Origin of the sequence: Vineibacter terrae (genome assembly GCF_008039615.1) — a bacterium.
GTDB lineage: Bacteria > Pseudomonadota > Alphaproteobacteria > Reyranellales > Reyranellaceae > Vineibacter > Vineibacter terrae.
Genome location: NZ_VDUZ01000052.1, coordinates 1 through 57,671, shown reverse-complemented (window position 1 = coordinate 57,671; position 57,671 = coordinate 1). Strand labels below are relative to the sequence as shown.

Below are 57,671 nucleotides of genomic sequence, written 5' to 3'. Positions count from 1 at the left end.
AGGCGCGCACGTTGTCCAAAGGGCATCCGCCACAGTTCGGCGTGCCGGCGTGGCACCATTGCCTCCCTATCATCCAAGCGGGCAGTCACCGCGGCGAATACGCCGGAACCCGATGCGTTCGACAATCGTAAGGACCACCACCGCCCGAACCTTTGATGTTCTGGCTGTAGAACTGACCCGTAGAAAGGACGGACATCAGGCCCTCGAGCGTCGCCAGCGGCAAAGGGATGGCGGCATCGCAGCCTCGCGCGACGTGCTCGAGTTCGCTCAGACGCTTTGCGAAGCGGATCTTCGGATCATTGCCGGCCCGATAGAAATAAGGGAGGAGGGGCTGCCCGACGACGTTGCGGCGTAGGCAGATCGCCGGAACTCGCCGCGGGCCGTCGCGAGCAGGTGGTCGACCTGCACGCTCCAGTGACGGTCGCCCCGAAGGCCAGCATGCAGATCAGCAGGGCCGGCACAGCTTCGCCAGCGGCGAGGGTGCCAGCAACGGCGAAAAGGCCAACGTCGCAAGCGCGGGCTTGGTCGCGTCATGCCTGCGAGCCATGGCCGCAGATGCAGAACAGCCTCGCTGCCGTGGCGCTGAACCTGCGGCGGCGGCGGCGAGCTGCCTTTAAGGCCACCTACCTGAAGACTTGATCCATAGACGTGCATCCTGGATGCGTCTTCACGCTCTTCGTGCGCTGCCGGTGTAAGGGGACCGATCCTCCACCGAGGCCAGGACAGCAGAACGCCGGCCGGGCGATCGGTCAGCGAGAACACAGTAAGAGGTATTGATGTCGAGTGCTGGGGAGAGTTCCGGATGCGATCCGCTCCTGGAACTGACGCGGGAATGGCGCAAGCGGCACGGGCGGTTCCGGCCAACCGGGGTGCGGCGCAAAAAGCGCGCAAGGAAGCCCCTCGATCCGAAGGTGATCGCAGCGCGAGAAATGCGCGATTTCCTTGATCTAATGGAGGTAGACCTGGGACCAACCCGCGATGGCTCTCCTTTAGTAAGGGAAGGGTTCAGAAGGGCATTGTCGAGGCGTGTGTCGGACAAGAGGGAGATCCTACGATACCGAGACAGGAACCTGGCAGCGCCCTTGGACTACTACGAACTGCCCGAAGATATAAACCTTCGATTTGATACGTTGGGGATCTACTCCAGCGGATACCACACCCACTTCACTTTCAGACCCGGACCCACAAAGACGGCGGCTGCCCTTCGACACCCGAAGAGGTACGCTGCCTACATGCGCCATCTTCTCCGCACCGAGCTGAGGCGCGAATTCGGTCATGCAGTCCCACTCCTGTTTGTCGTCGAATGCAAGGATCCGGAAGGCGACGAGCATTCGGACCCACCCCATCTTCAGGGCGTTGTTGGGGTCCCATACACCGAGGCCGCCCGCCTCAGAGAGGTTCTGCTCACGGTGGGGCGCCCCTATGCTGACCTGCGCTTCGAGAAGTATCGGGCGGCGTGGTCTGGTCAGCCGTACAACCTCTTCAAATGGATGGGCTACAACGCGAAGAGCTTCGAGCTGACCAGCAAGCGGGTCCCTGGAAACCTGATCGTCTGCTCCCATGCCGTCACGCGCGAGGCAAGGGCCATCTATTCGGAGACTTGCGCCATCATCATGGCTGCCCGGGATAAGCCTTCTTCTCTTTCTTGATGCGCTGAAGCCGGGCGGTCTTGTTCATGGGCTTCTGGCGTGCGGGGTCCCCGTGGCGGCGCGGTATTCGTTTCCGGTGTCGTGCCCCTGTGATTGTTTCTAGGCGTTGCACGTCTTCCGATTTTTGAATCTACGGCCGATCTTCATGGGCGCATCCCCATGGCGTTCGATCCCGGCGATGTCCTGCTCGTCAGCGACGCCAGCTTCGCGTCCAGGTTTCCGCGCTTGCCATTCTTCTCCCGCGGCCCCAGGTCCCATGAGGGAACCCATCCCATTGGTCTGGCGATTGTCCTGGTATTCCGACATCGCCCGTCATCATTCCCGATCATTTCCGCGCACGTCTCCAACCTTCTTCCTCAAGGCGCTTCTGAGCATGCAGGACCGTATCATCGCCTTCCGCCCGATGAACAACAGCTCGGCCCGCTGGCGCCGCTGTACGGTTTTAAGATCGTCCCTAGATCTCGTTCGTCATCTATCGCCAAGGCATCCGTCTCAGGTGCGACCTTGGTGTTCTCAAGCTCTTCGTCACTGACCCCGCTCACCGACATTGGGGGGCCGTGTCCGTCGGCGGCCTCCACCAGGGCTGTGGTTTCCAGATGACCGCGCGACCGGCTTACCCTTGGCGCGCAGTTGGACTTTCTTGGGCGTCAGCATCCCTCGCCGTGTTCCGCGCGACCACTCCTTCGCCGGTCCATCTGCCGCGCCGGCTTCGCGCCCCATCTGGATCTTCGGCGCCTCTTCTCGCCGCCCATGGTCGGGCCGGTCGACTTCTGGGCGATAGCCTCGGCTTCTGTCCCCATCGTCGTCGACCTCGACGTGGCGTTCCGCGGGGTTCGAGATCAACTCCTCGCACCACATTGCTCTCCGGTTCCGTGCAGCATGCCATCGTCCAGAACATCCATCACCGCACGCACACGCCGGCTCTCGAAAGCGCACTTGCATTGGGCCTGCGGCGCGCAGTGATCTGCTTGGGCGCGCTACTCACCGATTATCGTGTTCTGCGATCGCTCTCGCCGCATCCCGGTGTCAGATACCCCGAGGGACAGTATATCGCTCCATTTTCGACTGACGCGCCACCCTGGTCGACATCCCGCATTCAGATACCCTCCAGGACGCGTTTTAAGACTCGCTGGAGCCCTTCCGCGTATGGTCGGATAGGGTGGTAGCGCATCGAGGTCGGCAACGCTCCGCGGGCTTTTATTTGCCCCTCATGAGGATAAACAAGAAAAGTCTCAAAGATACGCTTATGCGCATGATTTTCGGTCAGTAAACATGTACACTACAAAAGCAGTGTGCACATTACAATGCATACAGGAGCAAGGATTAAAAGTATTCTTGGCACCTTTTTTTTTGCGTGCCTCGACGTCACCGGCGCCGCAGTCGCCCTTGAGCGCACTGAGCCGAGCGGGAAGGGAACTACGCCCGCTTGGCGTCCTCCAGGTCGGCAAGCTCTCCCGATCGACGAAAAATTTGGCCGGGTCTCGATTCCTTGGTGCTCGCTTGCCTTGACCATCTCCGGCGAGTGGGCGGTCCACCTGCGCCGCTGGGGAAAGCGGATCTTTGGAAGGCAGAGCGGAAGGCCGCCCTTAATTGTCGCAAGTAAATCGCAGTGTGAAGAAGCCAATCCGTGTGGCTTCAAACTCAAACTTCGAGAAGTTACGTGTCTCATTATCCACTTCGACTACGTACCGGCGCTCACTTCCCCAGTACCTCTCCCCGTCGACTTCGTGCGCATGCACATAATATATCCCGTTTCTTGTACGCAGCGGTTTATCGTCGTCAGCCAGCAAAAATGACTGACCGGGGTCGGCCCTCCAATAACCCACGGTGACCCATTCATCGTTTGTAGTAAGATACCTGATCGCCGCGTCTATCGGCTTGTTGCATGCGTTGGAGAACTTAAAATTCCAACCATAATAAGCCGTGATCACGCGATCAGCCTTTGCGTTCGCGGCGCGTTCAATGTCCAGGTCATCGTGAATATTAAACCTGCGCCTTTCGATAATCTTGGTTGGAATTTTTGCGATGTACTCCGCCAAGAATGGGCGAATGCCACCGCGACGCTCATATTGAACGACATGCTCTAGCTCATGGAGCATTAGCAGCACATCGTTTCGGTCATCGAGATCGATTTTGCGTGGGAAGAAAATTCGATAGCCAATGGTGATTGCTTGACCGTGGCCGGTGTTAATATCCACCGCGAACCGCACCTTCCGTAGATCAATTTCCGGGTAGTAGCGGCCGACACCTGTGACCATCTCCTCTGGCAATTCCTGATACCGGCCCTCTGCCTGCCTATAGAGATAGTCAAGATAGTGATTAACTATCATACGGAGTTGGTGGAAAAGAGCGTTGCTGATTATTGTTTGAGGACAATCCCCTGGTCGTTCCAAGCACCTTTTGACATCCTCGTGCGATAGCGGCCCGAGCCCCGGACCACCACTTCGCCAAGGGCCTTCGTCCACGATCGGCGGAACACCTCGGCACGCTATCTTGCGAGCCTCACAAACTGGGTCGTTTCCTCGCACTTTGCATTTCCCGAACATCGATACCAAACACCGACGGCAGCTCTCGTTCGGGTCGCAGCCGAATGCTTCTGAGGTGAAGGAGGCAAGCAGGAGCGCGAGTAGTGCTGCAATGCTCAGCGTTGATTTGGTAACCATGAATCCCCCAATGGTCCCAACCATCACGCTAGGAAGATACAGGAACTCAAACTTTTCTGGTAGAGGGGTGAGTGCCGATCTTCAACTCGTTCGCCGCTTGGGTTTGCTTCCGCGGCCCCGCCAGGTTCATCGACGGAGTAGGGAACTACACCCAGACCATCAGCAAGGTGGTCGCCCTCTCCATCAAGATCGGTGACGGCGTCTCGCCCAGGTACGCCCTGGGCCATTCCCTACTACATCGGCAAAGCCAGCACCGGTGAGATTTACAAAATCGTCCCGGAGCTCGGCAGTTATTCCCGACGGATGACGACACGTTGGCGCGGCGGATCCAGGCCGAAACTCCGGCGCGACTCACCTCGTCGTATAGGAGCAGGCCATGGAAAGCTCGGTGATCATCGCAACTGTGCTCTCGACCGCCGGCCTGTTCGCGGCGATCATGGGCATCGTCGCATCATCCCGCGAAAAGCGCCTTGAGCGCAGAATGGGAAGCATCCAGCGAAAGCTGTCGCTTCTTCTGCAACACTTCAACGTTGACCCGGGTTCGATGCCACCGCCTTCCGAACGGGGCAGACGACTCGTCGCGCTTCCCGACGGGAAAATGAAGGCAATTAGGACCTATCGTGAAGAGACAAGCACGTTCTGATCCATGCGACCGCGGTTCAGTCGATCTCGTGGGTTCCGGTCGTAGCGTGTGAGTGGCGGCGGCATGGGCGGACTTGGCTAGGCTCCCCTGTTAGCGAGCCATCTGTGACTGGAGGATGGAAAGTAGACTGCAAACATGATAAATTGCGGCAGTAAGGAGAACCGGACGTGCAACCGCACCAAGGGTGCCGGCGCGCAATTGGGGACAAACCACGGCTAAGGACGGCGTAACACCCGAAGCCCTCAGTGGCCTCGCCAAATTCCTCGAATATGGGCCGCTCGGGTTGGCCGGTCTGATGCTGGTGATCATTATGGTCGCCGTCACCGTGAGGAAGCTGACGCCGGCGATGGAACGAACGCTGCGCCATCTCATGTACATCATCGGCGGATGCTTCGCCCTTGCTCTAGCCGCGCAGTTCTTCAAGTCTCCAGCGGAATTGTACCTGAATGTCATTCCGCTAAACGCCGAAGCGTTTGGGGGACTTCCGCAGCCGACTGTCAAAGCAAACAAGGAGCCAATGAAAATGGACGAGGCGTACCTGTGAGAGGCACCGTGACGGTGTATGTCGATGTTTCGAGGCTGTTGGACGTAGGCAAAATGTTTCAGTCGAAAAGTGCGGCGCAATCGGCCGTCGGCAAAGACATCCTGGTTCGCGTCGGCCAGTTTGAGGATTTTGTGAGATCCCAGGAGCCCAGCTCGGGAGGAGCAAGCGGGATTGTGAGGGTTGAAGCCTCCGAATGGGATAAATTCCTACGGCAGGTGACGGACGTTAAGGCCCTCGTGGCGAAATATTCACAATTCGTCGAAGAGGACGACCGCATCGAGGTGTACATCGCTGCTCACGGTATGCCCGGTATGCGCGTTGGCGCTTACACGTGCGCGCAACGCGATCCTCTATCACCGCCGCTCGGGTTAAGAAGCGTGGCATAGGCAGCCCGACCGACGCTTCACCTCACCGGCACCACCCCGTCCGGGGTAGGTTCCCAGGTGGGCTTTCAACAACCCAAGGCCCTGACTCACGCTCTCCCTCCCGGCGCCTACCGCTCCAGCGAGAACGAGGCGATAGATCCCGATTACGGGCTGGGATGCCAGCTATGGATACCCTTGCGCTCACGTGGCGCAGCCGCCGGCCGTCTACTGCGCTCATCTTGCAGTCTAGCCGCGAGGCCGCTTACACCGGAAGCACCAGGTATCGGAACAGCCGCCAGATGCGGCTCGCCAAGGGGAAGCGCGGCGCGCAGCTCTCGTCCAGAACGGCGCAGCCGCTGGCGGACCGTAGCTTCAGCGACGGGTCGTTAAACCACACACCGCTGACACTCAACTTCTGCGCCAGGGAGAATTCGTGAGCGCGGTCCCACGCCAGCAGATTGACCGCCGGAGTCGAGTCGCCCTTGGCGCTCAGTTGCACCTGTTCGCCATCTGACTGCAGGACCAAGTGCCCGCCTTCGCCTTCCGCTACGCCGTAGAACGTCCCCAGGCCCAGGAAGTGGGCGCCAATATACGTGGTGTAGATCGACCGGAACGTCACACCAGTGGTGAAAGCCGCCAGGTCGCGCATGCGAAAACACACCTGCTGGCCTTTTTTGATCCTGATCCGCACCAGGTTGTGGTCGCCGGGAACCGAGATCTGCGGCGGATCATTGGTGTGCAGCGCGCTCTGCATCGCAATGCGGGTCACGATCAGGCGCGCTGTCAGGAGTCGTTGCAGGAAGCACCGGTGCGGATCGGGCATCGACAGGCACATCTGCGTGCCTTCGCCCCGTCTCGCGATCCGCAGACTCACGTACCAATCCTGGATGTCCTTGTCCGCAACTTTCGCTTCGGGATATTCAGGGTCAGACTGATCGGTCAGATACATGACTGGCGAGTGAACCAACGACAGATTTTGACTGGGGCCGCCACCAGGGAGCCGGAACGTCTGCTCCCGTGACGGCGCGATCTGCGGCTCTTGCTCCCGGTAGATCGCCCGGCCGAGCACCATCTGCGCGGCGGCGACCAGAGCGCCGGCCAACATGAGGTAACTCAGGCCGCTTAGGATGTGGGTGGCCAAGAACGCCGCATCGGCGGTCCTCTGAAGGTCGTCGAAGAATTCGTCGATCAACTTGAGGCCCAATGCACGTGCCTCCTCAAGACGTTGCTGCCGCTCGGACTCGGTCTTGACCGCCGTTTTAGCGACGAATTTGTTGAAGACTTCCTGTCTTTTGTTGAACTCTCCTTGGACCGCTCCGTTTCCCGAGTTGACCAGATTCCGACAGGGCGTTCGTACGGAGCCGAGTTTGAATTTGAACCCGTTACACGGCCTGCCGCTATCCAACACGGGAGGGCGTAATTTCGCAAAGCTGTCAGTGAGCGTTTGAGGAAACGTCTCGATGTTCGCTTTTGTGGCCCACCTTACCCTCTCCAGGTCAATTTCGAACGCTTCCCTATTGTCCGCTCTGTATGCTTGAATGGAGAAGCGCATATCATGTTCCAGATCGCGGTCTTGAACGGCAATTCTGTAATCCTTCCGAATGACCGTGACGCCATCCTTGTATTCGATCTTGTATGCAGCCTCGGTGAGTTCGCTTTGAATCCTGTAGTTGAAGAGCGCACCAGTCAGGGTCAGGAGAAACGCGAAGCCCCAGATCCATACCAGTCTCCAGAGCGACGGCTGTCCCGTTCCAGGCAGCGTTCTGTTTTGTCGCCAGTCCCGCAACGCGCGGCAGAAATCGTGGCGGTGGTCCAACACAAGTTGCACGATGTAGTTGATGACGGCCATGAGTGCGCCGAACGTGGCGAATGCGCCGATCCCAATAGCAGCGCTGTCGAAGTTGATAGCGAGCATCAGACCAACGCAAAGTGCGAACAGCGCATAGGCCGCGAGTCCGATGCGGAACGTGAAAATGAAAAGCACCAGACTCAAAACGAGGAAGAGTGCCGGCAGATAGAGGCGGTTGACGAAGGCAATGGGGTCGGTCGCCGGCGTGGCGCTGGCACCCGTACCGTCAAACACCCAGAAGAAGACAATGCCGATAGCGCTGATGGCGATTGTTGGCCACAGGAGCCCAGGCTGATGCCGCCTGAACACGACGCCCAGCGCAACGGCACCGCCGATTGCCCCGAGCCAGGCACCGCGTAGAGTGTAGAGCAGGGGCACCGATACGACGCCAGTGTAAGACTCAATGATGCCTAGTAACCCCAAAGCGCCGGCCGCGAAGCCCGCATACAAAGGCATTTGCGGCAGTCTCACCTTCAGAGGCATGTACTTCCCCATTGCTTGTATGGACTGGCCGCGCAATCCCTTGTCGGGCGCCTATCGAGGCGTCCGCCGCATGTCTTCCTATACGGGTTACTCCCCTCCGCAGGTTCAGCGCGTCCAGCGTCCAGCCTGCAATCAACGAATTCATTCTTTGCAACGCAGAATACTACCTTTTTGCAGCAAAGTCTTGCTGATTGATTCGGTCAGCGGCTCCTTCTCTTAAAAGGGGTCCGTTCAGCGTGACGTTTGACAGGTCGATAACGCCCAGGTGTCTCGGGGCGCCAGTGCCCGAGACCTGCATGTGCCCATGACAAGCGCCCGCCTGGCACGTCAACTGGGGTGATCGGGATGCGATGCCGCCAACCTGATGCGCAATCTCGGCGGCGCTATCAATCTCGCTGCCTGCGCCCGATCCTAAACGACCGCGTCAACCTGCATTTCCCGCGGCTGGCCAAGCACCTCGGCAATACCAACCTGGCGACAACGGGCCGACGGCGCTTGGAGGAGATCGCTACCACGGCCGGCGGCCTTGCAGAGTTTTCGATTCTGTCGCAGAAGCCCTGGCGTGGCTTGGTTGTCGCCGGATATGCCGGCTGATCCATGACTGGTGATGACCGAGTTCAGGGACTCCAGGCAGCCGCGGAACGGGTGCGTCGTTCTTCGGGGTGACGCGCCGGCACTATGGGTGTAGCTCACGCACGATGGCTGCCCGACCGAACGGGGTGAGGGCCGACGCTGCCTGCCAAGCACACAGAACGGTGGATCGGACATCGGCAGCAATGTCATGGTGCTCAGCTCAGCCCGAACCCGCCGAGCATGACCAATCTCATCCGCCCCAGGCCCCAGCACTCGACCAGCATCGCGGTCATTGACCGTGTGTGGGCAACTTGCGCTGCTATCTCGCAGCACAGCAGCATTCTTTGTATCATCGCTGGCTGATCGCCCATTGTGCGGCTGTCTCCCCGCGCTTGTTCGCGGACCGCGGAACCAGTGGCGACGGCAGCGCGGACCCGTTGGAGGGGTAGGAGAACGCAGCCACTCGCGGCAGAGTGGCGCAAGGCAAGGCGCCGCGACGTAACCAAGCACCGAGTGCATGCGACGGCCGCGACTCACCTCGTCGTATAGGAGCAGGCCATGGAAAGCTCGGTGATCATCGCAACTGTGCTCTCGGCCGCCGGCCTGTTCGCGGTGATCGTGGGCATCGTCGCGTCATCCCGCGAAAAGCGCCTTGAGCGAAGAGTGGGAAACATTGAGCGAAAGCTGTCGCTTCTGCTGCAACACTTCAGCGTTGACCCGGGTTCGATGCCACCGCCCTCCGAACAGGTCAGACGACTCGCCGCGCTTCCCGACGGGAAAATGAAGGCAATTAGGGCCTATCGTGAAGAGACAGGCGCCAGCCTCAAGGAAGCGAAGGCACTAGTCGGCGGGCTTACACATGATGGTTAGGCGTTGGACGCACCATATGCTGCGTCCGGCTGGTGAAGAAGCAGCTTGGGAAGAGCGAGACCAGCGCCGGCGGTGCGCGGCTGCCCGCACCAGGTGACCGATACGGCAGGCGCCCGCCCAAGACCACCGGATCAACGAACAGTTCCGGCCGCGACTCCCCACGACGCCTCTGGTCCTGAGCGGAGGCGCTGCTCGTCGCGGCCCACCCAACGACGACCTCCTTCGACCGTCTTGTCACCGCGGATGCGCGTCGCGCCACACACCCATCGAGGCCGCTCCAGTCTTACTCAATTGGCGTGCCAGTCCAAGAGCGGACGAGCCGAGATCGCTAATACGGTCGCGTAATGATTGTGTGCGCACTCACTATTTGTGAACCAAGGAGAATCCGATGAGCGATCTGGCGACCCGGAAGGCAGCGACCGCGGCTGGCCAACCATCTCTTTCCTGCGACAGCAAGGCCGCCGCTGTTGCCATTCTCAAGACCAGTCCAACACTGGATGCGAACACCAAGATGGTACTGACGCCTTACATGATAGACGGCATCATCAGCGGCGAGTGGAAGCGACTCGGATGGCGAGAGTGGGCGGGCGAAACGATCCTCCCGAGTAGCATTGACCCTAGCATTCCTGTGCTGGGTCGCTTGGATCTCCTGGCGCGCAAACTGTACCGCCAAACTGGCGGGCAGGGTCCAGGTCAGCTCTATCCAGCGGCTTACAACCAAGTGCTACAGAAACTGAAGCCGGAGCTGGACAAGTTCTTCACGCATATGGGGGTGAACTGCGGCGGTCTGCGCAGGGGATGCGGCGAGGTTCCCCTGACCCTTTTGGGTTATCCCCGAGATGTCATCGACCCGATCAGGGCTGATTTCTTCATTGCCGCGACTCTCGCAATTAAGATCATGGATGCGAAAAAGCCGGGCCGCACCGCGGACGACCAACTGCAATTCGGCATCGGCCGCTACCGCGGCGCCTTCGACATTCTCGCTAAGGCTCAAAGGGCAATTAGCCCGGACGACGACGGCAAAAGCGTCCTCCGCTACCCTCCTGTCAGGGAATGGCTGCTGCGTTCTAGCGATCCAATGGATAACGACGTGGCGGCCTATATCCAGGAGGTGTTCGGGCGGCGCTGATCTGGCGAGTGCAACCCTCGCAAGGGGGACGATGCGGCCGAAGATCAGGGAGGTTCTGACGCGCGCGAGACTGGCTCGAACTGCTCTCGAAGTACGCTGGCCGTCTGTGGGAGGCGATCGAGAGCCGGAGGTGAAGCTGTTGGTCAGTTGAACGTGGCACCTGTCCGGCGTTCGCGGCCCTGACAACACTCCCCACAGCATCAGCGCTACAGGGAAATGTTGTAGCTGCTGCCGTTGATGACGACAGCACCGCCCGGATTGACGTCGGCCCGTCGCAAGTCAGCCCATACACCTAGAGGAGGGGGCGGTAGATCACCGAAGTCGAGGATATAGCACGCCGCCGCGGCTCAGCATGGCCGGTCCTGCTGCGCGAAGAAAGGCGTCTCCGGCCGGTCCTTGGCCAAGGTCGCTACATAGCCAGTAGACCGTGGCGAGCGCGGGCATTGCATTGAAACAGACATTTCTCAGTAGGTACACGGTGCTGGCATCAAAGGCGAAACTTTGCAGGAGCACGCTCTGGGTTCGGACGACGCCGGGGGATCCGTGCAAGTGGAGCCACAGTTCAACGAGCAGTCCGAGTCGTCTGATGCGTCCAATTTCGTTTATGACGTCCTGGCGGCTGGCGACGTGCGTATAGACGATGCCAGGTTGATTGGTATTGCGACACGCATACTGGCGCAAAGGGTTGGCACTGTCATCGTACAGGTGCAGCGTCAGTGTCAGCATGAGTGCCTCGCGGCCTTGCCCGGTGCAGGCGGTAGCATCACCGTCTTCCAGTCAGCGTGATACGGCCGGTCGTTGGTCTATTCCCAAAGAGTTTGAAGGTCGGCCGCCATTGCGTACGGCGAGGGAATCCTGTCGCGGCCTGGAGAGCCTGCGGCATGATACGGCCACCGTGAGACCTCGACATCGCAAGCGACGTCGTCGAAGAGGTGTTCCATTCAGAGATCGCAGTTGAGCTGCTTCCCCTGACAGACGAGCGATAGGAACGTGGACCCGACGGACGTTGGCGTGGCGTGTTCACAGTCGCGACGCCAACGCATTCAACGATCCTCGGGCGCCGCATCCTTTGGCCCTGCCGATGTGTCGGTTGCGGCTCGATTTACGTGACGCCCGATCACCCGTCCTTGGGCGTCAAGATGATGGACAGCGCCGCGCCGTTGTTAGAGGGGTCGAGCGTGCCGTCACCGTCGAGGAACTTCATGTAGCGGTAGCCGGCGGGGCGGTTGGTCCACTGGTCGAACACTAGCACGCCCTTGTCGGGATTCTGGCTGATGTAGATCGCAACGTGGTTGCCGTGCTTCTGGTTAGCGTACCGACCCGACTTGAACGTGGCGACCGCCGTGCCGTAGGGAATGTATGGATTGCCGCGTACCTTAGGGCCTTCAAACCATTGCGCCGTCAACGGCAGGCCACCAAAGCTCTGGACGATGCCGGGGCACTGGCCTGAGCCGACAACGCGGCCCTCGAGTTTCTCGAAGCCCTTGATAACCCACATCTTGCCGCGTTGCGCGACGTTCTGCAGGAAACCCTGGCGAGCCGCGGTTGCGCTGTTGCTGAGGGCCGCGGCCACGGCCGTCATGGCGCCGATTCTGGCCAGGGCACCCAGTCCTTGCTGCCGAAAGAGTTCGGTCAACGAGGTATTCACTTCTGGCATGTCGTGTCACCCCTTCTAGCTCATGCTTTTTGGTGCCTTACAGGAGAAGCGTTCAAACAACTGGAAAGCACTCATCACCGCGACTTCCCACTTGGCGTCGCGGCTTTGGCGCCGGTCATGGATCACCGATTGCCAGTGCAGACGGTGTACCTGCCGCCCCAAGGACTTTGCCAAGCTTTGCAACTGTAGTGGGTTTGATGTGAGTGATCAATCACATAATTATATTACCATTGCTGCGGACAACCGATCGCTAGCCTGTGGCCGGAGGAAGCGCGCGGGTTTTCAGTCGCCCTGGCATGTCGCCAGGCCACCTCGCGGAGGCGATGAGGGAACTTCGCCTGGTAAAGCGATGCTCATCCGGCTTGACCCTTGGTTCTCATTTTGCTCTAGGGCAAATGCCCGTCGGGCAAGCACTGGAGGGCAGAACGCACCACGCTCACTACCAATGCTGCAGGATCATCATAGTGGTGCTTGACCATAAGATGAGCCGATCGGCGGCTCCGTAGGCTTGGAGCGATTTCGGGTCGGTGCGCTCCGGAAGGCACAAACGCAGCCTGCTCTTCACGCGGGCCGTGCCCCCGCCTCGCGGAAGATCGAGGATTCGCATCGACGTCGGATCGTCGTAGTCACCGAACAGGAGGGCCTGATTGGGCCGCACCGCCAACGCGCGCGCGCCTTGAATGCGTGTCCGCCAGACGGTCGGAACCCCGTTGAGCCAACGAACGACTACGAACGGTGTATAGAAGTACACCCACGCATCGTCTTCGGCACTCAGGTTGAACGCATACACATCAGAAATGTCGTCTGTTCCGGCCGCGTTCGCATCGTATGCCCACGTTTGTCGGCCGCGTTTATCGAAGCTGACCAGCCCGGCTGCTCCTGGTCCCCCGCCAAACACGCCCTCGTCGAAGTAGGCCGCCCAAATGTTTCCGGCGGGTGATACACGGACGTCCGACAGGCCATCGCCCAGCGACAAGCGTCGCTCGTTCTTCAATAAGCGAGTGGTCCACCATGCGCCGGGGCCATCGACGACGACGCGAGCGCTGACAAACAGAACGCCGTCCTTCGTGCCTTGAACGTAGTGCGGCCGACGGCGTCCCCGATACGGCTGCGTGGTGGCCTGCGGCCCCGACCGATAGGAATGGAGCTGCATCAGGGTCGCTTTGGCGAACCCTGTATCATTCAAGGACGTCTTCGGCGCAGTGAGCCAAAGAACCTCATCCACGCCCGGCCCTACGGCGACGCACACGTCCCGTTCAGGCTTGTCGGAGATGGGCAGCACGACATCAGGGAAAATGTCCCGCACTATTCGCCGTGCTCCAAGAGGACCGGCAATCCCAGGCCGATACGCACGATTTCCTCGATCTCTGATCGGTTACCGAATGACCGCTGGGCGCGCCATTCCGCCTGGTCGACGACGTCCTTAACGACCTTGTCAAGCCACCGATCGTGAGCGAGTTCCAGGTCCTCGAACTCATTCAGGTTGCCGCCCCAGATTTCTCCGATCCCCGGGACGAAATCCCAGAGGTCGATCTTGCTACGCTGCATCTCCTCGAATTTGGCGAGACGCTCAGCCTCGGCTTCGACGTTTTCAGCGGCATCGGCGACTCCCTCGGAAAACAAATCCACCGCAACAATGGTCCCCAGGGTGGTCAGTAGCTTGTCCGCTGGGAAGGCGGTCACCACCCGGCCCGACATGTCCAGAACGATGCGGAGCACCTTTTCGCCTTTCGTACCGATCGCCGAGTCGAACTCCTTTTGCAAAAGCCAGCGATATTTTCCGGGTGATTGCATGGTTTGTCGCGTGAGCCTGACGCCATTGCGCTCCACCATCTCGAGCCCGGAGTTTTTAGCGAAATGTTCGGAGAGCTGGACGCCCTCCTCAAGGGTCTTCCTCAGGAGGGGGCGAATCTTGTCGATGGAGCGAAACACACTGTGGATCGCCTTTTCAAAATTCCGGCGCGTATGTTTGGCGATGTGCTTCGACAGTGCCTTGCCACTGCGTTTGCCGATATAGGCGAGCGCCTTTCTGATAATGGGTGTCGCCGGGTGAGGTTGAAGGACGATCTGCGAAACCCAGCCCGGCTGAGGGCGCACCTGGAACTGGGACCGGTGCCGTTCGGGATTTGAGAATGCCAGCTCACGAACCGCCTTGTCAGCAATGAACTCTGCCTCCGCCTCCAGAGCGCCATCGAGGACGACACCGCTCCGAAAAGGAACGCGAAGTGCCCGCTGCTGGGCCACGTGGGTCAGCTCGTGAACCAGCAGGTGAGTCGTATGCTCGTCGTTGAACCCCGCAAAGACGGACGGGCAGACAACGATCCGCTCGCCAACGGCAACAGCCGCCGCGCCCAGCGTCTCGACACTCCACGAGCGGAGCACCCTAATATCTTCCAACTCAGTACCGAGCAGGCGCTCCGTGTAGCGCCGCAGAGCATGCGGGAGAGGGGCGCCACCCTTGCACCCCTCCAGGAAGACGTGCGCCACTGGCGGTCTCTGAGTTTCCAACACGGCGTCTCCTCCATGTCGTTCTGCACCTGGGCACACAACATGCCGTACTTGGCCGGCCACTTACCCAGCCACGTCGCCAGGTCGCGCCGTCATCGGCTCGCCAATGGCGGGCCACCCGAAACCGGGGCGACACGTAGTCCACTTCCTGACCATGCCTTGCATCTCGCTTCCACGCGAAGCTGCCGTCACCGGGCTTAGGTCCGTTTGCCTAGATCGGCAGAGTGCGTATCGCGGACCGGCCGTAAGAACTCATTCAAACGTCGCCGGTAACGTCGGACGGCAGCCATTATGCTTAAGCTGATAACAATCGCGATGTCATTGCCTTTATACAGGCAGAATGCAACTATAAACCGTAGTTGTAAAGGGCAAAGCATTCGAGGCTTGGACGCAGGACTGAGGAGCGGTTCCTGGTCACGGACCTTGAGCGGGCGGCCCACGATGTTTCCCTATTGGATTTTACCAATGTGGGCCGTCGGGCACGCGGCCCGCTCTGATCTCGGTCCGGTCCGGCATGTAACGCAAAAGGAAGGGCCACCACGAAGTGGCCCTTAGGGATCCGATGAGCAAACCTGTTGTGGGAACAGGTAGTCGGAAGGGTATAGCAGCCACAAACATTTTTCAATGCCGCTTTCGATTGTCGAGAGGAAATGACCGCGCCATTCGGGCGCGAACTCGCGGCATGGTGGCACAAATGAAAACGGACATCGTCACCCGATGTCCGTTCCCAGCCTCCCTGAAAGGCTTCAGGTCCGATTCGACCCCGGTGGGTTGCTTCCCACGGCTGCAAGATTAACCGAGGGGTGCCGCGGCGCAACGTTTTTCGGATTAGATAAATGCATAAACTGTGATGCTGACCGGCTGGTAAGAGCCGCGGGGCAAGCCCGTCGCGTCGTGTACAAGCACCTTTTGCATCGCAAGCCCACGGCGCGAAACGGCGGCCTATCGAAACCGGGGCTCCAAGGACGCGGCGGCAAGACCGTTCGGGGTGCTCATGTCCCAGGCCAAGATCAGCACGGGGCTGCCGACGCGCTCAAGTTTCAATCGCCATCCCGCGGCCCATCAGCTCGGTCCGGACACGTTGGGCCTGTTCAGGAAGGAGGTTGCTTTCGCTGCGCTCGCCGGCTGGGACGCTTCGGGTGCAAGCTGGTGCAGCGGGGCGAGCACTTCCGGCGGCGAACAGGGACGACGCCAAGCCCGCGGACAGCATCTCCATCGAGGATAAAGAAGCCTTGCGGCGGTGATCAACAGCAGTCTGGGCGTGGGCACATGAACGTGCTCCGGGTAGCGGGGAAAATGCCGCGGTGAAGCCCCGTCCGTGACAAGAAATCCGATCGTAGGTGACGGGCAAATTGCTGGATTGATTTGTGTCAAGACAAACGCTGTTTGCGTGCTGCTACGTGGCCAGCGCAGCTTGGAGCGAATGCTCAGTGTTCCGGTTCGCCTTTCGGATAGTGGATTTTCTTTAGGCCGCGCTGGGCTGTGGTCAACGTCAAGAATAATGGGGAGACAGTCATGGACGGGCTTCAGCCGCAGCATCAGGAGCACATTGGCTTTCCGCGTACGCACTTTCGCGATACCGATGAACTGGCCGCTGTGTACAAAACCTGGGGTATGGATGTCGTACAGCTAAAAGCGGAGTCGGGCGATAGCTGGACGGCATCCGAGCCGCTTGGGGACCTTCGAGTCTGGGCTTCCAGCTTGACGGGTCGCTACAGCGTCCGCACGGGCCTCCCGCCAGGGACAGTGCTCGTGCAGATCAACTCGGGCCGTCATGGGAGCAGGCGGATCGGCGGCATGGAGCTTCAGGGCAGTGATATTCTCGCTGGTTTCGCAGGACTTGGACTCACTGGAATCGTAGACCAGCAGGACCGGGGCACTAGTTTTGTGATGCCGCTCGACAGCGTGAAGAGGGCGTCGGTGGATCTTGCGCCAGGTTCGGATAGGCTGACGCGGGGAACGTCACCATTGATTGTCTCCAACAGCCTGTCCCGGGTCGCGGTGCTATGTCGGCTGAGCGACGCGGCGATGTGTCTTGAGAGCGAGCACGACAGGCTTTTGGCATCCAGCGACATCGTCGACGTGCTGCTCGGAGCACTGCTGTCACCATGGCACGGTGCGACGGATACGGCCTTTCGCGTGCCAACCTTTCAGCGTCTGCCGATCGTGCGGCGTGCCGAGGAGTTCATGCGCGCGCGACTGGGTGACGCGCTCACTCTCCAGGACATCTGCCGCGCGGCGCGAGCGAGTCAGCGTTCGGTCGAATATGCGTTTAGCACCACGTACCAAATGGGGCCAAAGCAATACCTGAAAGCACTGCGGCTCAACGCCGTTTGGCGGACTCTGGGATCGCGGGCATCGAAGACAGAAAGGATCAAGGAGGTCGCGAGACGCCATGGCATCTGGCACATGGGACACTTCTCGGACGACTACTACCGCGTGTTCGGCGAAACTCCACAGCAGACCAAGGCTCGGCGACGGCTATGATGAAGACGCGGGGCGCTTCTGTTCGCGAGCAGAACGCCCTGCATCCGGAAGCTGTGTCCCCGAGAGCGTGGATGCAATTCCGCCCCCTCGTTGTCGATCGCCTCGAAGAACTCATGAAGACGCATCTCTGCCAGTGCCAGCGCGAGTCGCTTGGTGGACAAAAGATGATCGGCCGCCGACCGGTCGACGCCAGGGCTGGTCCACGCTTCCACCATCGCGGTCGCCTCAGCCAGCTCGGCCTTGCATCTGCTGATGGCAGCCAAGGCAGCTTCGAGCTGCGCCAGCAGATCGTCGGGGCTAATCAATCAATGGCGCCCCCGGGTAACAGAACCATGTATCCCATCGGCGATACGGCGTCGTTCATACATCGCCCTAGCTTCCAGGAGCGTCGCCAGCGTGGTCTTCAGGACCTGGAGCAGTTCGGTCGCCATCCGAAAGTCTTTGGCCAGTCCTGACGAGATTAATTCCTGCTGCCGCCTAATCAGAAATTCGGTCTCTGCAATGTGTTCCTCTACCCGAAAACGCCTTCCACCAGTGCGGCCATCTCCTGGGCGGGTAACGGATCTAACGCCCTCGCACAGAGGGCACTCGAAAGTGAGGATCTCATAGGAGGTGATGCGCTGGGCTTGCCGCACGAGCGACATCTTGGTTCCGCACTCCCGACAGAAAGGGATCTTCCTGATGTTCGCCTCAACCTCATGATCGGACATCGACGCCCCCGAGATGCCACCCAGCCTGCGGTGAGTTTGCGCGCCAATGCAATTATTAGTCCATTGGCCTTAAGGGCTAACCGGCAGCCTCCACGGGCCGGCCACTGGCCTGTGGTTCTGGCGAGCCGCTCTGGAAAAGGGGGCTCAATGAGACTCCGCGACTGACCGTCGCGGGCGATGAAACCCACCGAACGGACGCTGGAATATCGCGTGCCTACGCCGGGTCGGTGGGCAAGGTATCGCTGTTCGATCCATGTCGGACTCGAAATGGCAATACAGGCCACCCGCTGATCCCTATCAGACGCCGGTGTTGAGACGGCCATGGGGGTGTTAGCCGTCTGAGGCGCAGGTAAGAAAAGCAAATATCCAGAAAGTTCTTCGTGGAGCCGGCTACCTGGCCCGAAATGGTGCTTGTTGGTACGACCCCCGCGTCATGCTGATCGTCGAAGAGGACGAGCGCATCGAGGTCTTCACGGCCGACTGGGTTGAGGAGCCCCAGGTAACGCGCCAGTCGTCGGAGGTATGCCGCAATCGGAGCTGGGCAATCCCGGGCATCATAGACCGCATGCTTTCGATTGTTAGCGCCGCACACAACATGGACTGTTGCTGACGTGCTCGGACCATGCCAGTCGGCAGAACAGCGTGTTCTCTCATCGGAACACAGAGTTAAGTAAATGTATGCATTTTTATCACAATGAATTCGCTAGTTATCAGTCATATCATTATGAATGCAAGAAGAATGTTGCCTGTCAACCTTCGGCGCAGGATTTTATGAAGATTTCACAGCCGATAGTCTTGTCCAGTTCCATATTACCCAACTTCTTGCGGCAAGCCCTTCCGGACCGGATTGCAAACGGGTTCCGCATGTTGATCGACTCGCCGGCAAGTTCCTCGAACGTTGACTGACACGTTCGGGTCCCGCAGCGACGATCGACACACGACACCAGGACGCTCGGGCAAAACGATACGGGCGTCGCCAGACGTGCTCCGCTGATTGTCGAGTCTCTGGGTAGCGGGCGAGAGTCGGAACGCGCTGGTGAGCTTCCCTGCGAGTCCTCGGTGCATCTCGCGGTCAACGTCCTCTTCGAGTGCCTAACCTAAATCGACGCGGCCTAACTCAAGCGGCGTAACCGAACTAGCGGGCTCGACCTGAGCGTCAGGTGCGTCGGCCAAAGCGAAAAGGGGCGAGCCTGAGAGTGACCGTACGTCGGGGCGTGCGGAGTAGCTCCAGGCGTCGGAACGCACCTACCGCGCTCCCTGTGCGTCCTAGCCGTGTCCGTGTCTTCCGCGTGCTTCCGGCGCTTCGCTCATGGGCAGGAGTGGTCCTCGAGTTGGTCGTCCCGATCCGGTCGCGAGCGAAGGTTCCTACGCGGCATGGTCAGGATACTCAATAAGAGCATAAATGATCTATATCTTCGTGCTGCGTGCCTCTCGATCAGACCGACGCCTCATTTTACGTTCGCTCCTGGCCACCGGGACGGACACTCAGGCGCACCGCCTACGGTCGCCGTATTTCGTCTACCTGCTTCTCGAAGTTGGGCGCCGGCCCTCCACCCATGTCATCTCGATCTTGAGCCTGGTCGAAAGTTTTTGGGGCGGGCGGGTATGCCCGGAATATCGCCCCGGACCACGTGTTCAGGTTCGTGCGACGCGGTCTTTCCCCCACTTTGCGTCGCAACGTGAGAGACAGAGGACGCCCGACTGACGCCGCGCCCCATACCCTCGGGGCGCGGCGGCTTTCATTTTCCGGATGGCGCTCATGGGAGACCCCGGGGAGGAACCCGTCGATCACCTTGCTGATCTGCTCGTCAGGAAGGTTCTGGAACCGCCCCAGCGCTGGGGACATCCCGACCGGGCCGGCGACGATGATGATGATGATGCGGCAAGTGCCTTCTATCGCGCTTGCTCATGGCCACCAAATCAGTCTCGATGTAGCGGCGAATTGCTTCGCCGCCTTCAATTCGTCTGGCGCCGTCGCGCCGGCAAAGCCAAGCTTCCGATCATGCAGCTTGAGCTACTCTTCCTCGGATTCTGTTTCGCTTCGCTCTTCTTCTATTCGGTCACTCCATGCCTTCTCAAGCATTTCGTCCATTCGGGATTCGGACGCCCAGACATCCCAATCGACATCGTCATTTGGACACAGCCACTTTTGGTCGTTTGGATCCTTCGGATTCGTACCTTCAACTTCAACATAGTCGACCTCGACATAAGGGTCCTCAATGTAGATCTCTAACTTGTCTCCAGGGGATGAGTAACGAAATCCAGGGCACGCAATCTCACCAGTGGTGAAGAAGTAGTGGATCCGCACATTCATTTCCCAGATCGCGTAGCCCTCCTGCTCTTCAACGTACGTTGTGTAGAGCATATGCTTCGATGTTATCTGGGCCAACGGTTCGTCCCGTTCCTCAAGCAATAGGTGCAGGTGCCGCCGTGTCACCGTTTCAAGATCGCCGACACTGATGCAAGTGACGTCCAGACCCGGGTAAATTCGATCGCCCTCTCCTACTACTAGGCCGCGTGGGAAAAATAGCGTCCAGAGTTCGCCGTTTGACTGCCAGCGGCCGACCGCCTCCTCATCAACCACGACGAGGCGGTCCCTATAGTCTCCCACAGCGTCTGGTCCCGTTCCAGGAACGGTGATAAGCAGGAATTGTCGTTCCTCTTCATTCATTGTGCGTCTGTCCATACCAAAACGCGCGACAATCGGCATCGTCGAATCTACTGCAGACGAGAAGCGCAGGGGTGATGCGCTCGATGGCCGGCCATTGTACCGCCACCAGCGTGCAGGCGCGACCGTAAAGGCGGTCAATGGTCGGCGTGCGGTCATCGGCAACGTATCAACGCCTTCGAGTCCGGTCCCGCGCGCCGCGGCGAAGCGATAGGCCACGTCCCGGTCGGTGGCGGCGCACACAGGGTCGCACCCACGCGCATGGCGCCGTTCGGCCGCGGAGCCAGCGAGACACACCACGGCAGCGTCGAAGTCGGACAACGGCGAGGAGAGGTCCCGGGTCACCAGGCCGCCACCGTCGTCAGCCAGCGTCACGCTGCGTAGCGCTCCACCCAGCACGAGCGTCGCCACGACATGGCCGGCCTCGTGGTAGGCGGCCCGGGCGCGTTCATCCGTGGTGTCGCGAGGGTGGAGAGTCATACGGGGAAGTGATTGGACGGGGGGCTATAGCGCCCCGTCGGCAGGGAGAAAAGACAGCGACGACTGGGGCTAGTTGTCGCTGCTACGGCATCGCCGCAAAATCCCCACGCCGATGCGCCGCGCACATGCGCCTGAGCCGCTCGGGCGCGAGCACCTCCACCTGGTTTCCCCACGAATATAAAAACCAACACATCTCAAGGTGCCCGGCCGCTTTGAACCGCACGATCAGCGAGCCATCCTTCTCCTCTTCGACGACTTGCTGGGGGTGGAACTCGAATTCCCTTGCCTGCTCTGCCGCAGCCGGTGCGAACCGCCAGACGACCTGGCCGTATTCCTCTTCATTCTGGAAAGTGCCGAAGGCGCGGTCCGCGAAATCCTGAAGGCTGAAGTCCGACGGTCGCACGAACGCTGTCTTGGTGAGCGATGCGGACGTGATCGCCTCGAAACGGAAGAGCCGGACCGGCCCGTCCAAAGCGTCGGCCGGCTTGCCGACCACGTATCGCCGCAGGCCCGAGAGGACGCCATAGGGTGCAATCCGTCGCCGGCGCCCCTTCGCTTCGCCGCGTGAACGGTACTGTATATCGAGGAGGCAGCAGGCTTTGATCGCTTCTGCGACAACGCCGGCAATCTTGGGATCTGTGCGGGGCCGCGGACCAGGTCGGGCGGCAAGTCCCTGCGCCTGCAGCAGGGCCTCGTGATCGGTTTCCAGCCGGGCGACCCGGGAACGAGGGACCAGCGCCAGGATCTTCTCCCGCAGCGTGGTCAGGTGGCGGGCTTCCACCCTGGCTCCCGAGCGCTTCAAGGCGGTGACCGCCAGGTCCAGAGCCGCCAGTTCCTCCGGGGACAGAGTCAGCAGATCCCGTAGATGAGCTGGCGGCAACCGCCAGCGCTTCCGGCCCTCGTCGTCGAGATGTGTCTCTACGTCGGGGAAGTGTGCCTCAAGCGTGTGCAGCAACCGCTGGGCCGTGCGCCGAGCGACCCTGAACCGGGACATGACATCGTCGATGGTGATGCCTTGCAGTCGGCCCGACGCCATGGTCGCTGCATCGAGAAGCTGCTCGGCCTTCGAGAAGGACATGAGAACGAACCTCTGGGCGCCCAGCAAGCTCGCTGGCGTCCACCCCCAGCACCGTTGTGCCAAGGGTGACAGGTTTTGTCACTAGCCTGCGGTATCCCGTGTCCCGGATGGGTTTGAGGGGGCGTCATGAAATACACAGCACATGGGGCCGCGCGCTGCCGCCAGCGCGGGATCCAGCAGGAAGTCGTTGACGTCCTGCTGGACTACGGCCGGCAGGGACGGCACCTCGGCGCCGAGGTGATCTTCATGAACAAAAAAGCCCGGCTTCACGCTCGGCGCGAGCTTGGAGAGCGGATGTTCGCCCGCATCGCCGACCGCCTGGATGCCTATCTCGTCGTCTCAGACGACGGTGCGATCATCACCGGTGCCCAGCGGCTTAAGCGCCTGAAGTTCTGAGCGGCGACGGCTCGCACCATCGAAGTTGGGGGTTAACGTGACCGAGATCATGCTCATCATCGCGCTCGGCCTGGGCGCGATCGCGGCCCTGTTCGGCATCCTGTCGTGGGTACGCTTGCGTCGCATGCAGGCAGCCGTGCCGTTGACGCCACAGGAAGCGGCTGTCCTGATCCGGGCAGAGCACGATCGGCCTCGTGAGGCAAAATGAACGATCTTCATGGACGATATGAATACTATGTTTTGGCAGCAGGCCGGGGAATTGGGGTAAACTCCTGCTCGCCCTTGGGTTTTGCCTCACAGATCTAATAAAGCGGCTGGTTGAACAAAGCGACGGTCCGGAGAAGGGCAAGTTTTTCAACTGCCTTGCGGGACGACGCTACAACGACCGCTGTGTCGGCACGAAGCAACGACGGCTCATGCGCTCCCTGTTGAAACGACTAAGGCGACTGTGGTCGCAATCGGATTCGACCCTCCCAGGTCGATCCCATGGACAAGCGGAGGCGACGCACGGCGCTTGGCTGCCCGAAGACTATCGTGTTTCCCCAAGCCCCGAACCCGTCGTCACCGACCCGTGGTCTGCTGAGGGAGATTGCGCTCGTACCGTTCCTACTGGGGAACAGCCCGAGGGCAACGTGCCTGCCTCCGAAAAGCCAGAGGAACTTGGCGAGACCGGCGCAAGTTCGTCTTTGTCTGGAACCGGATGCGTGGAAAGCGAGGCAGAAACATCGCACGGTGTGGTGTTGGGCGCAATCGGGACCGGCGATGCTGCTCAAGACGATCCTCGTGAATCCGCTGTGGAAGCGGGAATCAAGGTGGGTTGGGAGGACTTGGCAGAAGCGGAATGCGACGCCATCGAAGCTGACGCGGAGGCGACGAGTCTGCAGAACCCGTCGAGCTCGATCGATGACCTGAACGACGGAGAAGACGATGGGCCAGGCGAAACCGCTCTACAGTTCCGGGAGATTGAGGACGAAGACATTCAAGGATTCGTCGACCCTGCCAAAGCTGATCAACTGGACGAAGACCCGTCTGATCTGCTGAGCACCTCTGCAAGCACTGACAGTGATCGAGACCTCGACTTTGGCATCTCGGACTACGATCCGGGGGCGCGGCACCGGCCCTGGGAGTTCGAGTCCGAAGACGTCGTCGTACCGCCCCGAGCCCGCCAGAAGGCGGCAGCTATCGTTGCCAAGATGCACGGAATAGTGCGGCAAGCAGATGTACAAGCTCTGCTTGACTATCTCTCGGAGCTGTTCACGAGCCTGCCACACGCTTCGACATTCCGCGCGTTCTCGGCCGCGGTCGATCAGGGCATGACACCCGAAGAGCTAGATGCCATGGTTTCACTGCGAGAGGTGTGGCTTGAGCGCCCGGAATGGTGGGTAGGGCGCAGGTTCGACAAGATGCAGTGGAGCACCCGGGTTCACACCCTGCGGCATGGCCGTTCGGCCCTCACATGGGCGCTTGCACTTCGGATCTGTCGCATCCGGTCCGACTATGCAGTTGAAGACATGATCGATGAGAGCTGGTTCGAGGATTGGCTTGCCCTCTCACCCCAGGATCGTGGCTATCGTTACTTCCCAATGTACGTGGAGATCAGGGTCGCCAGGCTGGAAGCCGCACCACCTCGGTACCGGATGTGTCTGGATCGGGCCGATGGCGACTGCAGGGAGTTGCAAGACGATTTGGCCTGGCACAAGCATGGTTACTGGTGGTGGTATCGGTCCCGGTAGGGTCTTCTCATGCTTTTGGTGAACCGATCCTGGTTTGAGGAACACGATGTTGGCAGAGGAACTTGTTCCCGTTAACGGCTGCTGGGTTCGGCGGCGCAGCGATGGGTCGCAGGTCGGTCGCGTACGGGGGAGCCGAAGCAACAGCGGCCGATGGGAACTCAAGATCGAGTGGCGGCCTGGTACACCCGCCGAATGGACTGCGCTGAGCGATCTCCGATGTGGCCTGCAGCCAGGCTGGGCAGTCCAGGATTATCCCCGATCCACAACGCGCAGCACCCTTGGTCCGGGACGTGTCATCTCATACCGCACACTAGGCGGCCGCGATCAGGTGCTTGTGCAGCTAGACACAACGGGGCAATCGGTATGGTTGCCCTACGAGAATTTGGTGCGGTTCAAAGATGTCGAGCTGCGCTATAAACGTGCCGAAACCACGGTGCCCGACCACGCCGAGCGCTTCCGCCTTCGGCTCCTCGCCCATGCACTGGAGAACTGGAACCAGCTTACCGGGTCTTTGGATCGGCTCGACGTCGATCCTCTCCCACACCAGATCCAGCTCGTGCATCGCATCCTCAGTTCCGGTAACTACAACTGGTTGATCGCAGACGATGTCGGCCTCGGAAAAACGATCGAGGTCGGTCTTCTGCTTGCAGCGCTGAAGCGCAAGGGGCAGGCACGTCGCGTGCTGATCATTTCACCTGCCGGCATCACGCGGCCGTGGCAAGACGAGATGAAATACAAGTTCGACCAAATCTACGAGGTGTATGGCCTGGACTTCAGAATTGCTGATCCTGATCACTGGAAACTGCATGACCATGTGATCGTGTCGCTCGACCTCGCCAAACGCGATGAGCATATGCGGCTGCTGGGCCAGTCAGGTGGCTGGGATGTCGTGGTATTCGACGAGGCCCACAAGCTGTCGCGCCAGGCCAGCGGTGAACGTACGCAACGCTATCGCCTTGCCGAGATGCTGCGGCAGTCTGCCGATGTATTCCTGCTGCTCAGCGGAACGCCGCACCAGGGCTATGTCGATCGCTTCCTGGCATTGCTCGAACTCGTGCGGCCCGATCTGAAGCGGGAGATACATACGGTTGAAGCCAACCCGGAGATTGTCGGCGAGATGATCCTCCGCAACCGCAAGCGGGACGTCACAGACGTGGATGGCAACTTCATCTTCAAGGGGACGCAGGTTCACCGGGTTCCAGTGCCTCCTTCAGCGGCGACGGTCGAGTTCCAGGACCGGCTTCGGGGCTACCTGCGTCGTGGCTACAAGGCCGGAGAGACTGGCGGAGCGGCTGGCCGCGCCGTCGGGTTCGTGATGACCACTTATCGCAAGCTCGCATCCTCGAGCATTGCGGCGATCGAGCAAGCGCTGAGGCTGCGACTCGAGCGGCTGACGGATGCCGCGCCGGCGCATTCATCGGACGGAAGCTCCGTCGAGGAATGGGACGAAGACTTCGCCGAGGGTGGCGATCACCAGGACAACCTGGGCGGCTCGATTTCAGCGACGAGCGCGCGTGAATTCTTCGAGTACGAAAGGGATCTGATCGCACAGTTGCTGGAGCATGCTGCAGGCGTGCGCCGTTCCGACGAAAAGCTACAACTCTTCCTGAAGCAAGTCGTCGAGCCGGTGGTCACTCAGGGGAAGAAGCTGCTTGTCTTCACCGAGTACCGCGCGACGCAGAGCTATCTGAAAGAAGCCCTGTCTCGCTACGCGCCTGGCACAGACGGCGTCGTGCTCATCAATGGGTCCATGAAGCTGGCAGAAAAGCTCGAAGCTATAGGGCACTTTAACGGCCCAGCACGGTTTCTCGTATCGACCGAGGCGGGCGGCGAAGGGTTTAACCTGCACCAGTCGTGCCATGTGATGGTGAATTACGATCTGCCGTGGAACCCGGCGCGTCTGGCGCAACGCATCGGTCGTCTCTATCGCTACGGTCAGCGGGAGACAGTCATTGTTTTCAACCTCCATGCCCGTGATAGCTTCGACAATGCCGCCATCGATCTGATGTTGGGACGTGTGCTGCAGATCGTCCAGGACATGGCACCCGTCGGATCGGAGTACAACGAGCGTTTGTATGCTGAGATTCTGGGCGACATCCTTGAGAGAATAGATTTCGCCTCGGTGCTCGAGGCCGCCAGATCGATGGAGATAGAGCGCACACGGGATCAGATCGACGAGGCTATCCGGCGGGCGCAGACCGCTCAGGACTTGCAGCAGGAAATCTTCGCTCACGTGTCGGGATACGATCCAAATGCGCTGCGGGGCACCCTGGGTTTCACGATGGGTCACGTCGGGCTCTTCATCCGGGGCATGTTACCGCTGGTTGGCGCGACAACGACGGCCATGCTCCATGACGGCGCTCTTCTGGAGATTCGGTTGCCGGAAGCCCTGCGCGGTCAGTTTCCCGAGTTCGCACAACGGACTTCTGTGCGCATCACCACAGACCGGCGGCTGGCGCAGCGACTGAAAGACGCTGTTTTGCTGGACTTCGAGGCACCGTTCTTTCGCTATCTGATCGAGACGGCGCAATCGTATGGATTCAATGGGCAGTATGCGTCGGCAGCATGCCCCCTAGGCGTGGAAGGCGCGCTTGGCGTCTTCAAGCTACGGTGGCAAAACGACCAGGGGGAGCCGTTGACGGAAGAGTTCCTGCCACTCTTCGTTGCAGGCGACGGGCACGTCCAGAAGAATCCATCGTTCCTTGCCGAGTGGCTGACGTCGCCATTGAGATCCGCACCCGTACCGCACACGGAACGCAAGCGACGTGCGACCACATATGCTGCCCTCGTAAAGGAGGCAGACCGCCAGCTTGGAGCCGCGGCTACACGCTTCAAACATCCGAACGGACTGGTACACTTGGCGGTCGCCGATTGTGGGTACGCTCGAACTCGAGAGTGAGAGGCCGGACCACGGCACCGACAGGCTCGCCGAGAGCCTCAGGGCGATCGACTCGCTCCTTGATTGATCAAGCCAAGTCGTGCTCGGACAGTGTGATCAATCTCGCCTCAGTCGGCACCGAACATGGCTCTCGTGAGCACGACCGTTCCTGCCTCGATGTCGCGCAAGCGCCTTTCAGGGTATCCGACCGTCGCATTGGGGCTATCGGTCCAGGCATCCACGATCATGTCGCGGAGCTCCGAAACGGCGGCGGCCAGGCGTTGGACCACAAAGTCACGGCCCGCCTGCGTGGCGCTCTTGAATTCGCCGGTCTGCTCGAGCTCATACAGCGGCACGATCTGAGCTTGAGTCCCCAGCAGATAGGTGCGCGTGCGTTCTTCGATAGAGCAGCCGCAGTCGCGGTAGGGTCGTACAGCGCCGGTCACGGCGGTGCGGTCGACGTAGTTGCACACGAAGGCACCCTCAAAGAAGGCATGCAGGCTGCTCGACGTCGAATAGTTCTTCGGATTAGGGTAGGGTCCCCAGCCGTTGAAGTGGATCGAGACATGCATCCGCTGGCTGGCGTCGCCGATGTAGTGGCTCCAGACGCCGAGGTCGCGGATGATCAGCTTCTCGCGCAGGACACGGTCAGCCTCGAACCAGACCCTCTCGGCTGGATCCGTTGCAGTGCGCGCTCCCACCACGTCGGCGCGCCAGTAGGCGAAGTCCTTCCTGAGCTGAAGCCAGCCATCAATGATGGCGTAGGGCAGATAGCCAGCCTTGTATTGGGTGAAGCCACCCTGCCGGAGCAGCGTGTCGTACTCCTCCCGGGTCGGGGGCAATCGGCTCAACGGCAGGATGCCGAAGACCGAGCCTTCGTCGTCCAGGTCGATGTAGTGGCCGGGGTCACGCTCTGCGTCGTGGGTCTTGCCAGCGCCTTTGGAGCGGTCGAGTTCCCGGCCGAGGACGGCGATTTCGGCAGCGACCTCTGGGGTGCGCAGGAAGGCCGGTAGAACGGCTGGGAGTTGTTCGGCGGCGATGCCACTGACCAGCTCATGGCCTGTAGCGCCCCAGCCCCAGGCGTTGTCACCGCCGGTGACGGAGAGCAGCGCAACGCTGAGGAGGGTGAGAGCGGTTCGCCTGGGACGATCTGAGCTCATGTGCGGGGTCCCTGAGCCTGTGCTGGTCGTGTGCATCATTCCGCAACGCCTCGATTGAGGACAATCACGAGGTGGAGTCCACCGTCGGCTGGCCAACGGTCACGCAGTAGTCTCCCGGAGGCAGGCCAGTGCCGATGATGATCACCCTGAACGGTGCGCGCATGGCGCTCATCTTCGCCAACAGGCTGCGATGTCACATTTGTCTGTGGCTTAGTGCCCATACCGTGCGCTCAAGTAGTGAGCGCGATTGCGAGTTCGTTCACCTTCGCCTTGGCACTCGGCGTGCTGAGGCGAGGATCCATGTCGTCCGTCGCCACCCGCAGCGCCGTCAGGATCTCGACCTCGTGCGCTGTAACCCGCGGTCCAAGCGTATCCTCCAAAACGGCCCACAGATCCGGGTGATATTCCTGAAGGCAGCGACGCAACAGCCACACGGCGTCGACCTCCAGGATGCGGGCAAGGGGGCCGATCTTGTTGATCGGAACCTTCGCCTGGCCCGACTTGAACATCGAAACGATGTTCTGCCTGTCGTAGCCCAGCTTGGTCGCGATTTCGCGCTGGGTGAGGGGGCTGCGGTCGATGAGGTCGGCGAAGACCTCGTGGAACTTCAGGGCGGCGGGCACAGTTAGGATCTCCTTGTGGTTGGCTGTCAGGGAAAGGCTAGCGCTGGCGGTCGGTGCGGCAGATGCAGTGCTCACGTAGGGACGGCTCGGGTCGATCCCGTTCGACCACCTGGGGCCTCCATGGGGCAAGCGGCGGACCGGCTCTCGGTAACCCGAAGTGATGGTTCTACCCTCGTCATCATGGCCTTCCCCGCTGCCAACACCTGCGACGCGCTCGTGTCGTGATCTCAATGTAGCGCTGGGGTGAGTCGGTGTCGGGCGGCGAAGTGCGTCAGCGGAAGGCGAAGTGTGATAGTGTCGAAGAGCACGGTTCGGGACAGGCGATACTTGGGAGGTAGTTGACGAGGCTGCCGATAAGCGCAACTCTCCAGGTGAGGGAGGGCCTCGGGGGGAGGCTCATGGACATCGCCAACTGGCCGACGAAGCGCGGGCTGAACCAGCCCAGCGCCGGTGCTGTGTGCCGGCCAGGCTATCGAGTAATCGAGCGGCGCGAGGTCATCAGTCTGCTTGTCGGTGCGGTGATAGCGCGCCCGCTGCTGGCGTCGGCGCAGCCCGCGACGAAGGTATGGCGGGTCGGGCTGCTGGGGGAGGGGCTTGCCCCTGTCCGGGGAACGGCACATCCTGCGGTTGATCCGCTATTGGAAGGTTTGCGCGAGCGAGGATACGATGAAGGTCGGAACCTGAGACTTGAGGCCCGGTGGGCTGAGGGAAAGATTGAACGCCTCCCAGTGCTGGCGGCAGAGTTGGTTGGGCTACGAGTCGACACCTTAATAGCCCCGGGCACGCGCGAAGGGCTCGCCCTCCAGAAGGCAACAACCACGATCCCGATCGTAATGCTGTTTCCGGGAGATCCGGTTGGGGTCGGGCTTGTCACAAGCTTGGCGTCGCCGGGCGGCAACATCACTGGCATGTCGTTAATGTACCCCGACGTGAGCGGGAAGCGGCTCGATCTCTTCCGTGAGATCATCCCTACGTTCCGGCGTATCGCGATCCTCGGCAATCTGCAAAACGCCGCCTCGGCTGCGGACATCCGTGCCACAGAGGCTGCTGCGAGTACACTGGGCTTTCAGTTTTACACGGTAAGCGTCGAGTCAGCCGATCATCTTGCTGATGGTCTGAGCGAGATCGCAAAGAACAAGCCCGACGGCCTGATCGCTATTCAGGACACTGTAATCCTCAGCAATCGCGGACAGATAGCTGAATTCGCCGTTCAGAACCGTCTTGCGTCTGTATTCCCTGGCCGTGCTTACGTGGCGAGCGGCGGTCTGATCGGCTACGGCCCGAATTTGCGTCAGATAGCCCGACGTGCCACCGTGTATGTCGATAAGATTCTTAAGGGTGCCAAGCCGGCGGACCTCCCGGTCGAACAGCCGACGGCATTCGAGCTGATCGTCAACCTCCGGGTGGCGCGCGCTCTTGGCATCACCATCCCATTCGCCGTCCTTGCCCGCGCCGACGAGGTGATAGAATGAGGCGGCGGGTACTCCTGACTGCGTGTGCCGCCTGGTTTGCCGCGCCGGTCGACGCCAGGGAACAGACTGCAAGGCGCATGTACCGGATCGGGTGGCTCGTTCCCGGGTCGCCCACGCCGGACGGCGCCCGACTGCAGGACAGTTTCCGCGAAGGCCTGCGCATGCTCGGTCATGTCGAAGGGCGCGAATATATGATCGAGTTTCGCTGGGCTCTGGGGCGCCCTGAGTTGCTGCCGGAGCTAGCCGCAGAGCTGGTTCGCCTTCCCGCGGACGTGATCGTTACCGTCACAAGTCAGACGGCGCACGCTGCGAAGGCTGCGACCACGCAAGTTCCCATTCTGTTTATTACTCCCGACCCGCTGAGCACCGGTCTGGTAACTAATCTCGCGCGGCCTGAGGCAAATGTCACAGGCATTACAATGCTTCCCGGCCCCGAGATCATCGGAAAGTACCTGCAGCTCCTGGCCGATGTTGTAGGAGGTGCAGCACGGATTGCCGTGCTTTGGAATGAATCCTCGCCGTGGCAGTCCGCGATGATGGGGGAGGCGGAAGCCGCTGCCCACAGGCTTCGGATTAAGCTGATACCCGTGGCCTTTCGCGACCCCGATGATTTCGCGTCGAGCTTTGCAAGGATGAAGACAGCCCGGGCCGACGCTGTCGTCGCGCTGCCGGATGCTACGACGTTTGTTCATCGGAAGCGGCTGGTCGATCTTGCTTTGCAGCACCGCTTGCCGGCTCTCTTGACCCATCTGGAGGGTGCTATGGACGGCGCGCTGATGGTTTTTGCGACTGACCTCAATGTGCTGTTTCGACGCGCAGCCAGCTACGTCAACCGTTTGATGAAGGGCGCGGCCGTCGGCGACCTGCCGGTGGAACAGCCAACGACGTTCCGTCTTGCCATCAACATGAAGACGGCGAAGGCGCTCGGCCTCACGATCCCGCCCGCCATCCTCGCCCGCGCCGACGAGGTGATCGAATGATCGGCCGGCGTGCTCTCGCCGCAATGCTTGCGGCCCTCGCCGTCCCACGGATGGCAGGGGCACAGACCGGGCGTCTGCCTCGTCTCGCCATCTTTGCGATGACGACGACGAGCCCCGAGGCTGACATAACCGAGAACGCAAGTCGCAACTTCAGCGGGCTTTTCAGCGAGCTGCGCCGGCTCGGTTACGAAGAAGGGCGGACGCTGATTGTCGAACGTTGGTCAGCCCGAGGCGAGATCCAGCGCTATCCGGCCCTCGCGCGCGACGTCGCGGGCACGAAGCCCGATGTGATCGTCACGTTTTCGCCCCTACCCGCTCAAGCCCTTCAGGCCGCGACGGCGACCATCCCCATCGTCGTCAGCGGCTCGAGTCTGGTGCAGGCCGGCCTAGCTGACAGCCTGTCGCGACCGGGCCGTAATGTGACCGGTGTCAGCGCCGCTTTCGGTGCAGGGGAGATCGACAGCAAGGGTCTCGAGTTGCTGCGCGAGGCGATCCCAGCCGCAACCCGGATCGCCTATCTCGCCCCACACGCTTACTGGGACAGCGTGTATGGACGTCCAGTTCGCGAGGCCGCTTCACGGCTGGGCGTGACCCTGATCGCGACGCTGCTGGATGATCCGGTCCAGCCACCGGCGTACCGGCGCGCCTTCGCTACCATGCCCGATCTGCGTATCGACACGGTGCTGGTCGCGGGCTCGCCTGAGAACTTCTTCCACCGGCAGTTCATCGTCGAACTGGCCACCGCCAGCCGGTTGCCGACGATCAACAGTTTTCGCGACATCGCCGAGGTGGGTGGACTGATGTCGTATGGCATTGACACGAGGGAGCAGGGGCGACTAATCGCGGGTTACATCGTGCGCGTGCTGCGGGGCGAGAAGCCGGCGGATATGCCGATCCGGTTGATGGACAGGTTGGAACTCGTCATCAACCTCAAGACTGCGAAGGCGCTCGGCCTCACTATCCCGCCCGCCATCCTCGCCCGCGCCGACGAGGTGATCGAATGAGGCGGCGCAATCCTACGGCTGACTCACCCGGGGTTTCGACGTCCCGACCTGAAAGAAGCGAAGGCGCTGCTTAACGAGCTGGCTGCGGCGAGAGGCCTCGCCGAACCACGGAAGACAGTCCACCGGCGCCCGGCCATGGCACCTAAGCCACTCCACCGATCGCCGGCCTCAGCCCATCGGATCCAATACCAAGGTCGCGCCTTCCCGGTCCCTCTTGCTCATGCAGAGTGGTGGACGGTTGAGGGAAGGTTTTACAAAGGGAAGGGGCTAGGGACGTACGCGGGGAGCCCTTGCGGGACCGCGCGAAAATCGAACTCACACCAACAGGTGTCAACGGCGCTTAGACGGTGCGCCCTGCACCGCGCATCCCGCCCCAACTTGTCAGAGTCTGCCACTCTTCTAAATCTCCTTGATCCCGTGCAGCCGTTTCGCTGGAAGGGTTGCCTAGGACGGGCGACAAGCTGGACGTCGAGTAGATAGGTGCTCGACTGAGCCGGGTGTCGAACCTGTCCTTTCCCCAGCGCAGTGTCACACCGCTTGCCCCTGATTGGTGTAGATCGAACGCGCCATTGGACCGCGCTTCGCTGATGATCTCGCCTTGCACCGCGCAGAGATGGGTGGAGGGGCAAATTCGCGATCGTTCCCGCTCCAGTGACACTTTCAAAAATGACTATGGTCCGCGATCCGGGAACGGGTCGACAGGGCGCCATGTACCGCAGGGGCATGGAAGTCCTAGAACGGCAGCGTTCCTATGGGCAGGATGGTGCCAGTTTTCCGGGAAATCCGGTGTGACCCGGATACTCCAGATACGCCGCAGGAGGCCGGTATCGCACCGTCGGCATTACAGTATGATCAGGTGCCTTCAAGTGCGCCAATCACCCAGCTTGCGCCTATCCTCAAACGTCTCGATGATTCGGTCACAGATCACGATGCACTCTTGTAAGTCCTGCCGGATCACCCGTTGGTGCTCAAGCACCTCCTGGAGCATCTCGCAGATGCTGTCGAGGGTGGCGGGTTTCTCAGCCATATCGTCCGACTCCCTCCGCCGATGGCTTCATTCAATATAGGTTACGCCGAAAGTAACCGCTACCACGCCTTTGTCCGCCCGCCTACCGCTCGGCGTTGTGCGTCTCGAAGGCGGCCTCAAGCTTCACCAGCAGCGTGGGCTCTTGGGTGAGATCCGGTACATCGCCATCGTTCAAGTCACGGATGAAGTTCATCATGGACTGCTCCCGACCGAACGGCTCCCACGAGAACCTGCGGCCGATCGCCAGGAGCACCAGGCGGGCATAGTCGGCGAACGCCCTAGCCATCAGCTCGCCAGCGTCAACGTCGAACGCAGAGGCGAACCGGATGAGCGCGAACGGGACGTCGATCTCTCTAGGGTGGGTGCCGTCGCCGTCGTCATAGGTAGTGATCAGTAGCTGTATTTTTGAGAAGTCTGAGAAAAAAAGAATCCATGCTGGAGAAGGATTGCCGTTAGGGGGAATATAAGGACGACGGCGAAGGATAGCAGTCGGAAAGACCGCTACCAATCGCACCCGGGACCCGATGCATGGGGTTGCAAGGGAAGCCTCCCGAGGGCCGCAATCACCTCAGGGATGAAGACCGGGGAGAGCTGCGAGATCATCGTCGGACATGGGCCACTGAGGCATGGACAGGTTAACGATCTCGGCGACCAGCGCGTCGATCGTGGTCCCGCAGTCTGGCTGAACGTGATGCCTGTCAGGTTCCTGTGAGAGGGAAAGACGTCCGACAGCGTCCTAGGGCGCGTACTCATAGACAGGTCCTACCGATGCAGGCAAGGCTATGGCGCGTTGCCCCAAAAACGGACATTGGCGTAGGACAAAGGCATGTCCGCTTTGGGCCAGAAGCGGACATTGCGTCCGTTCACTTACAGGGGGAGCGGGCAAGCGGCAGTGCGGAAAAGGGGCGGTGAGTGCTCGGGGGTTCGATTTGGCCGGTCGCGACACCTTCAAGCTATTGTAGTAGCCTTGCAAGTTCATCTGGCCAGGGGAGAGGCGGATGAGACGGCGCAGTTTCTTGGTGACATCGGGCGGCTTGATCGTGACCTGGCCGGTGGCGGCGGCGGGCCAGCAACGGGAACGGCCTCGGGTCGTTGCCTACATCGCCGCCGCAGTGCCGCTCTCGGAGATGGCCGGGCCAAATCCGGCCTGGCCCCCCATCCGCGCCTTCGTACACGGACTGCGCGATCTCGGTTGGGTCGAGGGTCAGAACCTTGTCATTGAATGGCGGACACTGGCTGGAAATCCCCAGCGCGCGCCGGCAATCCTGGCGGAGCTGCTTGGCCGTAGTGTCGACGTGATTGTGTTGGGCGCATCGCAACCGCTCATCGAAGCCGCCCGAAAGGCGACCGCAAAGGTGCCGCTGATCGCGTACTTTCCCCTTGGCCTGGACCCGGTTGCCGCCGGGCTTGTTGCCAGTCTGGCCCGACCCGGCGGAAATCTCACGGGCATCACATCTGAGCCGACTGTTGAGATCATCAGGAAACGTCTTCAATTGCTTAAGGAGCTGGCGCCGCGAACGACGAGGATTGCGTTGATCGGCACGAAGCCGCAGCAAAAGCTTTTTCCGCCCGATGGCGGCCCGGCGGGAACCCGCCTCGTGCCCGTCGTCGTCGAGCAACCGCACGAGTTTGCCGACGCCTTTGTCACGATCCTGCGTGAACGTGCCGACGCGATCTATCCTCTGGGCGGAGGTGTGCAGTATGCCCATCGGGGACAGGTCATAGCGTTTGCGGCGGCGCATGGATTGCCGGCGGTGTACGGTGACCGCGAATCGGTCGAGGAAGGCGGTTTGATGGCCTATGGCCTCAGCGGCGGAGTTCCGCCTAACTTGCGAAAGATGGCCGGACAAGTTGACCGCATTCTCAGGGGCGCACATCCCGCCGAAATGCCGATAGAACAGCCGGACAGGTTCGACCTGGTCATCAACCGAAAGACAGCGCAGGCGCTCGGCCTGACGATCCCGCCCGCATTGGAGGCCCTGGCGGAGGTGATCGAATGAGGCGGCGCGAGATCATCGCCCTTCTCGGCGCCACCTCGGTCGTGTGGCTGCGCGCCGCGCTGGTGCAGCCGTCGGCGAAGCCGGTCATTGGGTATCTGGGTGCCACCTCGGCCGAGGTGCCCGTTCTCCGCTCCGCGCTGCACGCGGGCCTGAAGGAGAGCGGCTACGTTGAAGGCCACAACGTCGCCTTCGCGTACAGGTGGGCGGAACGACGCTACGAGCAGTTGCCGACGCTCGCCGCCGAGCTGGTCGCACTCTAGGTCGCGGTCATCGTGGCGCCCGGCAATGCGCCAGCGCTGGCCGCAAGGAACGCCACCCGGACCATCCCGATCGTCTTCATCTGCGACGATCCGGTCGGGCTCGGGCTTGTCGCCAGCTTCAGCCGGCCGGGCGGCAATGCCACGGGCGTCGGTTCCTTCGGCGCAGACCTGAGATCCCGTTTTACGAAAATTCCAAGTACGAACTGGTGATCAACCTCAAAACCGCCAAGATGCTCGGCCTCACGTTCCCGCTCTCGCTCCTCGGCCGCGCCGACGAGGTGATCGAGTGAACCAACTGGCAGCTCGTATGATCCTGGCTCAGCCGGCCTGCAGACTGCGATCATCAACAACGCGTGTCAAAGACTCCGGTGTTCCCGCCAAGCGCGAGCAGCTAAACGCAATTCGGTTCTGACGCCCCCAAAGTGTCTTTGGGAAAAAATCATCGAGTCATTGTCTTCTTGCTCCTTTGGCACGGGGGGACCAGTGTGCGGCTCTACCGCACGGCGATAACGTTCCAGGCCGGCACCGGCCGCGCAAATCCTTTCAGTGTCTTGGCGTCGGTGGCCTGCAGCTCGGCGATGTCGCCGACAGCGTCCGCGACGCGGGAGCTGATCAGGATCTCGCCGTCAGCGGCCTCGCCGCACAGGCGCGCAGCGAGATTGGGCGTGGAGCCGATGGCGCTGTAGTCATTGCGGCCCTCGAAGCCGATCTGGCCCAAGGTGGCGTAGCCCTGGGCGATGCCGACGCCGAAGCCGATCGGCTGGCCGCGGCGCTGCCATTTGTCACTGATGACTTGCACGGCTTCGCGCATGGACACAGCCAGGCGCACGGCCCGGTGCGCCGCGTCGGGACAGGGCAGCGGATCGTTGAAAAAGACCATCAGACCGTCGCCCATGAACCGATCGAGCGTACCCTCGTAGGCGTGGATCAGCGGTCCGACGGCAGCGTGGAAGTCAGCGAGAAGCGTCATTACCTCCTCGGGCTCGGCCTGTTCGGCGAATGCCGTGAATCCGCGCAGGTCGCAGAACAGCACTGCGATGTCCCGGCGGTGATTGCGCAAGATGCTGTCGTCGCCCTGGGCAACGAGCATTTCGGCGAGTTGTGGCGCCAGGAAGCGCTTGAGCTTGCCGACGCGCGCGATCTCCTCGAGCTGCGCCGCTACGCGCGCTTCCAGCCTGGTGTTCCATTCGACGAGTTCGCGCGCCTGTTGTTGTACTTGGTCGTGCAGACGCTTGATGCGCAGCATGGCACGTACGCGCGCGACCAGTGTAGCGTGGTCAATGGGCTTGAAGAGGTAGTCGTCGGCACCGGCGTCCAGTCCCACGACGAGGTTTTGGGTCTCGGCGAGCGCCGTCAACAGGATGATGGGCACGAACGGGATCGCCGGATTGGCACGCAGCCGACGGCAGACCTCAAAGCCGTCGAGCTTGGGCATCATGACGTCGAGCAGCACGACGTCGGGTGCCATCGATGCGATCTTGGTGAGACCGTCCTCGCCGTCGATCGCGGTCGCGACCGCGTAGCCCTGGCTCTCGAGGCGCATCTGGAGGATCTCGCGGTTTTCCACGACATCGTCGACCACCAGGATGCGTGCCTTGATCATGAATAGTCCCCCCGTCCCCCGCTCTGAATACGACGGCGGAGGAGGTATTCTTGTCTACCCGAGCCGCGCCCGAACCAGCGCCAGGAGCTGGCGAGGGCTGAAGGGTTTGGCGAGATAGCCGTCGCAGCCGGCGGCGTGTGCCTTGTCCTCGTCGCCGCTCAGAGCGTACGAGGTGACGGCGATTACCGGGATGTGCCGCGTAGCCTCGTTGGACTTGATGCGGCGGGTGGCCTCGTAGCCGTCGAGCACCGGGAGCTGGATGTCCATCAGGATCAGGTCAGGCCTCTCGCGCGTCGCTACCTCGACGCCTTCATGGCCATCGACTGCCTCGATCATCTCGTAGCCGACGCTGGTCAGCAGGTCGCGAACGATCTGGCGATTGTCTTCGGTGTCCTCGACCACAAGGATGCGCTTGCTCATGCCGCCTCCTGCTGTTTGTCGACCTTGACTGGGAGGACAACCCGAAACGTCGAGCCACGGCCTAGGGCCGACTCCACGATCAAGGCGCCACCATGCATCGCTACGATACGGCGCGAAATGGCGAGCCCGAGGCCGGTGCCACCCTTTCGGCGCGTGCTGGTGTTGTCGATCTGCTGGAATTCCTCGAAGATGCGCGTTTGGTCTTCCGCCGCGATGCCTGGTCCGGTGTCGCTAACCGCGATCTCAAACGTCGGTCCGCGTGCCACGGCGACGATCTCCACGCTGCCCTGGTCGGTGAACTTGATCGCGTTGCCCACGAGGTTCAGCAGCACCTGGGCAAGACGCCGTTCGTCGCCTACGCCGGCAGGCAGATTGGCAGCCACCACGGCCTTGAGCTTCAGCCCCTTGGCGCTAGCCAGCGACTCGGTGGCCGCGACCACCGTCTGCACGATTGCGGACAGGGCGTAGGTGTCCAGCGTCAGCTTGAGCTGGCCGGCCTCGATCTTGGATAGGTCGAGCACCTCGTTGATCAGGCCCAGAAGGTGCTGGCCGTTGCTCTGCATGCGCTCCAGCACGCCGCGCGCCCTGTCGGGCAACTCGCCATAGATGCCGTCGATCAGCAGCTCGGCATAGCCCAACACGGCATTGAGTGGCGTGCGCAGCTCATGGCTCATGTTGGCCAGGAACTGCGACTTGTGCTGGCTGGCCAGCTCGAGCTGACGGCTCTTCTCCTGGATCTCGGTGAACAGCCGCACGTTCTCGACCGCAATCACCGCCTGGTCGGCGAATACCCGCAGCACTTCGACTTGCTTGTCGGTGAACGCCTCGACATGGTGCCGCGTCAACACCATCACGCCGGTCATGATCCCCTCGCGCACCAGCGGCACGCCCAGCAAGGTGCGCACGCCGCCCTGTTGCGCCAGGTCCTTGCGGCCGTACTCGGGATCATCGAGCACGTCCTCGATCTGCATCAGCTTGCCCTCCAGCGCGATACGGCCGATCAGGCTGTCGCGGCCCGGCAGAAAGTGCTGCTCGCGGACGGCGTCGAGGAACGGGTTGCTGCTGTCGACGGAGGCGGCCCAGCGGTAGGTATCACCTTCACGCAGGAAGAGCGCGGCTTCTGCAGCGCAACACAGGGTGGCCGCCGTCTCTGCCACGGTTTTCAGCACTGGCACGAGATTGAACGCCGAGCCGCTGATGACCTTGAGCACGTCGCTGGTGGCAGTCTGGTACTCCAGCGACTCGCTGAGCTCCTCGGAGCGCGTGCGCAGCTCACGCAGAAGGCGCGAGTTTTCGACCGCGATCACAGCCTGGTCGGCAAAGGTCGACATCAGGTTGACATGCTTGTCGGCGAACCTTCCGACGTCGTGCCGGAAGATCGATAGCAGACCGATCAGCTCGCCCTGATGGACCATCGGGACGCTCAACATGCTGCGCACTCCGCCCTGGTCAACGAAAGCGCGGTGCAGGAGGTCGCCGGCAATATACGCCGGAGACATGCGGGTATCTTCGATCTGGTTGGGCGTCAGGCTGTGCATTGCGGGGCCGATCGCCGTGTCCGGACCGGATTGCATATCCTGGTCCAGATGAGATGCTAGTGCTGGCGGTATGTTGTGTAGGGCGACCAGTCGGAACACATCGCCGTGGATCGTCCATAGAACGCTGAAGTTGGCCTCACATAGCCGCGTGCCGTGCTGCAGGATGCTCTGGAACACAGGCCGCAGGTCCTCGGGCGTACCGGCGATCAGTCGCAGGATCTCGCCGGAGGCGGTCAGCTCGTCGACTGAGCGGGCCAGCTCCTGCGTGCGCGCCTCGACCTTATGCTCCAGGTTGGCGTAGGATTCCTGAAGCTGCTCTGCCATTCGATTGAAGCTGCTGCCTAGCGTTTCGAGCTCGTCGCCGCTTCTGACGGCGATGCGGTGGGTCAGGTCGCCACCGCCCAGCCGTGCCGCGCCAGCGCTGAGCACCCGGATCGGCACAATCATGTGCCGCGCCAGCACCCAGGCGGCGCCGGCCGCCAATGCGATCCCGAAAAGCAGCAACAGCCCTGTCTGGATCAGCGAGGCGTAGAGCGGCTGTAGAGCTTCGTTCAGGGGCAGTTCGACGAAGACCAGCCAGTCCAGGGCAGGGATGGAGGCCGCGGCCGACAGGACGTTCTGGTTGGCGAGGTTCACCCCAACCGTCGCGCGTGGTGCTTCGTCGCGGCTTCCCTGGCGTGCGCGCAGGGCTGCCTGTACATGCGAGAGCCGCGCCATGTCGGTGTTGCGCAGCACCTGGCTGATGTCGGGATGCGCGATCAGCCGGCCGTCACGGTTGACGACATAGGCGTAGCCGGCCTTGCCCACCTTGATGGCATTGATCACGTCCACAATCAGCTTGAGGTTTACCTCGGCCACGGTGGCACCGGAGCGCCGCCCGGCGCGGGCCAAGGACATTGTCATGTAGGGCTCGGATTCCCTGCGCCAGTAGATCGGGCTGAACCAGACCCTCTTGTCCAAAATCCCCTTGAAGCGGGGATCCTCCGACCAGTCGGCATCGCTGCCGATCACGTTCATGGCCACCCGCGAGACTTTAAGCCGCTCACGTCCGTTGCCGTCGAGATCCACCAGCTCGGTGATGTCGGGTACTTGGCGCATGAGGCGGTTGAAGTCATAGTAGCGCTGGTCGATGGATCCGGCGGCCCACTGCGCGTGCGTCGTCCAGCCGATCTGTCGCTCGATCTCGCTGACATACTGCTCGACGCCCTGTGCCGCGGCGATGGCCTTCTCTTGCTGGATGCGCGAGAGCGCCGCTCGCGTGTCCTGGTAGGAGACCCAGACATCAATGCCGCGGTTCACCACCAGCACCAGGGTGACGACAGTGATCATGCCACCAATATACTTGGCGAAAAGGCCGCGTCGCGCGGGTACGACGTCGCTCATGTGTCGTCGTGACTCGCCATGCCAAGTAAATCCAAGTGGTCCGGCCTGCGAGGGCCGCAGGCTGCGGCCGCGCCAACAAGGCCGAAAATCTCGCGCCGCCTCATAGCCTTCTCCCGGGCAGAACGAATGTGAAGCGTACTACAAAAGCTTGGGTCGGTGTATCGGCGCGGTGAGGGAAATATCCGGATGCGGGTTCGGCCTTTGCCGGTGGTTCGTGTCAGTATCCGGGTGGTATGCCGTAGTTCCGAGCCGGGCGGACACCACGTGGCTCTGGGTCACTTCTTGGCCGGGGTGAGGCATGTTGCCGTCGCTAAACCATCAGGCGGACGTTCGCCCGCAACTGGTCTGTAGGTACAAATGAAGTGGTTGTTGTTGATCCCGGTGTTCTGGAGCACCCCGGACCCTGAAGTAAGCCGGCAGAACCCTCCGGTGATCTTTTCCTTAGCACCGCAACTCGCGGTGAAGTGATAGTTGGTGTCCTCAGCGGTTGGAACAAACCTCTGTCGGTCCACGGTTCCAGGGCCGACCTCTATGCTGCGAAAGACGATCTCCCGAACATACGAGTCCAGAAATCCAGAGGCGTACGCGCCGATGGCAGCAAGCACAGATAGGATAAATCCACCAGCGGCACCTACGATGTACTTATACACTTGGCCGACTATCGGCGGCACACGGACACCAACGTTGGCCGATCGCCCCGCCGTTTGACCATTGGTCGCGCGATTTTTAGGCATGGTTTACCTCCCCCGAGTATCCGGAGGATAGCAAACCGGCGGGCGTCTGTATTCGGGTGCTGTACCGCGAGTTCCTGGCCGGGAGCATCCGGGGGGCGATGAATTCAGGAATTTGTGGCGGCACCGAACTGTCCGGTGTCGCCGGTCGGGCGAAGATCCAGCCCGCAAAGGAACTACGGCATCGCCGGAAAATCCCCACGCCGATGCGCCTCGCACAACTTCCTCAGCCGCTCGGGCGCGATCACCTCCACCTTGTCGCCCCAGCAGTAGAGGTGCCACACCATCTCCAAATGGCCCGCAGCTTTGAACCGAACGACCAGGGAGCCGTCCGCCTCAATCTCCATTGTCTGCTGCGGGTGGAACTCAAATTCGCGGGCTTGGTCAGCCGCGGCAGGGGAGAAGCGCCAGACGACCTGGCCGTATTCCTCTTCATTCTGGAAAGTGCCGAAGGCGCGGTCCGCGAAATCCTGAAGGCTGAAGTCCGACGGTCGCACGAACGCTGTCTTGGTGAGCGATGCGGACGTGATCGCCTCGAAACGGAAGAGCCGGACCGGCCCGTCCAAAGCGTCGGCCGGCTTGCCGACCACGTATCGCCGCAGGCCCGAGAGGACGCCATAGGGTGCAATCCGTCGCCGGCGCCCCTTCGCTTCGCCGCGTGAACGGTACTGTATATCGAGGAGGCAGCAGGCTTTGATCGCTTCTGCGACAACGCCGGCAATCTTGGGATCTGTGCGGGGCCGCGGACCAGGTCGGGCGGCAAGTCCCTGCGCCTGCAGCAGGGCCTCGTGATCGGTTTCCAGCCGGGCGACCCGGGAACGAGGGACCAGCGCCAGGATCTTCTCCCGCAGCGTGGTCAGGTGGCGGGCTTCCACCCTGGCTCCCGAGCGCTTCAAGGCGGTGACCGCCAGGTCCAGAGCCGCCAGTTCCTCCGGGGACAGAGTCAGCAGATCCCGTAGATGAGCTGGCGGCAACCGCCAGCGCTTCCGGCCCTCGTCGTCGAGATGTGTCTCTACGTCGGGGAAGTGTGCCTCAAGCGTGTGCAGCAACCGCTGGGCCGTGCGCCGAGCGACCCTGAACCGGGACATGACATCGTCGATGGTGATGCCTTGCAGTCGGCCCGACGCCATGGTCGCTGCATCGAGAAGCTGCTCGGCCTTCGAGAAGGACATGAGAACGAACCTCTGGGCGCCCAGCAAGCTCGCTGGCGTCCACCCCCAGCACCGTTGTGCCAAGGGTGACAGGTTTTGTCACTAGCCTGCGGTATCCCGTGTCCCGGATGGGTTTGAGGGGGCGTCATGAAATACACAGCACATGGGGCCGCGCGCTGCCGCCAGCGCGGGATCCAGCAGGAAGTCGTTGACGTCCTGCTGGACTACGGCCGGCAGGGACGGCACCTCGGCGCCGAGGTGATCTTCATGAACAAAAAAGCCCGGCTTCACGCTCGGCGCGAGCTTGGAGAGCGGATGTTCGCCCGCATCGCCGACCGCCTGGATGCCTATCTCGTCGTCTCAGACGACGGTGCGATCATCACCGGTGCCCAGCGGCTTAAGCGCCTGAAGTTCTGAGCGAGCCCGGTATGACCGACGTTCATGCGCAGTATGAGCGGTTCCACGGTGTATTCGTGGGCGGGGTGCCACTACTTGCTGGGGCGACAGCTCGCGTCGTCCTCGATGCGGCCCCTGGATGCCGCTGACAGGAAAGAACGCAGGGATGGCAGAAAGTTCAAAGGGCGACGGCAAGCCGGAACTGGCCCTGCTAGCCGGCAACTTGATGACCGTCGACAGTCTGATGGCGCGCTACGAGCGCCTGACGGGCAGGAAGGCGACGGCTGAAGAACGACTGAAAGTCGAGAAAAGTTGGAACGAGCGCCATCGCCAGCCCACACCGGAGAAATCCTAAACTTGGGGGCACGGAGGCCATCCGCCCACCCACCCCTTTGTCAGCAAGGCAGGGGCCGGGACGGAGAATATCATCACGGACAATCTCACACTACGCTGGCTAAGTGAGCTGCCGCCGGAGGCTCCGCCCTCGCCGCCACTCCGTTACCCTTACTGTATCTAGAAGAAACCGGACCATGTGGATTTTTCTGAACGACGCATTCTTTTCGATCATCGACGCTGGAGCAGCGAAGCAGGACGACGCGCCAATGGGGAGCAAGCTGCAGATCAAGCCGCGCCTCCACGCCGATAACCTGCTGGTACGGGCGCGCGCGAAAGGCGACATCGAACGTGTTTTCCCCGGTTACCAAGCCAAGGTCACGCCCGACAGCGACTACCGTTTCCGGGTGGAAATCCCGCGCACGGTGGTGGTGGAAATCATCGCCGGGCGGCTCGAGGACATCGACTACGGCAACTTCAAGGACAGCGTGAGGAAGACCGACAAAGGCCGCCGTGCCGCCTATGGGAACGTGTGGTCCGCGATGTATGACTGGCAGGACGCCGAAGAGGCTGACCGTCGTAAGCGTGCTTTCGAGCGAGAAGAAGAGCGCAAGAAGCAAAGGAAGTACGAGGGTATGAAGGCGGCGCTGACGGTAGTCTCGGCGGAAGAGTACGAAGCCTTCGTTGCCGGTCTCTGTCAGCGTGGCATCCACTATACTGTTTCAGAGCTACACGGCGAGATGGAATGGCGGAAGGATCTGCTCGCCGACGATGGGACGCTGCTCGCGCAACACCATGGGTGTTCGTTCGACGATCAAGACCTCGATGGCGTGACGTACCGCATCAGGAAGTGAAGCCAGAGCAGCCCCCGGTATCTGTATCGGGATAGACGAGCCGGGCAGATAGTCGAAGGAGCAGAAGCTATGACCGCGCAGGTCCCTGAAACGCTTCTCTACAATGGGGAGAGCCTTGCGATGTGTGTCGAACCGCTTGAAGTGTGGTTCAAGCTCGTCGGCCAAGATGAATCACCCTTCGAGGCGATGAGTTCTGCCAATTGGCGCGGCTATATTGGGACATGGGAGATCAAGGACAGCCGACTTTACCTGGTTGGGCTTCGGGGGACGCTGAAAAATGGTGAAGATGGATCAATCGAGACGTTCTTCCCGGGTTTCCAGGATCGCGCCTTTGCGCACTGGTTCAGTGGTCGGATACGAGCACCACGCGGGAAACTCCTGAAATACGTTCATACGGCCTACGCGAGCCAGTATGAACAGGATGTCGTGTTCCATGTCGATCGCGGCATCATCCAGAGCATCAACGTCCGGGAGAATGGCGAGGCCGAGGATGGTGCTGATGACGGCGGCTATCATATTGGCGGCGCCACGATGTTTTCCCGGAGGAATGCAAACGGGGCGAAAAGACAATGATTTATGCTTATGCCTACCTGTGCGTTGGCGTGCTGACCCTGATCTCCGTCCTGGGGGCACATATGTGGCAGGTGCGAAGAGAGCCCGCTAGCTTCACCCACCTGGTCGATGCCCTTCATCCAGAGCGAATAACCTTCAAGTACCTCCTTCTGGAAAAAGTTCTCGTACCTGTATTGACCGGCCTGTTCATTGTTCTCGCCTGGCCGATTGCTTGCGCCGTGATGCTTGGAATGAAGTTCTCGAGAAAATCGAAAGCATCCGCCATTCCGGTTGAATTGCGTCGCAAGGAATTTGCCGTCTCTCCGTCCTCACTTGGCTGTAGTTTCACCCTGGACGAAATCGAACGCCTTGAGGTGATCGACGACCCCTTGGGCGCAACGCCACGCTCTCCATTCGGCCACTTGAATGCGCACTGGGAGAAATTCAAGAGCGACGCGGCTCCCGGCTCGGAGATTTGGTCCTTCCGCGAGAAGTGGCAACCGCGCTGGGGAGCTGAAGAGACAAGATCCGGATATGTTGAGCTCCGGCAGAGCGAGATTGGTGCAGTCTTCATCAAGGCAATTGAGCCGGCTGACTTCCGGTCTGGTGCGTAGATCTGGGATACTACATGATCGAAATCATGCTCTTCACCGCGCTGGTTCTGGGCGCACTCGCAGCCCTGTTCGGCGTCCTGGCCTATCTGCGCCTGCGCCGACTCCAGACGGCTGTCTCGTTGACGCCGCAGGAGGCAGCGACCCTGCTGCGGGCAGAACACGACCGCCTACGAGATGCGGTTGACGGCCAGTCGAGGAACCTGCGCACTGAACTGGGGGACAACCTTCGCGGCTTCCAGGAGACGACGCTGAAGGGGTTCGGTGCCCTGGGAACGTCCCTCGAGGCGCAGGCGGTAGGCATCGGCGAGCGGGTGAAGGTGGCCGTCGAGAAGATCGAAGCGGAGACGAAGGGAATTGCTGCCAAACTCGACGCTGAACTCGCCAGGATGGTGGAAGACGCGACCACCGGCCGCGACAGACTGCGCGGCGCGATCGACGAACGCCTCGAGAAGTCCGCCCAGGCTCAGACAGATGCAGGCAAGGACCTTCGCGATCAAGTCCTCAAGGGTGTAGGTGACCTGGGCAAGGTCACCAGCACGACGCTCAACCAGATCAGCGAGCACCAGAAGGAGCGGCTAGACAAGGTCGCCGCTGAACTGGCGCGCCTCGTGGAGCAGCAGGATCAGAAGCTCGGCGAGATCCGCACCGCGGTCGAAGGCCGTCTCGACAAGATCCGCACAGAGAACGCGGACAAGCTTGAGGAGATGCGCAGGACCGTCGACGAGAAGCTTCAGAGCACGCTGGACGCCCGGTTAGGCGAGTCATTCAACCGCGTGGTCGAGCAGCTCGAGCGTGTCCACCACGGGATCGGCGAGATGCGGACCCTTGCCACCGGGGTCGGTGACCTCAAGAAGGTGCTGTCCAACGTCACCGTGCGGGGTGCGCTCGGGGAGATCCAACTCGCGATGCTTCTCGAACAGTTCCTGTCGCCCGAGCAGATGATCCGCAACGCCGCGGTCCGGGACGACACCCAGGAGCGCGTGGAGTTTGCCGTGAAGCTGCCGGGCCGGGACGACAAGAACGAGGTGCTGCTGCCAATTGATGCGAAGTTTCCGCAAGAAGATTACCAGCGCCTGCTGGCAGCCGTTGAACAGGGCGACCTGGATGGTGCCGCCGCAGCAGGACAGGCGCTCGAGGCCCGCATCCGCTTGTTCGCCAAGACGATCAGGGAGAAGTACGTTCACCCGCCCCGGACCACCGACTTCGCGGTCCTGTTCCTGCCGACCGAGGGGCTGTACGCCGAGGTTCTGCGTCGCCCTGGTTTGTTCGAGCAGCTCCAACGTGATCACCATGTCACGCTGGCGGGTCCGACGACGCTGACCGCCCTGCTGAACGCCCTCCAGATGGGGTTCCGGTCGGTCGCGATCGAGAAGCGGTCCAGCGAGGTCTGGCAGGTGCTGGGCGCCGTACGGACTGAGTTTGGGAAATATAACGAGGTTGTGGACCGTATTGGCAAACAGCTCACCACCGCGGCGAACTCGGTCGATGCGCTTGGCAGACGGACAAGGGCAATGGGGCGTAAGTTGCGGAGCGTGGAGACGCTGCCGGAGGCCGAGGCATCAATGCTGCTCGGGCTTGCGCAGGACGGTGAGCCGACGCCCGAAGGGGAACTGGTGGCAGCGCAGTAGACGAACGGCAGGAGTGTAAAATCATGGACTGGCGCAAAGGCGGCCCGAAAGAAGCCAACATCAGCACGCGCGAATGGTTAGCACGTGAGATCACGGATGTGGAGCGGTTGATCGAGCATCAGGAAGTGACGCTTGCAGATCAGCACCGCCAGTTGGCGCGTCTGCGCCTGATCAGAGACGCCCTCGACAAGACCGATCCAGAAAGCACCGCCGAACTTGACCGGCGGTTGTGATGGACTGCGAATGTCGAAAGCAAGTCGGGAGCGGCGTCGCGATACCGGCCTGCGGCTGGCGCGGCGTACCGGCGTCGAAGAGCCGACAGTCGCGGCGAGGGGACCGAAAAGCTTGGCACGGCCGCGAATTCTGTAGAGGCGTTGGGCGTGCGCACGCGGGCCGTGAGTCGTACGCTGCGGAGCGTGGAGACGCTGCCCGAGGCGGAGGCAGCTATGCTGCTGGGCTTCGAGCGAAGAAGAAGGGGGGCGAGCGAGCCGGAACTAGTGGCGGCGAAGGGAATGGACTGCAAACCAAAGACCTAGCTGTTTGATAGGGGGCGAATGGACATCAAAGCACTGCACTCGGCTTGGCACCACTGGAATGCGCTATTTTTCAACGGCGAGCTACCCGGTTCACCGAGGTTTGCATTTGAGAACATGCGAGAAGGGACGCTGGCTTTCTACAGGGTTTCGACGAAGGAAATTGTTCTCTACCGCGGGTTCCTGAGCAACTTCCTGAGTGGGCCACTCGTATCCGAGCTCGCCTGCCACATCATTCTTCATGAGATGTGCCACGCCTGGGTATACCAAGTCGGCGGCGGGGATGGCGTGGCCCATGGGGAGAAGTTCCGTTTGGTTGCAAATCGAGTAGGCTCCAAGCTAGGCGTACCCGAGTGTCGCGCGGAAGATCTCTGGTGCTGGCCAGATCATCCGGATGAGGGCTTGCGACCATACTTGGGTTGCCGCATCTCCCATGGGGAAGAGCTGCAAGCGGAATTGCTGCGAAAGGAAGGCGGATTGCGAGCGTCGGCGAAGTGGTCGGTATGATGCCGAACAGGCGATGAAGCCGATGAGACCTTCCAAAGGGGATCGCCGGGAAAAGTAAGCGTACGCGAATTCGTGCTCGGTACCCCGTCGGAAGCCGGTTTACCGCCTCGTCCGGATTGGAGCTACGTGAGGAGATTCTTGGTGTGAGTGCAGATCGGAAAGTTCACGCAACCGAGGAAGGGGCCGAATTTACCCTTCTTCGGGTGCAGCCACCCCCCGCACTGGAGGCATCCTTCGATCTCCTCGTCGCAGGCTCCGCAGGCCCAGCCCTCAGCAACCTTGACAGGCGTGCCGGCGCCACAGTGATGGCAGGCCGGCTGCGTGTGGTCGCAAAAAGGAAAGTTAGAGCAGCCGTAAAACATGCCCCCCTTACCGCCCAACTTAGGCAGCAACTGCCCCTTGACGCATTTCGGACAAGGTACTTCCTTCTGAAGAGCCCGTCCGAACGTTGTGACGTCGTAGCCATTGCCGACCAACTCCGTCACGAACTGCGACGGAGGTCCACCATCGGCGAGCAGGTAGACGTGGCATTTGGCGCGAGTGAGGGCCACGTATAGCAAACGGCGCTCCTCAGCGTTCGGATGGGCCTCGGGGGTCGCCAGGACAAGGTCGAGAATGGGATCGTCTGTCCTCTCGGCGGGGAAGCCATACCGGCCGGAAATGAGCCCAAGGACGACGACATAGTCGGCCTCGAGACCCTTTGAACCGTGTACAGTCATGAAAGAAATTCTCAGATTCGGATGCTCCTGTTTCAAGTCCGCGAGGTTCTTCGGGCAGGAATGCCGGTAACGGCCGAGCAAAAGTACGTCCGCGTCGCCGGCTCTCCGGGCGGCATCGGTCGCCACCCGACGAAGCGCGCCCCGTAGCAGGTCAGGGCACTCGTCGCTCGGCAGGCCAACATGTACGCACGGTCTGTCAGCCTGCACCACCGCGGATACTTCCTTACGGATCTGTGCGGGGTTCTGCAGGACGAACTCGGTCGCGACGGCTGCGATCCGGTCGGAGCACCGGAACGTCGTGCCGAGATCGGCCCGCTCACTCGCGCCGAACATCTCCTGAAATCCGCGCATGATCGCGATATCTGAGCCGGCGAATCGGTAGATCGCCTGCCAGTCATCACCCACTGCAAAGAGCTGAGAGCCCTCCGACTGATCCAGCAACGCCTTCAACAGGCGAGCCCGTCCGCGGGAGATGTCCTGGAACTCGTCGACGAGGATGTAGCCGAACGGGCTCTGATAGCGCCCGCGCTCCACATGCTCCGTCGCTTTGATGATCATGTCGTGGAAGTCGATTTGCTGCTCGTCAGCAAGATGGGCCTGATAGCGCTCAAAGATGCGCCTGAACAGGGTCAGGAAAGCCTGTGCCCGGGCTCCGTCGCGAACGGCGGCCGCCCGCTCAGACACCGTCGCGTCGGTAAGCTGGGCACCCTTGAAATGGTGAAGGAAGGTCGCGACCAGACGAGTAAACGGATCAACACGGCCCTGCTTCTCCAAAACCTCAAAGATCTCGCTCGACGGGATGGGTGAGAATTTGACCCCATGGGCCGCCAGTTTAGGTGCTAGGCTCTCGGCGAGATTCCCCGCCGCCTTCTCGTGGCTGAAGGTCTCGATCATGACGGTGCCGCGCTCGGTGTGGAGCCGACGCTTCCACTCCATCGACTGCACGTACTCCTCGCGGTTGATGAACGGTGGCGTGTCGCCAGAGGCGTTGATGGCGAAATGCTCGATGTAGATCCTCGCTTCCGGCAGATAGAAGTCCGGCTGGTACTGCTTCTTATCTGGAGTCGCTGTGGGATACTCGTAGGGCTGCTCGTATTTGTAGGGAATGCCGTTCAGGTAGAGGAAATTCGCGATCTCGCATTCCTCGAAGCTCTTCACCCGCTCGCCATTCAGCGACCGGATCTCGTTCGCCCGGATGTAATCCCAGTATTGGCCCCAATTCTCAAAGGCCATTGCGCTCTCATAAGTCGCGAAGTGGCTCTGAAACCAAGTGACCATCACCTGGGAGAAGGTGGGGTCGGCGAGCAGCTCGCCAATGATGTTCTTCAGGAGGTCGCATAACGCTCTCTCATCCTCCGCCACCTTGGCCAGTGTCGGCTTGGGGCCCTCTACCTTGCCGATGATCGCCGAGCCAAGCTCATGGAAGGTGTTGACCTGTATGCCAGAGCTGATGTCCTCACCGAGGCGACGTTTGAGCCTTTCCTTCATCTCGGTTCGAGCGTCCCGGGCAAACGCCAGCAACAGCAGTTCCCCCGGGCGCCGGTAACCCTTCTGAAGCAGCCAGCCCGCTTTAGCCACGATGACGGACGTCTTGCCGCTGCCAGCCGCCGCGACGATAAGATTTCGATCCTCATCGATCACGACCGCATTCCGTTGCTCCCGGGCAAGAGGCTTTGTCTCGACGATGTCGAAAAACTCCTTCGACCTGACCAGCTCCGCCTGCACGAACGCGGCGTTTGCTTGAGTACGACGGCTCTCCGGATCCCGTAAGAAGACCCGGATCGCGCTGAGCGTCCTGATTTCGTCCATCGACGAGAGCGCATCAGGCCAGCGGGCTGGAAGATCCGCTACGGCTGCGGTGATTTGGCGCTCCAGCTCGGAGAAGATGCTGCGCGCCAGGTACCGAGGAGGATCGGCCATGTGTTCGATCTTTTCGTGCGCCGCACGGATCGCCTCGCCCCGATCACGCAACGTCGTGCGCCACCAGCCGGCCCTAGCCCCTTCCACCGCATCCGCGAATGCCTGTGCCTCTCTGCTCGCCAGGCCAGACACGACCGTTGTGCCTGATGCCGTGTGGATGCGCACGCCAGACCATAGCCGTCCGGCGTCGACCTCCACCGACTCGATCTCCTGTAAGGTGACCTCAACAACGCCGGCCTTGAGGGAGAAGGAGACAACGCCGTGCTCCAAGGCAGCGGTACCCACCCGTGCGGGTTGGACGATGGGGAGCAGGAGGGCTGCTAGCTTGGTCGGGTTAACCTTCATGTTGTGCGGCCATGTTCAGTGGTCGAAGACCGTGGTCACGCTGGTGGATTTTCCGAGTGATAAGCAAAAAAGAGCAACCTGCCGAGAAGTCGAACTGGGCGTTACAGGCCGGAACAGGAGTTCAAATCAGAACAACCGCCCTCTCCAAGGACATCGCCCCGGTCGGAAGGCAGGGGCTGATGGCTGATCCGGTCTGCTTTGACAGCGAGCATTTTGCCGCAGCCGTGTGGGTCTTGGCCCAAATGATCGTAGCACCGACACTATGAACATCGTTCATGACCACTATGAAGCGCGCTGAACGATAGGTCCGCTGGGCATGTACAGGTGATATCCCTGCCGGCTCAGCAAGCGTCTCAAGGGCAGAGCGCCGAAGACGGCCCCTCGTGATTCAGGCCGATTCAGTGGCCGGGGTCACGCTCTGCGTCGTGGGTCTTGCCGGCGCCTCTGGAGCGGTCGAGTTCGCGGCCAAGGACCGCGATCTCCGGGACGGCCTCTGGCGTGCGCCGGTAGGAGATCTGGAAGTTTTCGGCGGCGATGCCGCAGACGAGCTCATGGCCCGTTGCACCCAGGCCAAGGCGTTGTGGCTGGGCGTGACAGAGAGCAGTGCGACGCAGAGGAGGTGAGAATGGTTCGCCGGGAACGATCTGAGCTCATCTGCGGGGTCCTTGAGCCTATGCGGGTCGCGCGCATCGTCTAGCAACGCCTCGATCACAAACAATCACGAGGTTGAGTCCATCGTCGGCCGGCCAACAGTCGCGCAATGGTCTGCCGGAGACAGGCCAGCACCGATGCCGACCACCCTGAACGGTGCGCGAATGGCGCTCATCTTCGCCAACAGGCTGCGATGTCACGTTGTCTGTGGCGTAGTGCTCTTACTGTGCCTCATGTGGTGAGCGCGGTTGTGAGCTCGTTTACCTTCGCCTTGGCACTTGGCGTGCTGAGGCGAGGGTCCATGTCGTCCGTCGCCTCCCGCAGCGCCGCCAGGATCTCCACCTCGTGCGCGGTAACCCGCGGTCCAAGCGTATCCTCCAGAACGGCCCACAGATCCGGGTGATATTCCTGAAGGCAGCGACGCAACAGCCACACCGCATCGACTTCCAGGATGCGGGCAAGGGGACCGATCTTGTTGATCGGAACCTTCGCCTGGCCCGTCTTGAACATGGAAACGATATTCTGCTTGTCGTAGCCAAGCTTGGTCGCGATTTCGCGCTGAGTGAGAGGGCTGTGGTCGATGAGGTCGGCGAGAATTTCGTGAAACTTACGCGCGGGCACTGTCAGGAACTCCTTGGTGGTGGTGATCGGGAACGGCTGTGGCGGGCGGTCGGTACGGCGGATGCGAGGAAGGGATGGCTCAACCCGGTTCCGCTCCCCACCGTGTTCCCTGTCACAACACGCTCATCTCATGAGCTGAATGTAGCGCTGGGATGAGTCGGTGTCGGGCGGCGAAGTGCTGGTCAAGCAAGGCGAAATAGAGCGCCCTCGACGCTCAAGGCGGTCTTAGGCATGCTGTACCGGCATACGTCGGCGAGATGCTTGTCCTGAGAGGTCTACGTCAGAGGGAGACGGCCCATGATCAAGTTTATCGTTGCCACGGTCATCACATGCGCTCTTGCGGCTTCGGCCAATGCCCAAGCGCCCGCCACCTGCAAAGCCCAGGCAGCCGACAAGAAGCTGGCCGGCGCGGCCCTGAACAGCTTCATGAAGAAGTGTCAGGACGACGCCAGCAAGGCATGTGACGCTTCTGCCGCCGACAAAAAGCTCGCTGGTGCCGCGAAGACGAGTTTCACCAAGAAGTGCGTGACCGACGCCGTCGGGAATTGACAGACCCTGCCGGAGCGCGATTGACGCCGCAAAGGGCCCAGCCCGCAGTGAGCTTCGCGTCAAATCGGCCGGAGCGCCCGCCCAGGATCCATCCCAAGGATCTGAGCCTGTGACGCCAGTCCCCATGGAGGAGAACGCGTTTCATGGGCGCCGGCGCCGTTCCGTGGGCGGGTTATGGGACCAAGGGCGGGCACGCGAAAATCTACCATGGATCGGGCCATGGTGCTCGCGTTCAACTGCCCTTTCCAGAACGCAATATGTATAGGACCACCACAGCCCCGACGACGCCCAGGGTCGCGAACGCAGCAACCCGGACGAGCGCTTTCTCAGCCGCCTGAAGCGTGCTGGGGAAAGTGTCGAGCAGGCCAAGCGCGCCGCCAAGAACGGCGCCAATCACGATCGGTCGGAACGCGCTTCCCGGTTTCGCGTCCACTCGAGAACTCCCCTGGGCGACCCGTCGGGTCGAACGTTGGTCGGCGCTTCATTCGCGTCCGTATGCACCGGGAGCGACACGCCCTGGTGCCAACGCCAGGGTGGGTGGGTCGGGCTCGGTGAAGAAGTTGGACCGAAGTCCAATACGACGCAGTCAGGCCGCAACCAACTCTCCACCCTCAAACGCCGCCGGCTCCTGCATCGTGGCATGACCCACCTGCGGTACTCCGAAAGATCCCGAGGTCCAGTCCACCCTCCGCCGGCCATGGCGCCTGCGTGCTATCCACCGAATGCCGGCCTTGGGTGAGCTCTCAGACGATGCGAAGCTGGAGATCGGCGATGAGCTCAAGGGCAAACAATAGATCGACGATCAAAGACATGCTGCACCAGCGCTCTTTTAGAGCGGACCGGAATCGTGTCGCCTTGCCCAGTCGCGGTATCAGCTTGCCGGCGGGTCGCCTGGGGACGCCGAGGATGCGCGCGATGCCCTGTGCCGCGCGTATCGCATCCCCTGTGTCGGACGGTTCTTCTGCTCGCCTCACCGATATCAGGGACAGAATGTATAGAGCTTATACGTTGGGAACCTGAACGTTACGTTCGGCGGGCAAGCCCACCCGCCGAACCTGACAACCCGAAACGACTGTCGTCAGCGGAGCCATGTACGTTTCCTGATCCCAAGTAATGGGTAGACGGTGTGCGTCCCTCGCTTCGTCATTCGTGACGACACCCATACCTGGGGTGTCCGCGCGGGGAGCCTCAACTTCGATCGCCAGGGCGCGGTTGGACACGGTGGGCGAATGCCTATGGTCGCCCGTCCGGGAACGGGTCGACAGGGCGCCATGTACCGATGGATGTTGGAAGTCCTAGAACGGCAGCGCTCCTACGGGCAGGATGGTGCTAGTTTCCCGGGAAATCCGGCGCTACCCGGACACTTCCGACGCGCCAAGCTAGAGAGCTCACGTGGATCCGGCCGCCGACCGTCCGGCGCGATCCGGATACTTCCGACTTGTACAACGCGGAGGGCCTGCACGGTGGCTTGGTTTGTCTAGGGGTGGGCGTCGTCTCCGTCGTCATAGGTAGTGATTGGTAGCTGTGTTTCTGGAAAGTCAAAGGAAAAAGAGAAAACCCAAAGTGACGAAGGACTACCGCTAGAGGGATTGAGGACGGCGGCGACGGTAGGAGTCAGGAAGATCGCTACCAATCGCACCTGTCATACCGGTACCCGACACGTCGCAGAATGGCTTCTCGAAGGCCGCAATCGCCTCAAGGGTGAAGACCCGGGAGCCTCGAGATCATCGTCGGACATGGACTGATGACGCATGAAAGGGGACAACGGTCTCGCGACCGGGCGCCAACCGTGGTTCCGCACTCTGGCTGAAGGTGATGCCTATCGGGTTCCTGTGAGAGGGAAAGACGTTCGACAGCGTTCTAGGGCGCGTACTCATAGACAGGTCCTACCGATCCAGGCAAGGCTATGGCGCGTTGCCCCCAAAAACGGACATTGGACGAAGGCATGTCCGCTATGGGTCCAATAGCGGACATGAAGTCGAGAAGTTCTATCCCACGGCACCGAACAGGCGCATCGGCTCACTAAGACCCTTAAGCTCGGCCGGGCCCTGCTCGACGAACTTGAGCCCGGCGCCCGCGACCAGGTCCTTCACTGTGCTCGAAACCAGCACTTCGCTTGCGTTGGCCTTTTGCGCCACGCGCGCAGCAATATGGACAGCAATGCCGCCGACATCGTCGCCCATCATCTCGACCTCTCCGGTGTGAACGCCGGCCCGTACCTCGATTCCGAGCGGCTGCACGGCCTTAACGATCTCCTGCGCGCAGCGCACGGCGCGGGCCGGACCGTCGAATAGGGCGAGGAAGCCGTCACCCGTGGTCTTGACCTCCCGGCCGCGGTGGCGCTGGAGCTGTGAGCGCACGACGGCATGATGTGCTTCCAGGGTCGAGCGCCACTGGCGATCACCCGCGGCCACCGTGCGTTTGGTCGAGTCCACTATGTCGGTGAACAGCACGGTCGACAGTACTCGATCGACTTCGGCAACGGCTGGCGAGGCGCCCATGAACTGCCGAATTTCCTCGACAATCCGGTCCTGGTCGGCTCCCCCGGGGACGTGATCGTTCCCGGGCATCTCGACATAGCGCGCGCCGGGAATGGTTTCGGCGAGCTCTCGCCCGGCCTGCGAGCGCACGCGGACGTCGTCACGGCGATGGATGACCAGCGTTGGCACGCGGATCGTGGGCAGGATCGCGCGCACGTCGATCTCGCTGTTCATGCGCAGGAGATTGATCACGTCCGAAGGGCTGGCGCTCAGGCGCTCGAACTTTGCGAAGTTGGCCACCGCAGCGGGATTGCCGGCCGCGGACGGCGCGAAGCCCGACAGACTCCTGCCGGTGCCCCAGTTCTCGCGGACCTCGCGTTCTGCCGCGGCAAGGTCGTCCTGAGGAACGGAGGAGCCGATCGCGCGCGCGTAGCTACCGAAAAGAATGAGGCCCGCCACGCGCTCGGGATAGGTCGCGGCAAACAACATCGCCATCGGACCGCCCTCCGAGATTCCGAACAGGAAGGTGCGCTCAGACTTCGCCGCGTCAAGCACGGCGCGAATGTCGTCGATGCGCTCGTCTAGGTGCGGGATGCCGACACCGCGGTCGCTCAAGCCCGTGCCGCGCTTGTCAAAGCGGATGAGCCGCGAGAATCCGCCGAGGGCGTGGAACAAACGCGCGGCGTTGGGATTCTCCCACATCTGCTCGAGATGCGAAACGAACCCAGGTGCCACCAGGAGATCGGGACCGGTCTGCCCAGAAATCTGATAGGCGACGAACACTTCGCCACTAGTGACATAGCGCGTCTCGACAATCATGGCTCGAGCCTAGCGTATCACTCAGGCTTGAGCTACAGGCCCGGAGACCGCTGTGAGCAAAGGCGGCCGCGGCCATGCCGTCGTGGGAAATGTCGGCTTAGGGTCAAAAGGCGACCTGCCGGGATCGTCGCCAGATGTCCGCTTTACCCCCGAAAACGGACAATCCCAGATTTATGAGTACGCGCCCTAACTGCGGGCTGCCGGACGTGGGTCCATCAACGGCTCAGTGGACCGGCCCTCCCTGGTCACCACCGACACCGCCCTGGCGATCGTCGTCGGGATCCCGAAACGCCTTCTCAAGCCTCTCCGCCAACGCCGGATCCTCGCTCATGGACGGACACTCGCCCCGGCCCAGCTCCGTGAAGAAGCTGACCAGCTCCCGCTGGATGGCACCTTCCTCCCACAGCATGGACCCTGCGATCGCAGTCAACGTCGCCAGCCACTGCTCGCCCAGAGCCTGGCTCATCAGAAACTTCGCGTCGACGTCGATCGCGTCGGCGATGTTGGGAATCCACATCAGCGGCACTGGTATCTCGCGGGAAGGCGCGCAGCCTCATCCCCGCCGATGTCTATGGCCCGGCGACGCCATCGTGGCTCACATTGGGTAGCACTTTGGCGTCATGGACATCGTTCATAACCAATATGTAGGATTCCGAGTGGAACAGCAGCCCAATGGGCGCTCGACGCCGACCACGATGGCCGATCGGCTCTGTTCGGGCGGGGGGCACAGCCCGACGAACATCGCAGCACTGGTAGGCAACTTCACGTTCTCTGTCGACGACTTGGTGAATGGTGACGGGTTCCGACATTCGACCCCATCCTGGGCCTTACCAAGGTCATGACTCCAAGGGTACGGCCTATATGCCCCATCCTCCGGTTGTCCAGGCGGCTTTGACCGCGGCGACGTTGCGGCCAGCTCCAATTAACCCAGCGTGGATCATCGAAGGCAACCCAGTGGCGCGCATCGCCTCGCTGTCGGTCAGTGCCGACGGCAGCGCCTGGACTGATCTCTGGGAATGCACGGCCGGGTCGTTCCATTGGCACTACGAGATCAACGAGACCGTCCAAATTCTTGAAGGCGGCGCGATCGTGACTGACCGCGACGGCGTGGTGTGGGATCTCAAGCCAGGCCATGTGATCCGCTTCCTGGTCGGAACCAAGGCGCACTGGCGGATCCCAAGCTACGTGCGCAAGGTTGCCTTCTGCAGCGAGCCGTTACCGCCCTCGATCTTCACCTTGCTGCGGGCGAGGAACTGGCTTCGCAGAAGCGCCGGGCGTTTGATGGGGCGTACCGTGAAGACGTGATTGGGAGGCTCTTCGACGTTTCAAATGGAATTGACGAGTTTGGGTAGTGGAGCGCCAACGAGATAGATCATGGCGATGAAGGTATCGACGTTGCGATAGCCGCGGGCGCGGGCACGGACGAGTTGGAACA

At 61.3% G+C, this 57,671-nt stretch carries 53 protein-coding genes; 30 read left to right on the top strand and 23 right to left on the bottom strand.

The window, feature by feature from the left end:
- Window positions 1-112: 112 nt before the first annotated feature.
- Window positions 113-355, top strand: a complete 243-nt coding sequence (locus FHP25_RS41585; protein WP_147851219.1) for a hypothetical protein — start codon at window positions 113-115, stop codon at window positions 353-355.
- A 574-nt stretch (window positions 356-929) separates the two neighbouring features.
- A complete protein-coding gene (locus tag FHP25_RS41085; RefSeq protein ID WP_178133968.1) occupies window positions 930-1,649 on the top strand; it encodes a hypothetical protein in 720 nt (239 codons plus the stop codon).
- Window positions 1,650-3,235: 1,586 nt separating this feature from the next.
- On the opposite strand, the gene FHP25_RS41080 is transcribed toward FHP25_RS41085, so the two are convergent.
- Complete coding sequence (locus FHP25_RS41080) at window positions 3,236-3,907, bottom strand: eCIS core domain-containing protein (protein WP_178133967.1); 672 nt, start codon at window positions 3,905-3,907, stop codon at window positions 3,236-3,238.
- Window positions 3,908-4,688: 781 nt separating this feature from the next.
- On the opposite strand from FHP25_RS41080, the gene FHP25_RS32815 reads away from it, so the two are divergent.
- The 3 genes from FHP25_RS32815 to FHP25_RS32805 all read left to right on the top strand — a co-directional run bounded on the left by FHP25_RS32815 (window position 4,689) and on the right by FHP25_RS32805 (window position 5,885).
- Window positions 4,689-4,955, top strand: coding sequence for a hypothetical protein (locus FHP25_RS32815; protein WP_147851216.1), 267 nt, complete (start codon window positions 4,689-4,691; stop codon window positions 4,953-4,955).
- 184 nt (window positions 4,956-5,139) lie between these two features.
- Window positions 5,140-5,499 carry a hypothetical protein gene (locus tag FHP25_RS32810; protein WP_147851215.1) on the top strand — a complete coding sequence of 120 codons (360 nt, stop codon included), beginning with the start codon at window positions 5,140-5,142 and terminating at the stop codon, window positions 5,497-5,499.
- Window positions 5,500-5,507: 8 nt separating this feature from the next.
- Complete coding sequence (locus FHP25_RS32805; RefSeq protein WP_147851214.1) at window positions 5,508-5,885, top strand: hypothetical protein; 378 nt, start codon at window positions 5,508-5,510, stop codon at window positions 5,883-5,885.
- 241 nt (window positions 5,886-6,126) lie between these two features.
- Here FHP25_RS32805 and FHP25_RS32800 read toward each other — a convergent pair whose 3' ends face one another.
- Window positions 6,127-8,196 (bottom strand): hypothetical protein, encoded by a 2,070-nt coding sequence (locus tag FHP25_RS32800; protein ID WP_147851213.1) that lies wholly within the window; start codon window positions 8,194-8,196, stop codon window positions 6,127-6,129.
- 345 nt (window positions 8,197-8,541) lie between these two features.
- Here FHP25_RS32800 and FHP25_RS41075 point away from each other — a divergent pair, with 345 nt between their 5' ends.
- The 3 genes from FHP25_RS41075 to FHP25_RS32785 all read left to right on the top strand — a co-directional run bounded on the left by FHP25_RS41075 (window position 8,542) and on the right by FHP25_RS32785 (window position 10,768).
- Window positions 8,542-8,790, top strand: a complete 249-nt coding sequence (locus FHP25_RS41075; RefSeq protein ID WP_178133966.1) for a hypothetical protein — start codon at window positions 8,542-8,544, stop codon at window positions 8,788-8,790.
- Between the two features lie 537 nt (window positions 8,791-9,327).
- Window positions 9,328-9,639 (top strand): hypothetical protein, encoded by a 312-nt coding sequence (locus tag FHP25_RS32790; RefSeq protein ID WP_218578767.1) that lies wholly within the window; start codon window positions 9,328-9,330, stop codon window positions 9,637-9,639.
- Between the two features lie 388 nt (window positions 9,640-10,027).
- Window positions 10,028-10,768: a hypothetical protein gene (locus tag FHP25_RS32785; RefSeq protein ID WP_147851212.1), complete on the top strand. Its 741-nt coding sequence runs from the start codon at window positions 10,028-10,030 to the stop codon at window positions 10,766-10,768.
- A gap of 312 nt (window positions 10,769-11,080) precedes the next feature.
- Here FHP25_RS32785 and FHP25_RS32780 read toward each other — a convergent pair whose 3' ends face one another.
- From FHP25_RS32780 to FHP25_RS32765, 4 genes are all read right to left on the bottom strand, one after another.
- Window positions 11,081-11,494, bottom strand: a complete 414-nt coding sequence (locus FHP25_RS32780; protein ID WP_147851211.1) for a hypothetical protein — start codon at window positions 11,492-11,494, stop codon at window positions 11,081-11,083.
- A 391-nt stretch (window positions 11,495-11,885) separates the two neighbouring features.
- Window positions 11,886-12,425 (bottom strand): BPSL0067 family protein, encoded by a 540-nt coding sequence (locus tag FHP25_RS32775; RefSeq protein ID WP_147851210.1) that lies wholly within the window; start codon window positions 12,423-12,425, stop codon window positions 11,886-11,888.
- 439 nt (window positions 12,426-12,864) lie between these two features.
- On the bottom strand, window positions 12,865-13,731 hold the full coding sequence (locus tag FHP25_RS32770) for a hypothetical protein (RefSeq protein WP_178133965.1): 867 nt from the start codon (window positions 13,729-13,731) through the stop codon (window positions 12,865-12,867).
- On the bottom strand, window positions 13,731-14,912 hold the full coding sequence (locus tag FHP25_RS32765; protein WP_178133964.1) for an eCIS core domain-containing protein: 1,182 nt from the start codon (window positions 14,910-14,912) through the stop codon (window positions 13,731-13,733). The genes FHP25_RS32770 and FHP25_RS32765 overlap by 1 nt, the downstream gene beginning before the upstream one ends.
- 1,536 nt (window positions 14,913-16,448) lie before the next feature.
- Here FHP25_RS32765 and FHP25_RS32760 point away from each other — a divergent pair.
- Both FHP25_RS32760 and FHP25_RS32755 read left to right on the top strand, forming a co-directional pair.
- Complete coding sequence (locus FHP25_RS32760) at window positions 16,449-17,420, top strand: helix-turn-helix domain-containing protein (protein ID WP_147851207.1); 972 nt, start codon at window positions 16,449-16,451, stop codon at window positions 17,418-17,420.
- A 71-nt stretch (window positions 17,421-17,491) separates the two neighbouring features.
- Entirely contained in the window at window positions 17,492-17,875 is a 384-nt protein-coding gene (locus FHP25_RS32755) for a hypothetical protein (RefSeq protein ID WP_178133963.1), read from the top strand.
- 2,269 nt (window positions 17,876-20,144) lie between these two features.
- Here the strand turns inward: FHP25_RS32755 and FHP25_RS32750 are convergent.
- Together FHP25_RS32750 and FHP25_RS32745 are read right to left on the bottom strand one after the other, a co-directional pair.
- Entirely contained in the window at window positions 20,145-21,209 is a 1,065-nt protein-coding gene (locus FHP25_RS32750) for a hypothetical protein (RefSeq protein ID WP_147851205.1), read from the bottom strand.
- Window positions 21,210-21,360: 151 nt separating this feature from the next.
- Complete coding sequence (locus tag FHP25_RS32745; protein WP_147851204.1) at window positions 21,361-22,356, bottom strand: helix-turn-helix transcriptional regulator; 996 nt, start codon at window positions 22,354-22,356, stop codon at window positions 21,361-21,363.
- Window positions 22,357-22,482: 126 nt separating this feature from the next.
- Between FHP25_RS32745 and FHP25_RS32740 the strand changes: the two genes are divergently transcribed.
- The 4 genes from FHP25_RS32740 to FHP25_RS32730 all read left to right on the top strand — a co-directional run bounded on the left by FHP25_RS32740 (window position 22,483) and on the right by FHP25_RS32730 (window position 27,384).
- A complete protein-coding gene (locus FHP25_RS32740; protein WP_147851189.1) occupies window positions 22,483-22,752 on the top strand; it encodes a hypothetical protein in 270 nt (89 codons plus the stop codon).
- Between the two features lie 37 nt (window positions 22,753-22,789).
- Entirely contained in the window at window positions 22,790-22,960 is a 171-nt protein-coding gene (locus FHP25_RS41070; RefSeq protein WP_178133962.1) for a hypothetical protein, read from the top strand.
- 424 nt (window positions 22,961-23,384) lie between these two features.
- On the top strand, window positions 23,385-24,485 hold the full coding sequence (locus tag FHP25_RS32735; protein ID WP_147851203.1) for a hypothetical protein: 1,101 nt from the start codon (window positions 23,385-23,387) through the stop codon (window positions 24,483-24,485).
- Window positions 24,486-24,870: 385 nt separating this feature from the next.
- Complete coding sequence (locus FHP25_RS32730) at window positions 24,871-27,384, top strand: DEAD/DEAH box helicase (RefSeq protein ID WP_178133961.1); 2,514 nt, start codon at window positions 24,871-24,873, stop codon at window positions 27,382-27,384.
- Window positions 27,385-27,491: 107 nt separating this feature from the next.
- On the opposite strand, the gene FHP25_RS32725 is transcribed toward FHP25_RS32730, so the two are convergent.
- Both FHP25_RS32725 and FHP25_RS32720 read right to left on the bottom strand, forming a co-directional pair.
- Window positions 27,492-28,523, bottom strand: a complete 1,032-nt coding sequence (locus FHP25_RS32725) for a S1/P1 Nuclease (protein WP_147851201.1) — start codon at window positions 28,521-28,523, stop codon at window positions 27,492-27,494.
- 230 nt (window positions 28,524-28,753) lie between these two features.
- On the bottom strand, window positions 28,754-29,146 hold the full coding sequence (locus FHP25_RS32720) for a helix-turn-helix domain-containing protein (protein WP_147851200.1): 393 nt from the start codon (window positions 29,144-29,146) through the stop codon (window positions 28,754-28,756).
- A gap of 398 nt (window positions 29,147-29,544) precedes the next feature.
- Between FHP25_RS32720 and FHP25_RS32715 the strand changes: the two genes are divergently transcribed.
- The 3 genes from FHP25_RS32715 (at window position 29,545) to FHP25_RS32705 (ending at window position 32,602) form a co-directional block, all read left to right on the top strand.
- Entirely contained in the window at window positions 29,545-30,618 is a 1,074-nt protein-coding gene (locus tag FHP25_RS32715; RefSeq protein ID WP_147851199.1) for an ABC transporter substrate-binding protein, read from the top strand.
- Between the two features lie 77 nt (window positions 30,619-30,695).
- Window positions 30,696-31,598 (top strand): ABC transporter substrate-binding protein, encoded by a 903-nt coding sequence (locus FHP25_RS32710; RefSeq protein WP_178133960.1) that lies wholly within the window; start codon window positions 30,696-30,698, stop codon window positions 31,596-31,598.
- Window positions 31,595-32,602: an ABC transporter substrate-binding protein gene (locus FHP25_RS32705; RefSeq protein ID WP_147851197.1), complete on the top strand. Its 1,008-nt coding sequence runs from the start codon at window positions 31,595-31,597 to the stop codon at window positions 32,600-32,602. Before FHP25_RS32710 ends, FHP25_RS32705 begins: the two co-directional genes overlap by 4 nt.
- 862 nt (window positions 32,603-33,464) lie before the next feature.
- On the opposite strand, the gene FHP25_RS41065 is transcribed toward FHP25_RS32705, so the two are convergent.
- Together FHP25_RS41065 and FHP25_RS32700 are read right to left on the bottom strand one after the other, a co-directional pair.
- The gene (locus FHP25_RS41065; RefSeq protein ID WP_178133959.1) at window positions 33,465-33,629 is read right to left on the bottom strand and encodes a hypothetical protein; all 165 of its coding nucleotides are present in this window, start codon (window positions 33,627-33,629) and stop codon (window positions 33,465-33,467) included.
- A gap of 82 nt (window positions 33,630-33,711) precedes the next feature.
- Window positions 33,712-34,143, bottom strand: coding sequence for a hypothetical protein (locus tag FHP25_RS32700; RefSeq protein WP_147851196.1), 432 nt, complete (start codon window positions 34,141-34,143; stop codon window positions 33,712-33,714).
- A gap of 484 nt (window positions 34,144-34,627) precedes the next feature.
- Here FHP25_RS32700 and FHP25_RS32695 point away from each other — a divergent pair, with 484 nt between their 5' ends.
- Together FHP25_RS32695 and FHP25_RS41580 are read left to right on the top strand one after the other, a co-directional pair.
- Complete coding sequence (locus tag FHP25_RS32695) at window positions 34,628-35,629, top strand: ABC transporter substrate-binding protein (protein WP_147851195.1); 1,002 nt, start codon at window positions 34,628-34,630, stop codon at window positions 35,627-35,629.
- A complete protein-coding gene (locus FHP25_RS41580) occupies window positions 35,626-35,889 on the top strand; it encodes a type 1 periplasmic-binding domain-containing protein (protein WP_218578765.1) in 264 nt (87 codons plus the stop codon). Before FHP25_RS32695 ends, FHP25_RS41580 begins: the two co-directional genes overlap by 4 nt.
- On the opposite strand, the gene FHP25_RS42850 is transcribed toward FHP25_RS41580, so the two are convergent.
- From FHP25_RS42850 to FHP25_RS32665, 6 genes are all read right to left on the bottom strand, one after another.
- Complete coding sequence (locus FHP25_RS42850; RefSeq protein WP_456243306.1) at window positions 35,886-36,236, bottom strand: hypothetical protein; 351 nt, start codon at window positions 36,234-36,236, stop codon at window positions 35,886-35,888. The genes FHP25_RS41580 and FHP25_RS42850 overlap by 4 nt on opposite strands.
- Before the next feature lie 146 nt (window positions 36,237-36,382).
- Complete coding sequence (locus FHP25_RS32685; protein WP_147851194.1) at window positions 36,383-37,492, bottom strand: adenylate/guanylate cyclase domain-containing protein; 1,110 nt, start codon at window positions 37,490-37,492, stop codon at window positions 36,383-36,385.
- A 54-nt stretch (window positions 37,493-37,546) separates the two neighbouring features.
- A complete protein-coding gene (locus FHP25_RS32680; protein ID WP_147851193.1) occupies window positions 37,547-37,912 on the bottom strand; it encodes a response regulator in 366 nt (121 codons plus the stop codon).
- Complete coding sequence (locus tag FHP25_RS32675) at window positions 37,909-40,833, bottom strand: GAF domain-containing protein (RefSeq protein ID WP_147851192.1); 2,925 nt, start codon at window positions 40,831-40,833, stop codon at window positions 37,909-37,911. Before FHP25_RS32675 ends, FHP25_RS32680 begins: the two co-directional genes overlap by 4 nt.
- 275 nt (window positions 40,834-41,108) lie before the next feature.
- Window positions 41,109-41,567, bottom strand: a complete 459-nt coding sequence (locus tag FHP25_RS32670) for a hypothetical protein (RefSeq protein WP_147851191.1) — start codon at window positions 41,565-41,567, stop codon at window positions 41,109-41,111.
- A gap of 173 nt (window positions 41,568-41,740) precedes the next feature.
- Window positions 41,741-42,736: a helix-turn-helix transcriptional regulator gene (locus FHP25_RS32665; RefSeq protein WP_147851190.1), complete on the bottom strand. Its 996-nt coding sequence runs from the start codon at window positions 42,734-42,736 to the stop codon at window positions 41,741-41,743.
- Window positions 42,737-42,862: 126 nt separating this feature from the next.
- Here FHP25_RS32665 and FHP25_RS32660 point away from each other — a divergent pair, with 126 nt between their 5' ends.
- From FHP25_RS32660 to FHP25_RS32625, 8 genes are all read left to right on the top strand, one after another.
- Window positions 42,863-43,132: a hypothetical protein gene (locus FHP25_RS32660; RefSeq protein ID WP_147851189.1), complete on the top strand. Its 270-nt coding sequence runs from the start codon at window positions 42,863-42,865 to the stop codon at window positions 43,130-43,132.
- A gap of 118 nt (window positions 43,133-43,250) precedes the next feature.
- The gene (locus tag FHP25_RS32655; protein WP_147851188.1) at window positions 43,251-43,466 is read left to right on the top strand and encodes a hypothetical protein; all 216 of its coding nucleotides are present in this window, start codon (window positions 43,251-43,253) and stop codon (window positions 43,464-43,466) included.
- 175 nt (window positions 43,467-43,641) lie between these two features.
- Complete coding sequence (locus tag FHP25_RS41060; protein ID WP_178133958.1) at window positions 43,642-44,298, top strand: hypothetical protein; 657 nt, start codon at window positions 43,642-43,644, stop codon at window positions 44,296-44,298.
- A gap of 69 nt (window positions 44,299-44,367) precedes the next feature.
- Window positions 44,368-44,871, top strand: coding sequence for a hypothetical protein (locus FHP25_RS32645; protein WP_147851187.1), 504 nt, complete (start codon window positions 44,368-44,370; stop codon window positions 44,869-44,871).
- Window positions 44,868-45,464: a hypothetical protein gene (locus tag FHP25_RS32640; RefSeq protein ID WP_147851186.1), complete on the top strand. Its 597-nt coding sequence runs from the start codon at window positions 44,868-44,870 to the stop codon at window positions 45,462-45,464. The genes FHP25_RS32645 and FHP25_RS32640 overlap by 4 nt, the downstream gene beginning before the upstream one ends.
- 14 nt (window positions 45,465-45,478) lie before the next feature.
- On the top strand, window positions 45,479-47,092 hold the full coding sequence (rmuC, locus tag FHP25_RS32635) for a DNA recombination protein RmuC (RefSeq protein WP_147851185.1): 1,614 nt from the start codon (window positions 45,479-45,481) through the stop codon (window positions 47,090-47,092).
- A gap of 23 nt (window positions 47,093-47,115) precedes the next feature.
- A complete protein-coding gene (locus FHP25_RS32630; RefSeq protein WP_147851184.1) occupies window positions 47,116-47,325 on the top strand; it encodes a hypothetical protein in 210 nt (69 codons plus the stop codon).
- Between the two features lie 321 nt (window positions 47,326-47,646).
- Window positions 47,647-48,132: a SprT-like domain-containing protein gene (locus FHP25_RS32625; RefSeq protein ID WP_147851183.1), complete on the top strand. Its 486-nt coding sequence runs from the start codon at window positions 47,647-47,649 to the stop codon at window positions 48,130-48,132.
- A gap of 122 nt (window positions 48,133-48,254) precedes the next feature.
- Here the strand turns inward: FHP25_RS32625 and FHP25_RS32620 are convergent, their stop codons facing one another.
- On the bottom strand, window positions 48,255-51,116 hold the full coding sequence (locus tag FHP25_RS32620; RefSeq protein WP_147851182.1) for a UvrD-helicase domain-containing protein: 2,862 nt from the start codon (window positions 51,114-51,116) through the stop codon (window positions 48,255-48,257).
- Between the two features lie 383 nt (window positions 51,117-51,499).
- Here FHP25_RS32620 and FHP25_RS32615 point away from each other — a divergent pair, with 383 nt between their 5' ends.
- Window positions 51,500-51,739, top strand: a complete 240-nt coding sequence (locus tag FHP25_RS32615) for a hypothetical protein (protein ID WP_147851181.1) — start codon at window positions 51,500-51,502, stop codon at window positions 51,737-51,739.
- A 259-nt stretch (window positions 51,740-51,998) separates the two neighbouring features.
- Here FHP25_RS32615 and FHP25_RS32610 read toward each other — a convergent pair whose 3' ends face one another.
- Window positions 51,999-52,388: a helix-turn-helix domain-containing protein gene (locus tag FHP25_RS32610; RefSeq protein ID WP_147851180.1), complete on the bottom strand. Its 390-nt coding sequence runs from the start codon at window positions 52,386-52,388 to the stop codon at window positions 51,999-52,001.
- Between the two features lie 297 nt (window positions 52,389-52,685).
- Here FHP25_RS32610 and FHP25_RS32605 point away from each other — a divergent pair, with 297 nt between their 5' ends.
- On the top strand, window positions 52,686-52,937 hold the full coding sequence (locus tag FHP25_RS32605) for a hypothetical protein (protein ID WP_147851179.1): 252 nt from the start codon (window positions 52,686-52,688) through the stop codon (window positions 52,935-52,937).
- 232 nt (window positions 52,938-53,169) lie between these two features.
- Here the strand turns inward: FHP25_RS32605 and FHP25_RS32600 are convergent, their stop codons facing one another.
- From FHP25_RS32600 to FHP25_RS32585, 3 genes are all read right to left on the bottom strand, one after another.
- Window positions 53,170-53,370 carry a hypothetical protein gene (locus tag FHP25_RS32600; protein WP_147851178.1) on the bottom strand — a complete coding sequence of 67 codons (201 nt, stop codon included), beginning with the start codon at window positions 53,368-53,370 and terminating at the stop codon, window positions 53,170-53,172.
- A 1,555-nt stretch (window positions 53,371-54,925) separates the two neighbouring features.
- Window positions 54,926-56,236: an adenylate/guanylate cyclase domain-containing protein gene (locus FHP25_RS32590; RefSeq protein WP_147851176.1), complete on the bottom strand. Its 1,311-nt coding sequence runs from the start codon at window positions 56,234-56,236 to the stop codon at window positions 54,926-54,928.
- A gap of 223 nt (window positions 56,237-56,459) precedes the next feature.
- Window positions 56,460-56,762 (bottom strand): hypothetical protein, encoded by a 303-nt coding sequence (locus tag FHP25_RS32585; RefSeq protein WP_147851175.1) that lies wholly within the window; start codon window positions 56,760-56,762, stop codon window positions 56,460-56,462.
- A gap of 428 nt (window positions 56,763-57,190) precedes the next feature.
- Here FHP25_RS32585 and FHP25_RS32580 point away from each other — a divergent pair, with 428 nt between their 5' ends.
- Window positions 57,191-57,541, top strand: coding sequence for a cupin domain-containing protein (locus FHP25_RS32580; protein ID WP_178133957.1), 351 nt, complete (start codon window positions 57,191-57,193; stop codon window positions 57,539-57,541).
- The last annotated feature ends 130 nt before the right edge of the window (window positions 57,542-57,671 follow it).

Coding starts and splice junctions, on each gene's coding strand:
- FHP25_RS32605 (WP_147851179.1), top strand. CDS start 52,686: ATGATCAAGTTTATCGTTGCCACGGTCATCACATGCGCTCTTGCGGCT.
- FHP25_RS32695 (WP_147851195.1), top strand. CDS start 34,628: ATGAGACGGCGCAGTTTCTTGGTGACATCGGGCGGCTTGATCGTGACC.
- FHP25_RS41065 (WP_178133959.1), bottom strand. CDS start 33,629: ATGGCTGAGAAACCCGCCACCCTCGACAGCATCTGCGAGATGCTCCAG.
- FHP25_RS32630 (WP_147851184.1), top strand. CDS start 47,116: ATGGACTGGCGCAAAGGCGGCCCGAAAGAAGCCAACATCAGCACGCGC.
- FHP25_RS41080 (WP_178133967.1), bottom strand. CDS start 3,907: ATGGTCACAGGTGTCGGCCGCTACTACCCGGAAATTGATCTACGGAAG.
- FHP25_RS32675 (WP_147851192.1), bottom strand. CDS start 40,833: ATGAGCGACGTCGTACCCGCGCGACGCGGCCTTTTCGCCAAGTATATT.
- FHP25_RS32665 (WP_147851190.1), bottom strand. CDS start 42,736: ATGTCCTTCTCGAAGGCCGAGCAGCTTCTCGATGCAGCGACCATGGCG.
- FHP25_RS32670 (WP_147851191.1), bottom strand. CDS start 41,567: ATGCCTAAAAATCGCGCGACCAATGGTCAAACGGCGGGGCGATCGGCC.
- FHP25_RS32815 (WP_147851216.1), top strand. CDS start 4,689: ATGGAAAGCTCGGTGATCATCGCAACTGTGCTCTCGACCGCCGGCCTG.
- FHP25_RS32655 (WP_147851188.1), top strand. CDS start 43,251: ATGCCGCTGACAGGAAAGAACGCAGGGATGGCAGAAAGTTCAAAGGGC.
- FHP25_RS32785 (WP_147851212.1), top strand. CDS start 10,028: ATGAGCGATCTGGCGACCCGGAAGGCAGCGACCGCGGCTGGCCAACCA.
- FHP25_RS32760 (WP_147851207.1), top strand. CDS start 16,449: ATGGACGGGCTTCAGCCGCAGCATCAGGAGCACATTGGCTTTCCGCGT.
- FHP25_RS32590 (WP_147851176.1), bottom strand. CDS start 56,236: ATGATTGTCGAGACGCGCTATGTCACTAGTGGCGAAGTGTTCGTCGCC.
- FHP25_RS32725 (WP_147851201.1), bottom strand. CDS start 28,523: ATGAGCTCAGATCGTCCCAGGCGAACCGCTCTCACCCTCCTCAGCGTT.
- FHP25_RS41585 (WP_147851219.1), top strand. CDS start 113: ATGCGTTCGACAATCGTAAGGACCACCACCGCCCGAACCTTTGATGTT.
- FHP25_RS32790 (WP_218578767.1), top strand. CDS start 9,328: ATGGAAAGCTCGGTGATCATCGCAACTGTGCTCTCGGCCGCCGGCCTG.
- FHP25_RS32680 (WP_147851193.1), bottom strand. CDS start 37,912: ATGAGCAAGCGCATCCTTGTGGTCGAGGACACCGAAGACAATCGCCAG.
- FHP25_RS32775 (WP_147851210.1), bottom strand. CDS start 12,425: ATGCCAGAAGTGAATACCTCGTTGACCGAACTCTTTCGGCAGCAAGGA.
- FHP25_RS32710 (WP_178133960.1), top strand. CDS start 30,696: ATGTACCGGATCGGGTGGCTCGTTCCCGGGTCGCCCACGCCGGACGGC.
- FHP25_RS32780 (WP_147851211.1), bottom strand. CDS start 11,494: ATGCTGACACTGACGCTGCACCTGTACGATGACAGTGCCAACCCTTTG.
- FHP25_RS32800 (WP_147851213.1), bottom strand. CDS start 8,196: ATGCCTCTGAAGGTGAGACTGCCGCAAATGCCTTTGTATGCGGGCTTC.
- FHP25_RS32660 (WP_147851189.1), top strand. CDS start 42,863: ATGAAATACACAGCACATGGGGCCGCGCGCTGCCGCCAGCGCGGGATC.
- FHP25_RS32715 (WP_147851199.1), top strand. CDS start 29,545: ATGGACATCGCCAACTGGCCGACGAAGCGCGGGCTGAACCAGCCCAGC.
- FHP25_RS32640 (WP_147851186.1), top strand. CDS start 44,868: ATGATTTATGCTTATGCCTACCTGTGCGTTGGCGTGCTGACCCTGATC.
- FHP25_RS32685 (WP_147851194.1), bottom strand. CDS start 37,492: ATGATCAAGGCACGCATCCTGGTGGTCGACGATGTCGTGGAAAACCGC.
- FHP25_RS32625 (WP_147851183.1), top strand. CDS start 47,647: ATGGACATCAAAGCACTGCACTCGGCTTGGCACCACTGGAATGCGCTA.
- FHP25_RS32705 (WP_147851197.1), top strand. CDS start 31,595: ATGATCGGCCGGCGTGCTCTCGCCGCAATGCTTGCGGCCCTCGCCGTC.
- FHP25_RS32645 (WP_147851187.1), top strand. CDS start 44,368: ATGACCGCGCAGGTCCCTGAAACGCTTCTCTACAATGGGGAGAGCCTT.
- FHP25_RS32755 (WP_178133963.1), top strand. CDS start 17,492: ATGCAATTCCGCCCCCTCGTTGTCGATCGCCTCGAAGAACTCATGAAG.
- FHP25_RS32740 (WP_147851189.1), top strand. CDS start 22,483: ATGAAATACACAGCACATGGGGCCGCGCGCTGCCGCCAGCGCGGGATC.
- FHP25_RS32620 (WP_147851182.1), bottom strand. CDS start 51,116: ATGAAGGTTAACCCGACCAAGCTAGCAGCCCTCCTGCTCCCCATCGTC.
- FHP25_RS41085 (WP_178133968.1), top strand. CDS start 930: ATGCGCGATTTCCTTGATCTAATGGAGGTAGACCTGGGACCAACCCGC.
- FHP25_RS41075 (WP_178133966.1), top strand. CDS start 8,542: ATGCGATGCCGCCAACCTGATGCGCAATCTCGGCGGCGCTATCAATCT.
- FHP25_RS41580 (WP_218578765.1), top strand. CDS start 35,626: ATGAGGCGGCGCGAGATCATCGCCCTTCTCGGCGCCACCTCGGTCGTG.
- FHP25_RS41060 (WP_178133958.1), top strand. CDS start 43,642: ATGTGGATTTTTCTGAACGACGCATTCTTTTCGATCATCGACGCTGGA.
- rmuC (WP_147851185.1), top strand. CDS start 45,479: ATGATCGAAATCATGCTCTTCACCGCGCTGGTTCTGGGCGCACTCGCA.
- FHP25_RS32745 (WP_147851204.1), bottom strand. CDS start 22,356: ATGTCCTTCTCGAAGGCCGAGCAGCTTCTCGATGCAGCGACCATGGCG.